The sequence below is a fragment of the Massilia sp. Root133 genome, assembly GCF_001426525.1.
In the GTDB taxonomy this organism is placed as follows: Bacteria; Pseudomonadota; Gammaproteobacteria; order Burkholderiales; family Burkholderiaceae_D; genus Telluria; species Telluria orientalis.
Genome location: NZ_LMEW01000032.1, coordinates 115,344 through 172,265 on the forward strand (window position 1 = coordinate 115,344; position 56,922 = coordinate 172,265).

General features: G+C 66.9%; 50 protein-coding genes (2 of these 50 running past the window's edge). 25 read left to right on the forward strand and 25 right to left on the reverse strand.

The features are described from left to right. The 5 genes from ASD28_RS21170 to ASD28_RS21180 all read left to right on the forward strand — a co-directional run. Window positions 1-238, forward strand: the 3' portion of a protein-coding gene (locus ASD28_RS21170; RefSeq protein ID WP_156403675.1) for a hypothetical protein. Its footprint begins 2 nt before the window's first position; only the last 238 of its 240 coding nucleotides appear in the window; the start codon is cut by the window's left edge — 1 of its three bases falls inside, at window position 1; its stop codon occupies window positions 236-238. Next, window positions 235-486 (forward strand): hypothetical protein, encoded by a 252-nt coding sequence (locus ASD28_RS21175; RefSeq protein WP_056132859.1) that lies wholly within the window; start codon window positions 235-237, stop codon window positions 484-486. Before ASD28_RS21170 ends, ASD28_RS21175 begins: the two co-directional genes overlap by 4 nt. A gap of 100 nt (window positions 487-586) precedes the next feature. Continuing rightward, complete coding sequence (locus ASD28_RS31985) at window positions 587-757, forward strand: hypothetical protein (protein WP_156403674.1); 171 nt, start codon at window positions 587-589, stop codon at window positions 755-757. Beyond that, on the forward strand, window positions 754-903 hold the full coding sequence (locus tag ASD28_RS31990) for a hypothetical protein (protein WP_156650925.1): 150 nt from the start codon (window positions 754-756) through the stop codon (window positions 901-903). The genes ASD28_RS31985 and ASD28_RS31990 overlap by 4 nt, the downstream gene beginning before the upstream one ends. 75 nt (window positions 904-978) lie before the next feature. Beyond that, on the forward strand, window positions 979-2,619 hold the full coding sequence (locus ASD28_RS21180) for an alpha-L-fucosidase (protein WP_056132862.1): 1,641 nt from the start codon (window positions 979-981) through the stop codon (window positions 2,617-2,619). Here the strand turns inward: ASD28_RS21180 and ASD28_RS21185 are convergent. From ASD28_RS21185 to cyoA, 7 genes are read right to left on the reverse strand one after another with little or no spacing between them, the layout of a single operon-like run. Next, window positions 2,612-3,166, reverse strand: coding sequence for a response regulator transcription factor (locus ASD28_RS21185; RefSeq protein WP_056132867.1), 555 nt, complete (start codon window positions 3,164-3,166; stop codon window positions 2,612-2,614). The two genes, ASD28_RS21180 and ASD28_RS21185, sit on opposite strands and share 8 nt — an antisense overlap. Further along, window positions 3,156-4,469 carry an ATP-binding protein gene (locus ASD28_RS21190; RefSeq protein WP_056133568.1) on the reverse strand — a complete coding sequence of 438 codons (1,314 nt, stop codon included), beginning with the start codon at window positions 4,467-4,469 and terminating at the stop codon, window positions 3,156-3,158. The genes ASD28_RS21185 and ASD28_RS21190 overlap by 11 nt, the downstream gene beginning before the upstream one ends. Before the next feature lie 13 nt (window positions 4,470-4,482). Then, complete coding sequence (locus tag ASD28_RS21195; protein ID WP_056132870.1) at window positions 4,483-5,286, reverse strand: SURF1 family protein; 804 nt, start codon at window positions 5,284-5,286, stop codon at window positions 4,483-4,485. Continuing rightward, window positions 5,286-5,696, reverse strand: coding sequence for a cytochrome o ubiquinol oxidase subunit IV (gene cyoD, locus ASD28_RS21200; protein ID WP_056132873.1), 411 nt, complete (start codon window positions 5,694-5,696; stop codon window positions 5,286-5,288). Before cyoD ends, ASD28_RS21195 begins: the two co-directional genes overlap by 1 nt. Then, complete coding sequence (gene cyoC / locus ASD28_RS21205; protein WP_056132877.1) at window positions 5,693-6,328, reverse strand: cytochrome o ubiquinol oxidase subunit III; 636 nt, start codon at window positions 6,326-6,328, stop codon at window positions 5,693-5,695. Before cyoC ends, cyoD begins: the two co-directional genes overlap by 4 nt. Next, window positions 6,321-8,324 (reverse strand): cytochrome o ubiquinol oxidase subunit I, encoded by a 2,004-nt coding sequence (gene cyoB / locus ASD28_RS21210; RefSeq protein ID WP_056132881.1) that lies wholly within the window; start codon window positions 8,322-8,324, stop codon window positions 6,321-6,323. The genes cyoC and cyoB overlap by 8 nt, the downstream gene beginning before the upstream one ends. A 2-nt stretch (window positions 8,325-8,326) precedes the next feature. Next, a complete protein-coding gene (gene cyoA, locus ASD28_RS21215) occupies window positions 8,327-9,349 on the reverse strand; it encodes a ubiquinol oxidase subunit II (protein ID WP_056132886.1) in 1,023 nt (340 codons plus the stop codon). A gap of 149 nt (window positions 9,350-9,498) precedes the next feature. Here cyoA and ASD28_RS21220 point away from each other — a divergent pair, with 149 nt between their 5' ends. Beyond that, window positions 9,499-10,845, forward strand: coding sequence for an MFS transporter (locus tag ASD28_RS21220; protein ID WP_082577074.1), 1,347 nt, complete (start codon window positions 9,499-9,501; stop codon window positions 10,843-10,845). Window positions 10,846-11,297: 452 nt separating this feature from the next. Here the strand turns inward: ASD28_RS21220 and ASD28_RS21225 are convergent, their stop codons facing one another. The 3 genes from ASD28_RS21225 to ASD28_RS21235 form a co-directional block, all read right to left on the reverse strand. Further along, window positions 11,298-12,665 carry a family 43 glycosylhydrolase gene (locus ASD28_RS21225; RefSeq protein ID WP_056132889.1) on the reverse strand — a complete coding sequence of 456 codons (1,368 nt, stop codon included), beginning with the start codon at window positions 12,663-12,665 and terminating at the stop codon, window positions 11,298-11,300. 109 nt (window positions 12,666-12,774) lie between these two features. Then, on the reverse strand, window positions 12,775-13,689 hold the full coding sequence (locus tag ASD28_RS21230; RefSeq protein ID WP_056132892.1) for a ZIP family metal transporter: 915 nt from the start codon (window positions 13,687-13,689) through the stop codon (window positions 12,775-12,777). Between the two features lie 108 nt (window positions 13,690-13,797). Then, window positions 13,798-14,739, reverse strand: a complete 942-nt coding sequence (locus ASD28_RS21235; RefSeq protein ID WP_056132895.1) for a manganese catalase family protein — start codon at window positions 14,737-14,739, stop codon at window positions 13,798-13,800. Between the two features lie 341 nt (window positions 14,740-15,080). Between ASD28_RS21235 and ASD28_RS21240 the strand changes: the two genes are divergently transcribed. Beyond that, window positions 15,081-15,665, forward strand: a complete 585-nt coding sequence (locus ASD28_RS21240; protein ID WP_056132898.1) for a hemerythrin domain-containing protein — start codon at window positions 15,081-15,083, stop codon at window positions 15,663-15,665. A gap of 103 nt (window positions 15,666-15,768) precedes the next feature. On the opposite strand, the gene ASD28_RS21245 is transcribed toward ASD28_RS21240, so the two are convergent. The 7 genes from ASD28_RS21245 to ASD28_RS21275 all read right to left on the reverse strand — a co-directional run bounded on the left by ASD28_RS21245 (window position 15,769) and on the right by ASD28_RS21275 (window position 23,545). Further along, complete coding sequence (locus ASD28_RS21245; RefSeq protein ID WP_056132903.1) at window positions 15,769-16,509, reverse strand: LrgB family protein; 741 nt, start codon at window positions 16,507-16,509, stop codon at window positions 15,769-15,771. After that, window positions 16,502-16,864 carry a CidA/LrgA family protein gene (locus ASD28_RS21250; RefSeq protein WP_056132905.1) on the reverse strand — a complete coding sequence of 121 codons (363 nt, stop codon included), beginning with the start codon at window positions 16,862-16,864 and terminating at the stop codon, window positions 16,502-16,504. The genes ASD28_RS21245 and ASD28_RS21250 overlap by 8 nt, the downstream gene beginning before the upstream one ends. 43 nt (window positions 16,865-16,907) lie before the next feature. Further along, window positions 16,908-18,326, reverse strand: a complete 1,419-nt coding sequence (locus tag ASD28_RS21255; protein WP_056132909.1) for an SH3 domain-containing protein — start codon at window positions 18,324-18,326, stop codon at window positions 16,908-16,910. Window positions 18,327-18,374: 48 nt separating this feature from the next. Then, a complete protein-coding gene (locus ASD28_RS21260) occupies window positions 18,375-20,381 on the reverse strand; it encodes a methyl-accepting chemotaxis protein (RefSeq protein ID WP_082577073.1) in 2,007 nt (668 codons plus the stop codon). Between the two features lie 15 nt (window positions 20,382-20,396). After that, window positions 20,397-21,224: a TorF family putative porin gene (locus ASD28_RS21265; RefSeq protein ID WP_082577072.1), complete on the reverse strand. Its 828-nt coding sequence runs from the start codon at window positions 21,222-21,224 to the stop codon at window positions 20,397-20,399. A 277-nt stretch (window positions 21,225-21,501) separates the two neighbouring features. After that, window positions 21,502-22,581 (reverse strand): 4-hydroxyphenylpyruvate dioxygenase, encoded by a 1,080-nt coding sequence (gene hppD / locus ASD28_RS21270; protein WP_056132916.1) that lies wholly within the window; start codon window positions 22,579-22,581, stop codon window positions 21,502-21,504. A gap of 58 nt (window positions 22,582-22,639) precedes the next feature. Beyond that, the gene (locus ASD28_RS21275) at window positions 22,640-23,545 is read right to left on the reverse strand and encodes a LysR family transcriptional regulator (protein ID WP_056132919.1); all 906 of its coding nucleotides are present in this window, start codon (window positions 23,543-23,545) and stop codon (window positions 22,640-22,642) included. Between the two features lie 135 nt (window positions 23,546-23,680). On the opposite strand from ASD28_RS21275, the gene hmgA reads away from it, so the two are divergent. The 7 genes from hmgA (at window position 23,681) to ASD28_RS21310 (ending at window position 29,276) form a co-directional block, all read left to right on the forward strand. Next, window positions 23,681-24,961, forward strand: a complete 1,281-nt coding sequence (gene hmgA / locus ASD28_RS21280) for a homogentisate 1,2-dioxygenase (RefSeq protein ID WP_056132922.1) — start codon at window positions 23,681-23,683, stop codon at window positions 24,959-24,961. A 190-nt stretch (window positions 24,962-25,151) separates the two neighbouring features. Beyond that, entirely contained in the window at window positions 25,152-26,468 is a 1,317-nt protein-coding gene (locus ASD28_RS21285) for a hemolysin family protein (RefSeq protein WP_082577071.1), read from the forward strand. Window positions 26,469-26,520: 52 nt separating this feature from the next. Beyond that, entirely contained in the window at window positions 26,521-27,285 is a 765-nt protein-coding gene (locus ASD28_RS21290) for an OBAP family protein (RefSeq protein ID WP_056132923.1), read from the forward strand. Between the two features lie 39 nt (window positions 27,286-27,324). Continuing rightward, window positions 27,325-27,645: a metalloregulator ArsR/SmtB family transcription factor gene (locus tag ASD28_RS21295; RefSeq protein ID WP_056132926.1), complete on the forward strand. Its 321-nt coding sequence runs from the start codon at window positions 27,325-27,327 to the stop codon at window positions 27,643-27,645. A gap of 2 nt (window positions 27,646-27,647) precedes the next feature. Further along, the gene (locus tag ASD28_RS21300; RefSeq protein ID WP_056132931.1) at window positions 27,648-28,082 is read left to right on the forward strand and encodes a YeeE/YedE family protein; all 435 of its coding nucleotides are present in this window, start codon (window positions 27,648-27,650) and stop codon (window positions 28,080-28,082) included. Window positions 28,083-28,103: 21 nt separating this feature from the next. After that, window positions 28,104-28,574 carry a DUF6691 family protein gene (locus ASD28_RS21305; RefSeq protein ID WP_056132934.1) on the forward strand — a complete coding sequence of 157 codons (471 nt, stop codon included), beginning with the start codon at window positions 28,104-28,106 and terminating at the stop codon, window positions 28,572-28,574. After that, window positions 28,575-29,276, forward strand: a complete 702-nt coding sequence (locus tag ASD28_RS21310; RefSeq protein ID WP_056132936.1) for an MBL fold metallo-hydrolase — start codon at window positions 28,575-28,577, stop codon at window positions 29,274-29,276. Window positions 29,277-29,587: 311 nt separating this feature from the next. Here the strand turns inward: ASD28_RS21310 and ASD28_RS21315 are convergent, their stop codons facing one another. Continuing rightward, window positions 29,588-32,392: an EAL domain-containing protein gene (locus ASD28_RS21315; RefSeq protein ID WP_156403672.1), complete on the reverse strand. Its 2,805-nt coding sequence runs from the start codon at window positions 32,390-32,392 to the stop codon at window positions 29,588-29,590. 9 nt (window positions 32,393-32,401) lie between these two features. Between ASD28_RS21315 and ASD28_RS21320 the strand changes: the two genes are divergently transcribed. Next, on the forward strand, window positions 32,402-33,772 hold the full coding sequence (locus ASD28_RS21320; protein ID WP_056132941.1) for an amino acid permease: 1,371 nt from the start codon (window positions 32,402-32,404) through the stop codon (window positions 33,770-33,772). A 104-nt stretch (window positions 33,773-33,876) separates the two neighbouring features. Beyond that, window positions 33,877-34,143 (forward strand): cupin domain-containing protein, encoded by a 267-nt coding sequence (locus tag ASD28_RS21325; RefSeq protein WP_056132944.1) that lies wholly within the window; start codon window positions 33,877-33,879, stop codon window positions 34,141-34,143. Here ASD28_RS21325 and ASD28_RS21330 read toward each other — a convergent pair. Both ASD28_RS21330 and ASD28_RS21335 read right to left on the reverse strand, forming a co-directional pair. Next, window positions 34,122-34,661 carry a hypothetical protein gene (locus ASD28_RS21330; RefSeq protein WP_056132947.1) on the reverse strand — a complete coding sequence of 180 codons (540 nt, stop codon included), beginning with the start codon at window positions 34,659-34,661 and terminating at the stop codon, window positions 34,122-34,124. The two genes, ASD28_RS21325 and ASD28_RS21330, sit on opposite strands and share 22 nt — an antisense overlap. Window positions 34,662-34,684: 23 nt before the next feature. Further along, window positions 34,685-35,602: a cysteine synthase family protein gene (locus ASD28_RS21335; protein ID WP_229411958.1), complete on the reverse strand. Its 918-nt coding sequence runs from the start codon at window positions 35,600-35,602 to the stop codon at window positions 34,685-34,687. A 245-nt stretch (window positions 35,603-35,847) separates the two neighbouring features. Between ASD28_RS21335 and ASD28_RS21340 the strand changes: the two genes are divergently transcribed. Both ASD28_RS21340 and ASD28_RS21345 read left to right on the forward strand, forming a co-directional pair. Beyond that, the gene (locus ASD28_RS21340; RefSeq protein ID WP_056132952.1) at window positions 35,848-38,682 is read left to right on the forward strand and encodes a pitrilysin family protein; all 2,835 of its coding nucleotides are present in this window, start codon (window positions 35,848-35,850) and stop codon (window positions 38,680-38,682) included. A 91-nt stretch (window positions 38,683-38,773) separates the two neighbouring features. After that, window positions 38,774-39,148, forward strand: a complete 375-nt coding sequence (locus ASD28_RS21345) for a group III truncated hemoglobin (RefSeq protein WP_056132957.1) — start codon at window positions 38,774-38,776, stop codon at window positions 39,146-39,148. Between the two features lie 9 nt (window positions 39,149-39,157). Here ASD28_RS21345 and ASD28_RS21350 read toward each other — a convergent pair whose 3' ends face one another. Beyond that, the gene (locus ASD28_RS21350; protein WP_056132959.1) at window positions 39,158-41,509 is read right to left on the reverse strand and encodes a PAS domain S-box protein; all 2,352 of its coding nucleotides are present in this window, start codon (window positions 41,507-41,509) and stop codon (window positions 39,158-39,160) included. 147 nt (window positions 41,510-41,656) lie between these two features. On the opposite strand from ASD28_RS21350, the gene ASD28_RS21355 reads away from it, so the two are divergent. Next, the gene (locus tag ASD28_RS21355) at window positions 41,657-42,043 is read left to right on the forward strand and encodes a cupin domain-containing protein (RefSeq protein ID WP_056132963.1); all 387 of its coding nucleotides are present in this window, start codon (window positions 41,657-41,659) and stop codon (window positions 42,041-42,043) included. Window positions 42,044-42,055: 12 nt separating this feature from the next. Here ASD28_RS21355 and ASD28_RS21360 read toward each other — a convergent pair whose 3' ends face one another. After that, entirely contained in the window at window positions 42,056-43,168 is a 1,113-nt protein-coding gene (locus ASD28_RS21360; RefSeq protein WP_056132966.1) for a hypothetical protein, read from the reverse strand. A 73-nt stretch (window positions 43,169-43,241) separates the two neighbouring features. Continuing rightward, window positions 43,242-45,641, reverse strand: a complete 2,400-nt coding sequence (locus tag ASD28_RS21365; RefSeq protein WP_056132970.1) for a TIM-barrel domain-containing protein — start codon at window positions 45,639-45,641, stop codon at window positions 43,242-43,244. A gap of 188 nt (window positions 45,642-45,829) precedes the next feature. On the opposite strand from ASD28_RS21365, the gene xth reads away from it, so the two are divergent. Beyond that, on the forward strand, window positions 45,830-46,615 hold the full coding sequence (xth, locus tag ASD28_RS21370; RefSeq protein WP_056132972.1) for an exodeoxyribonuclease III: 786 nt from the start codon (window positions 45,830-45,832) through the stop codon (window positions 46,613-46,615). Window positions 46,616-46,752: 137 nt separating this feature from the next. Here xth and ASD28_RS21375 read toward each other — a convergent pair whose 3' ends face one another. Further along, window positions 46,753-47,391, reverse strand: coding sequence for a TetR/AcrR family transcriptional regulator (locus ASD28_RS21375; protein WP_056132975.1), 639 nt, complete (start codon window positions 47,389-47,391; stop codon window positions 46,753-46,755). An 84-nt stretch (window positions 47,392-47,475) separates the two neighbouring features. On the opposite strand from ASD28_RS21375, the gene ASD28_RS21380 reads away from it, so the two are divergent. Together ASD28_RS21380 and ASD28_RS21385 are read left to right on the forward strand one after the other, a co-directional pair. Next, window positions 47,476-48,948, forward strand: a complete 1,473-nt coding sequence (locus tag ASD28_RS21380; protein ID WP_056132978.1) for an NAD(P)/FAD-dependent oxidoreductase — start codon at window positions 47,476-47,478, stop codon at window positions 48,946-48,948. A 73-nt stretch (window positions 48,949-49,021) separates the two neighbouring features. After that, entirely contained in the window at window positions 49,022-50,011 is a 990-nt protein-coding gene (locus ASD28_RS21385; RefSeq protein ID WP_056132979.1) for an alpha/beta fold hydrolase, read from the forward strand. Here the strand turns inward: ASD28_RS21385 and ASD28_RS21390 are convergent. After that, a complete protein-coding gene (locus tag ASD28_RS21390) occupies window positions 49,963-53,190 on the reverse strand; it encodes a PAS domain S-box protein (protein WP_056132982.1) in 3,228 nt (1,075 codons plus the stop codon). The two genes, ASD28_RS21385 and ASD28_RS21390, sit on opposite strands and share 49 nt — an antisense overlap. Before the next feature lie 276 nt (window positions 53,191-53,466). Between ASD28_RS21390 and ASD28_RS21395 the strand changes: the two genes are divergently transcribed. The 3 genes in view from ASD28_RS21395 to ASD28_RS21405 are tightly spaced (at most 1 nt apart) and all read left to right on the forward strand, a layout consistent with a single transcriptional unit that may run on beyond the window. Then, the gene (locus ASD28_RS21395; protein WP_056132985.1) at window positions 53,467-54,699 is read left to right on the forward strand and encodes a 3-methyl-2-oxobutanoate dehydrogenase (2-methylpropanoyl-transferring) subunit alpha; all 1,233 of its coding nucleotides are present in this window, start codon (window positions 53,467-53,469) and stop codon (window positions 54,697-54,699) included. Window position 54,700: 1 nt separating this feature from the next. Continuing rightward, window positions 54,701-55,744, forward strand: coding sequence for an alpha-ketoacid dehydrogenase subunit beta (locus ASD28_RS21400; protein WP_229411955.1), 1,044 nt, complete (start codon window positions 54,701-54,703; stop codon window positions 55,742-55,744). Further along, window positions 55,744-56,922, forward strand: partial view of a dihydrolipoamide acetyltransferase family protein gene (locus tag ASD28_RS21405; protein ID WP_056132989.1) — the 5' portion only. 135 nt of this gene lie beyond the right edge of the window; only the first 1,179 of its 1,314 coding nucleotides appear in the window; its start codon is at window positions 55,744-55,746; its stop codon lies beyond the right edge, outside the window. The genes ASD28_RS21400 and ASD28_RS21405 overlap by 1 nt, the downstream gene beginning before the upstream one ends.

The window sequence follows — 56,922 nt, forward strand, 5'->3', positions numbered from 1 at the left end:
GACGTATCGCGACACGGTCCACCCGGCGCGCGGCGGCATCGAACGCCGCGTCGATGCCGTCACTGCGGACGTCATCCAGGTCGGCATTATCTTCATGAACGTCTACGGCCGGGGCAACGCGGACGCTTTCTTCCTCACGGCCGACATCGTACCCACCGTCTACCGCAGAATCATCGCAGGACGGTTTCGGCGGACAGTGCATGGCGCCGATCCAGAGCCCGAAAGCACTCCAGCATGAGCCGCGCCGAAGACGAGCTAAGGCATTTTCTTGGCGTCAATCGCAGGAAGGATCATGCCACGGCAGACATTGTCGAGATTGGTCTACTTTTCATGCGGGTCTTCGGCAATGACAAAGGATGGAGCTTTTTTCGCAGCACGCTGATCCAGCCGGAAGTGTGCTGGCGTGTGATGCGGCACAGGACACGCGGCTCGCCGCCCGAGGTCGATCCCGAGCGTAAGGGGGACATGGGCAGTCAGCCGCCATAACGCCGGCCCCATGCATGGGCGAAAGTTGACGTTTCGCAGGGCAATATGTTTACTCGGAAATCAAGCGTGGTTATCGTGCCGTCCATTCGGTTCCGGCGAGATGGAAAAACGCTCGGCGCCACTGGACAGCGACAAGGGAAAGCTGATCGGCCAGGCCCTGCTGAACTTCGCCATCGGGAGCCTGCAGGCGATCGAACTGGGCAAACATGGCCAGGCACTCGTGCAGCAGGCCGGCATCACCCCGTCGAACTCGTGCGCATCCTGCCCGTGAAGGATACGATCCCCCTGCTGGGCAAGGTGGCCGTCGACGCATCCGGCTTCGTCGGCGGCGTCGTGAAACTAGCGCGCGGCGCGAACGTCAGCGTGCTGGACGCCCGCGCCCGCGCCGGCGACGCGCCTGTCAGCATGAACGTCTGAGCCGTTGATTGTTTGGAACCTATAACGTACACTTGTGCGTTCTGTTATCGATAACCATACCATCACGGAGACATCATGAAACGACGCCAGGTCCTGGCCGGGTTGGCCGCCACTGTGCCGGGCTTTGCCGCGAGCGCCCTCCTGCCGCGGTCCGCGCTGGCGGCGAACGCCCCCGGCCCTTTCAAGCCGGACTGGAATTCGCTGGCCGCGTACCGCACGCCGGACTGGTTCCGGAATGCGAAGTTCGGCATCTGGGCCCACTGGGGTCCGCAGTGCGAGCCGGAATTCGGCGACTGGTACGCGCGCAATATGTACAAGGAAGGCAGCGGCGCGTACCGCCACCACCTGCAGGAATACGGCCACCCGTCGAAGTTCGGCTTCAAGGACGTGATCCGGCAATGGCAGGCGTCGCAATGGGACCCGGACGCCCTGCTCGCCCTGTACCGCAAGGCGGGCGCCCGCTACTTCGTCGCGCTCGCGAACCACCACGACAATTTCGACCTGTACGACAGCCGCTTCCAGCCCGACTGGAATTCGACACGCATCGGGCCGAAGAAGGACCTGATCGCCGGCTGGGCGAAGGCGGCGCGCGCGCAGGGCCTGCGCTTCGGCGTCAGCGTCCACGCGGCCCACGCGTGGACCTGGTACGAAGTGGCCCAGGGAGCGGACAAGGCGGGGCCGTACGCCAGCGTCCCGTACGACGGCGTGCTCACGGCGGCCGCCGGCAAGGGCCAGTGGTGGGAAGGCCTGGATCCGCAGGCGTTGTACGCTCAGGCGCATCCGCTCAGCCGCAAGACCACGAAGCCGGCCGAATGGGGCGCGCAGTGGGACTGGGGCGGCGGGGCCACGCTGCCGTCGCGGCGCTACGTCGACAACTTCCATGACCGCACCATCGACCTGATCGACAAGTACGACCCGGACCTGGTCTACTTCGACGACACCGCCCTGCCCTTCTGGCCGTTCAGCGACGCGGGCCTGCGCATCGCCGCGCACATGTACAACCGCAGCATCGCCACGCGCGGCCGGCTGGAAGCGGTCATCAACGGCAAGATGCTCGACGAGCGCCAGCGCCGTTCCCTCGTGTGGGACATCGAGCGCGGCCAGAGCAACGCGATCGAACCGCTGCCCTGGCAGACGTGCACCTGCATCGGCGGCTGGCATTATTCGCGCCCGGGCTATGAGCGCAACGAGTACAAGAGCGCGCAGACCGTCGTGCACATGCTGGTCGACATCGTCAGCAAGAACGGCAATCTCCTGCTCAGCGTGCCCGTGCGGGGCAACGGCACCATCGACGAAAAGGAACAGGCGATCGTCGAGGAGATCGGCCGCTGGATGGCCGTGCACGGCGAAGCGATTTACGACACGCGGCCGTGGGCCGTGTTCGGCGAAGGTCCCGCGCAGCACCGGACGGCGCCGCTGACGGACCAGGGCATGAACGAGGGGAAGAACGCGCCGCTCACGGCCGCCGACATCCGCTTCACGGCGAAGGGCGATGCCGTCTATGCGTTCGTGATGGGCTGGCCCGCCGGGCGCGAGCTCGGGATCGCCGCGATGGGCACGGCGGCCGGGCACCTGAAGAAGCCGGTCGCGCGGGTCGAACTCGTCGGCACCGGCGCGCCGCTCGCGTTCCGCCAGGCGGCGGACGGGCTGACGGTGACGCTGCCCGCCGCGGCACCCGCCCTGCCGTATGCGTTCGCCTTGAAAGTGCTTACTTGACGCGCTGCTTTTCCAGCTTGCGCGCCAATGTGCGGCGGTGCATGCCGAGCCGACGCGCCGCTTCCGAAATATTGAAGTCCGTCTCGGCCAGCACGGCGTGGATGCGCTCCCATTCCAGCGTCTTGATCGACGTGGTGCGGTTCGTCAGTTCCAGCTCCGTGTTGCCGGCGACGTGGCCGAAGGCGGCCTCGATATCGTCCGTGTTCGACGGTTTCGCGAGATACTGCCGCGCTCCGAGCTTGATCGCCTCGACGGCCGTGCCGATGCTGGCAAAACCCGTCAGCACGACGATCTGCATGTCCGGGTCGTGCGCATGCAGCATCTGCACGCACGCGAGGCCGGAACTGTTGCCCTTCAGCTTGAGGTCGACGACGGCATAGTCCGGCGAATGTTCCTTCAGCAGTTCCTGCGCTTCGTCGAGGCCCGGCGCCTGCAGCACCCGGTAGCCGCGCCGTTCAAACGAACGGCCGAGGGTGCGCGCGAACGCGTCGTCGTCCTCGATGATCAAGAGCAGGCGGTCTTCTTCGTTGTCGTCTTCAATGGACATGTACGGGTTCCTTGTCGAGCGCGATCGCGGACAGCGGCAATGTCAGCGTGACGGCGGCGCCGCCTTCCGGCCGGTTCACGGCCTGCACGGTGCCGCCCAGGGTGCGGGCCACGTTCACGACGAGGAACAGGCCCAGGCCGCCGCCGGGACGGCCCTTGCTGGACTGGTAAGGCTTGCCGAACTGCGCCAGCATCGCCGGCGCGAAGCCGGGGCCGCGATCGAGCACGGTCAGTACGAGCGTGCCGTCGGCGACGCCCGCTTCCACGCCGACCCAGTCGGGCGAGGCTTCGAGCGCGTTGTCCAGCACGTTGTCGATCGTTTGTTTCAGGGCGGAGTCGAAGGCGACCGGCAGGTCGTGTTCGATCCGGTTGCGGTAGTCGAAGTCGCGCACGGGGCGGCTGTGCTGCCAGTCCGCGACGAGCTTGTCGAGGAAGCCGCGGATGGTGGTGCGCGCGGCCGATTCCCCGCGCGTCTCGCCGGCCGACAGCAGGATGCCGCTGACGATGGATTTGCAGCGCTTCAGCTGCGTCTCCATCTCCGTGATCTCTTCCAGCAGGTCGGGGTTCGCCTTGAATTCGCGCATGCGCTTCCAGTCGCCGAGGATCACGGACAACGTGGCGAGCGGCGTGCCCAGTTCGTGCGCGGCGCCGGACGCGAGCAGGCCCATGCGCACGATGTGGTCTTCCTCGGCCGCGCGCTGTCTCAGGTCCGCCAGCTGGGCCGCTTTCGCTTTCAGCGTGTTCGTGATGCGCGAGATGAACACGACCAGCAGCGCCGCGTTCAGCGTAAAGCAGATCAGCATGCCCTGCACATACAGGCTGGAGATGCCGCGCGCGTGATCGAACGGCAGCGCGAGCGGTTTCGCGAACACGGACAGGCCAGCCAGGCATGCGAGCGTGATGGCGACGATGGTCCACGTCGACCACGCTTCCAGCAGCACGGCCGACAGGATCACCTGCAGCAGGTACAGGAACGCGAACGGATTCGTCGTCCCGCCGGCCAGGTACAGCTGCATCGTGAGGCTGGCCACGTCGACGAGCAGCGCGAGGAACAGCTCGTTGTTCGTGACGGGGCGGTGTTCGTGCCAGCGCAGGTGGCTGGCGATGTTGAAGGCGATGAGGCACGCGAGCACTTCGAGCATCTGCACGAGCGGCAGGCGCACGTCGAAGACGAGGATCGCGCCGGCGATCGTCGTGATCTGGCCGATGACGGCGATCCAGCGCAGCTCGATCAGCTGCAGCATGTTCTTGTGGCCGGCGACGTATTCGACGACGGCGGCGTTATCCGCGCCCCGTTCGAACATGCGTTTCAGCAGGTCAGTCGTGTCGTTCATCATTCTCGCTGTCGTTGCCGCGGCGGGCGACCCACCACCAGGCGGCGGCCACCATCAAGGCGAGAGCATACCAAGTGAACGCGTACACGAGGTGACTGTTTGGAAATTTGACGACGGTGAGGCCGCCGACGGGCTGGTCGGGGCTGTCCGGCGGGTTCTGCCTGGCGGCGGCGTCGACGAAGAACGGCGCGGGGTGAAATCCAGCGAGCCCGCGCGCCGCCGCGATCGCGGCCACGTCGCGGGTGTACCAGCGGTTCTGCGCCGGATCGTTCGTGCGCGTGAACGCGCCATTCCGTTCGCTCGTCCTCAGGAGACCCGTGACGTCGGCCGCCGGTCCCGCGTTCGCGCACGGATTTCCCGCGGCGCGTTGCGGCGTGTAGCGCGTGCGTGCGCCCAGTTCGGCGGGAATGAAGCCGCGGTTGACGAGGACGATGGTCCCGTCCGCCGTGCACATGGGCGTGAGCAGCCAGTAGCCGCTGCCGGCTTCGGTCAGCGCCTGGACGGGGGTGGTGAGATCGTAGAGATAAGTACCGTGCAGTGTCACGCGGCGGTACTCGTCGGATTCGGGGGTGATGCCGGCCCAGCGTGTGCGCGATGGCACCGGCGCCGGGGCGGCGTGCACGCGTGCTTCCACGCGTGCGATGAGGTCCAGTTTCCATTGCAGGCGATAGACCTGCCAGGTGCCCAGACCCGCGAAGAGGACGATCAGCAGCAGCGCCAACACTGCCAGCAACAGGGAGAACCCCCGGCGCCGGCCCGCCGGCGCTGCGCGATCGTCCCTCGCCATTACTGCATGTCGTGCATGCCGTGTACCGAACTGCCGTCATTGCCCATGTTGGGCATCATGTTGGCGTTCATGTGGTACATGACCCAGACAGAACCGGTCAGGACGATGAACAGCAGGATGGCCGTGAGGATCAGCGCCATCATGTTCCAGCCGCCTTCCGACTTCGAGTTCATGTGCAGGAAGTAGACCATGTGCACGACGACCTGGACCGCGGCGAAGCCGAGGATCACGAACTTCGTGGTGCCCGGTGCCAGCTGGTGGGTCATCACCAGCCAGAACGGAATCGCCGTCAGGATCACGGACAGGATGAAACCGATCGTGTAATCCTTGAAGCTGCCGTGGGCGTGCAGGTGGTCGTCGTCGTGGTGACCATGACCGTGGCCATGATCGTGATGATGCAGATCGCTCATGGCAGTACTCCCATCAGATAAACATAGGTGAACACGCCGATCCAGATGACGTCCAGGAAGTGCCAGAACATCGACAGGCAGGCGAGGCGGCGGTAGTTGGCACCGTTGATGCCGTGCTTACCGACCTGGAACATCAGCGTGACGAGCCAGACGATACCGAAGGTCACGTGCAGGCCGTGCGTGCCGACCAGCGAGAAGAACGCGGTCAGGAAGCCCGAGCGCCACGGGCCGAAGCCTTCGTGGATCAGGTGCGCGAACTCGTCCAGTTCGAGGTACAGGAAGCAGGCGCCCAGCACGCCGGTGACGGCGAGCCAGAGGAGCGTGCCTTTGACGTTCTTCTTCTGCGCGGTCAGCATGGCGAAGCCATACGTGATCGACGAGAACAGCAGGAACGCCGTGTTCAGTGCGACGGTCGGCAGCTCGAAGATCTCGGCGCCCGACGGGCCGCCCGCGTAATTGCGGCCCAGGACGGCATAGGTCGCGAACAGGCAGGCGAAGATGAGGCAGTCGCTCATCAGGTAGATCCAGAAGCCCAGCAGCGTGCCGTTCTCCGGATGGTGCTCGCGCACGTAATAGCGCGAGCTCGGGTCGGCGCTCGCGGCGCCGGCGTGGGTTACGTTAATCTCAGACATGGGCTTCCAGCAAACGGGTGCGTTCTTCTTCCGTACGGGTCACTTCGTCCGCCGGGATGTAGAAGTCGCGTTTGTAATCGAAGGTGTGGTAGATGGCGGCGGCGAGCATGGCGAAGAACGTCACGCCGACCAGCAGCCACATGTGCCAGATGATGCCGAACGCCATCACGAACGTGATGCCCGGGATGACCGGACCGGCCCAGGTGTTCTTCGGCATGTGGATCGCCACGAAGTCCTTCAGCGGACGCAGGTAGCCGTTCTTCTTCATGTCGGCCCACGAATCGTTGTCGTGCACGACCGGGGTGAATGCGAAGTTGTAGTCCGGCGGCGGCGACGACGTCGACCATTCCAGCGTACGGCCGCCCCACGGGTCGCCCGTCACGTCGGCCAGTTCCTTGCGGTTCAGGATCGACACGACGATCTGCATCAGCAGGCAGCCGATACCGGCGGCGATCATCAGGGTGCCCACCAGCGAGATATTGAACAGCCAGTGGATCGACGGATCGTCGAAGTGGCTCATGCGGCGGGTCACGCCCATGAAGCCCAGGATGTACGGCGGCGTGAACGCGACCCAGAAGCCGATCGACCACAGCCAGAACGAGTACACGCCCCATTTACGGTCCAGCTTGAAGCCGAACATCTTCGGCCACCAGTAGTTCACGCCCGCGAACAGGCCGAACAGCACGCCGCCGATGATGACGTTGTGGAAGTGGGCGATCAGGAACAGCGAGTTGTGCAGCACGAAGTCGGCCGACGGCACCGCCAGCATCACGCCGGTCATGCCGCCGATGATGAAGGTGATCATGAACGACACGGTCCACATCATCGGCAGTTCATAGCGGATGCGGCCCTTGTACATGGTGAACAGCCAGTTGAAGATCTTCGCGCCCGTCGGGATCGAGATGATCATCGTGGTAATGCCGAAGAACGAGTTCACGCTCGCGCCCGAACCCATCGTGAAGAAGTGGTGCAGCCACACGAGGTACGAGAGGACCATGATCACGACCGTCGCGTACACCATCGAGGTGTAGCCGAACAGGCGCTTGTTGCAGAACGTCGCGACGACTTCCGAGTAGATGCCGAAGGCCGGCAGCACCAGGATGTAGACCTCGGGGTGGCCCCAGATCCAGATCAGGTTCACGTACATCATGGCGTTGCCGCCCAGTTCGTTCGTGAAGAAGTGCGTGTCGAACAGGCGGTCCAGGCCGAGCATGGCCAGGGTCGCGGTCAGGATCGGGAAGGCCATCACGATCAGGATGTTGGTGCACAGGGCGGTCCAGGTGAACACCGGCATCTTCATCAGGTCCATGCCCGGGGCGCGCATCTTGATGATGGTGACGACCAGGTTCACGCCTGACAGCAATGTGCCGACACCCGCCACCTGCAATGACCAGATGTAGTAGTCGACGCCCACGTCCGGACTCGCCAGGATGCCGGACAGCGGCGGGTACGCCAGCCAGCCGGTACGGGCGAATTCACCGACGAACAGCGACGCCATCACGAGGATCGCGCCCGCGGTCGTCATCCAGAACGAGAAGTTGTTCAGGAACGGGAAGGCCACGTCACGGGCGCCGATCTGCAGTGGCACGACGTAGTTCATCAGGCCCGTCACGAACGGCATCGCCACGAAGAAGATCATGATCACGCCGTGGGCGGTGAAGACCTGGTCGTAGTGGTGCGGAGGCAGGAAGCCGTGCGAATCGCCGAACGAGAACGCCTGCTGGGCGCGCATCATCAGCGCGTCCGCGAAGCCGCGCAGGAACATCACGAGACCGAGGATCATGTACATGATGCCGATCTTCTTGTGGTCGATGCTGGTGAACCACTCGTTCCAGAGATAGCCCCACAGCTTGAACTTGGTGAGCGCGGCCAGGAGGACGATACCGCCCAGCGCCACCATGATAAAGGTACCGATCAGGATCGGCTCGTGGTAGGGAATCGCTTCCCAGCTGAGCCGACCGAAGATCAACTTCGCTAAGTCAAATTGCTCGTGCATGATTACTTCTTCTTCACAGGATCATTGGGCGTGGTGCAGACCTCGCCATTGGCCTGGGCCAGGCGGGTCGCTGCCGCTTGTTGGGGCGCGTGGCGCAGCATGGCCATTTCACGGGCCTTCTTCGCGTCGTCGTTCATCATCTTGTCCATGCATACGGCGCCGTCGGCGACGCAGCGGTTCAGGACGCGATAGAACAGGTCGTTGTCGACCGCCGCGTAGTGGCGCACCGGCTCCTTGATGCTCGGCTTTTCGAGCGTCAGGTACCCTGCGCGGTCGAGGTTGGCGCCGGCGGACTTGACCGACTGGACCCAGCCGTCGAAGTCGCCCTGGGGCACGCCACGGTACGAGAAGCGCATGTCGGAATAGCCGGCGCCGCTGTAGTTCGACGAGAAGCCGATCGACTGGATCGCCTTGTTCTGGACCGCGTTCAAGGTCGTTTCCATGCCCGGCATCGCGTAGATCATGCCCGCCAGTTCCGGCACGTAGAACGCATTCATGACGGAGGTCGCGCTGATCTTGAAGCGCACGGGCACGTCGACCGGCACGACCAGTTCATTGACCGTCGCGATGCCCTGCTCCGGATAGATGAACAGCCATTTCCAGTCCATCGCCACGGCCTGGATGACCAGCGGCTTCGCAGACGCCGGGATCGGACGCCCATCGGCGATGCGGTCCAGCGGACGATACGGATCCAGCTTGTGCGTCGAGATCCAGGTCACGAGACCCAGCACGATGATGATCAGCAGGGGCGCGCCCCAGATGACGAGTTCCAGCTTGGTCGAGTGGTCCCAGTCCGGTTCATAGGCTGCTTCCTTGTTGCTGGCGCGGTACTTGTACGCGAACCAGATGATCAGGAACATGACGGGAACGATGATCAGCAGCATCAGGATCACCGAAACGATGATCAGTTGCGCCTCTTGCTTGGCGATGTCGCCGGAAGGGTTCATCACCACCGTGTTACAGCCGGAAAGCAGCGCTAACAGGGGAGAGAGGAACATTCCGCGACGGAGGGTCTTTGGAATCATGCTTGTGTTTTACGTTACATGGGAAAAATAACATGCTAATGTAACGCCAACGGCGTGCGTTTGGCGATTGGACGTTTTGTCCTACCCTTTACCGTATTGCAGCATTTCAGAGGGTCCAGAAGCCGTCGGCTGAAAAAGGAGACGAAGACATGCAGAGCACCCCGAACACGTACGGCGGCGCAGGAGCCGCTCCCATCACAGCACCCCACTCCGGGGCCCGGAACATCAACAGCCGCGACACGAAAATCGCGCCTGGAGAGATCGCGGTCGGCGTCGTCATCGGCCGCGCTTCCGAATACTTCGACTTCTTCGTTTATGCGATCGCTTCGGTGCTCGTGTTCCCCGCCGTGTTCTTCCCGTTCGCGGACCGGCTCGAAGGCACGCTTTACTCGTTTGCCATCTTCGCGCTGGCCTATGTGGCTAGACCGCTCGCGTCGCTGTTCTTCATGGTCATCCAGCGTCATTACAGCCGCGAGATCAAGCTGACCATCGCCCTCTTCCTGATGGGTTCCGCCACGGTCGCCATCTCGATGCTGCCCACCTATTCCCGCTGGGGCGAGTGGTCCATCGTCGCCCTGGCCATCCTGCGCATCGGCCAGGGCGTTGCCCAGGGCGGGTCGTGGGACGGCTTGCCGTCGCTGCTCGCGCTCAATGCGCCGCAGAACAAGCGTGGATGGTACGCCATGTTGGGACAACTTGGCGCACCAACGGGTTTCATCATCGCGGCCGGCCTGTTCTCCTACCTGATGGCCGAGTTGTCGCAGGACGATTTCCTCGTCTGGGGCTGGCGTTATCCGTTCTACGTCGCCTTCGCGATCAACGTCGTCGCGCTGTTCGCCCGCCTGCGCCTCGTGTCGACGCCGGACTATACCCACCTGCTCGACGAGCATGAGCTGGATCCGGCCCCGGCCCGCGAAGTGATCGGCAACCAGGGCACGAACATCGTCATCGGCGCCCTCGCCGCCCTGGCCAGCTATGCGCTGTTCCACCTCGTCACCGTGTTCCCGCTGTCGTGGATCCAGCTGTACGACACCCGTTCGATGGCCGAATTCCTGCAGGTCCAGATGATGGGCGCCGGTCTCGGCATCGTTGGCGTGCTGGCGTCGGGCATCATCGCCGACAAGTTCGGCCGCCGCAACACGCTGGGCACGCTGGCCGCGCTGATCGCCCTGTTCTCCGGCTTCATCCCGACCCTGATGGATGGCGGCGTGACCGGCCAGAACACATTCATCCTGGTGGGCTTCCTGCTGCTGGGCCTGTCGTACGGCCAGGCCTCCGGCGCCGTGACGTCGAACTTCCTGCCGCAATACCGCTACACGGGCGCCGCCCTGACGTCGGATCTCGCGTGGCTCGTCGGCGCCGCGTTCGCGCCGCTCGTGGCACTGGGCCTGGCCGCCAACTTCGGCCTCGGCTACGTCAGCCTGTACCTGCTGTCCGGCGCCGTCGGCTCGCTGGCCGCGTTGAGCCTGAACCGGGCGCTCGAGATCCGCAACTGAGCGACATATATATAGAGCAGACCCGAGCCCCGGTACCCCCGGGGCTTTTTTTGTTGCCAAACTTCGGGGTCAGACCCCATTTCAGGGAAAATTCGGGGTCAGGGCACTTTTCGGAACAATGGTCCCGCGTTAGCAGTCCGCCCGATGCACGCGTCGCTCCCCTCGCAAGGAGCGGCGATACCAGGTTGGCCGCGCTGAAAATGTGCTCGCGAGATTTTGCAAAAAAATGTGCTCTGACCCGAATTTCCGTGGTGGGTCTCGTCCGGTTCCGCGCGGGTGCGGCGCAGTGCCACCAGGGTCATCAGAATGCCGTAACGATCGAGCGCGGCCAGGCGGGGCGCCTCGGACAGGAGCAAAGGGGTTGTGCCGTGGCCATGAAGTGATGCCGTGCGGATTGGCGACAATGTACCAAGGCGATGTGGGCGCACCTCGCACGCGTGCGCCCTGCCGCCTCACTTCCGGATCAGCGACCACTGCTGGTTGGTGCCCCCGTTGGACGGATACTGGATGATCTGCGCGCCGTCGGCCGTGCTCTTGTTCTGCACGTCCAGCACCATGCCGGAGAGCTGGTTCGCGACCGTGTAGTAACCCGCTGCCGGGCTGGCGAAGCGCCACTGCTGGCCCTGCCCCGCCCAGTAGCCCCACTGCGCGATGTTCGTGCCGGCGGTCGTGGAGTTGTTGTAGTCGTCCAGGCTCTTCAGGCTGTTGGCGTTGATGACACTGTAGTATCCGTCGCCGTGGCCGATCACGTACCACTGCTGGTAGCGCGCGTTCGCATCGGTCGACTGCTGCACCAGTGCGCCGTCCGCGGTCGAACCGCCCGCCACGCCGAACACCTTGCCCGACAGGCGCGACTTGAACGCGTAGACGCCGTCGCTGATGCCGCCGCAGCCGGCGAAGTCCGTGAAGTTGCGGGTCAGGACAGGCCAGCCGGCGCTGTATGTCATGCGCTGGATGTCCAGTTTCGCGTTGCCGTTGTCGGTCAGGTCGTAGTAATGCGTGGAGACGAAGTGGCAGCCGTCCTGGCGCAGGTCGGCGATGTGGCCGGGGCCGCGGTACTTGCCGTCGGTGACCGGCAGGATCGTGCGCGTGCCGGAATACGGGCCGCGGATGTTCGTCGCGCGCTGCACTTCGACGTAATACGTGGAGTCGACGCCCTTGCAGCAGCTGCCGCGGTTCACGAACAGGTAGTAATATCCGCCGTCGCGCGTGATGTACGGCGCCTCGATGTCGCGGCCACCCCCGCCCCAGATCGTCGTCACGCTGCCGGCCAGCTTGCCCGTGGCCTGGTCGATCTCGGCCAGGCCGATCCCGCCGAAGAACGAGCCGTAGCTCAGGTAGACCTTGCCGTCATGGTCGCGGAACAGCGCGGGGTCGATGGCATTGACCTCGGCGCTGCCGCCGTACGACTGCACGACGATGCCGAGGTCCTGCCAGCTCGGGTTTTTCAGCGAGAGACTGCGCGCCACGCCGATCGCGGACGAGGACGTGCCGAACGACGACACCGAGTAGTACAGGTAGTAATAGCCGTTCATCTGGATCACGTCCGGCGCCCAGTACGAGCCGGAGAAATTCGGGATCTTTTGCGTGACCCAGGCGGGCGGCGTCGCGAACACGGGCGCCGGCCCCGCCGCCCATGTCTTGAGGTCCTTCGACGTGGAATACCAGATGCCGGTGCCGGTCGTGAAATTGAAATACGTGTCGCCGTCCCTGGTGATGGTGCCCGGATCGTGGGCATTGTTCACGCCGAGCAGGTCGATGGCCCCGGCCGAGGCGCAGCCGAGCGCGAGGCAGCATGCTGCCAGCAGTTTCTTGAACATGGAGTCTCCTGTTTTATTTATACATATGGGTCAAACCCGCCACCAGCTTAGGCAATGCGGTTCGGCGCCACCAATGAAATAAAACAGGGGTGCGATTGCGATTTCGGTATCAGCCGAGTGCCGTGTCCAGCACCGTCATGAGGATGAAGCCGAACACGAGGGCCACGCTGGCCCAGGTGCCGTTGCCGTTCTGCTGCGCTTCCGGCACGACGTCGTTGACGATCACGAACAGCATCGCGCCCGCCGCGGCGGCCAGCGCGAACGGCAGCAGGCCGGCGGAAACGCCGATCAGGATGGCGCCGGCGACCGCGGCCACCGGCTCGATCAGGCCGGACGCGACGCCGAGCGCCGCCGACAAACCCCGTCCATAGCCGACGGTGCGCAGGGCCAGCGCGACGACGAGGCCTTCCGGCACGTCCTGGATCGAGATGCCGGTCGCCAGCGAGTTCGCCTTGTCGACGTCGACGCCCGCATACGCGACGCCGATCGCCAGGCCTTCCGGCAGGTTGTGCAGCGCGACGGCCCACACGAACATCCAGGCGCGTTTGAGGGAGTGGGCGGTGCGCGGATCGTCGTGGGCGAGGATCCCGTCGGTCGACATGCAGCGGTCGAGCACGAGCAGCAGCGCCGCCCCCGCCATGATACCGGCGCCGACGGACAGGCTCGCGCCCCAGTTGCCCGCACCGCCCGTCCTGGCGGCGGCCAGCGCGGGGATCACGAGCGAGAACGCGGTCGCGCCGAGCATGACGCCGCCGCCGAAGCCGAGGAAGCAGTCGTAGGTGCGGTTCGAAAAATTCTGTGACAGCAGGATGGGCAAGGTGCCGAGCGCCGTCGCGGCGGCGGCCGTTGCGCCGCCGACCAGCGCGCCGCGCACATGGGGCACATCCTGCAGGACGTTGGCGAGGTAGCCGAAGCCCGTGAAGATCAGGACGGCGCAGCCGAGGAGGCAGACGGCGCAGCCGGCGAGGCGGCGGGGGCGCAGCATCCAGGAGAGTGCGGGTTGTTTGATCAGAGGGGAATCCATGCAGGGCCCAGGAACGTGTATAGCCACGTCGTTCCCGCGCAGGCGGGAACCCATGCTGAGCGTCTTAGCCGGCTCAGCATGGGTCCCCGCTTTCGCGGGGACGACGGCCTAGTGAAGCTTCGGCGCCCCCGGGCTCGGCTGCGCACCCGGCTGCACGGTCATGCCGTCGGCCAGCGTCTGGTTGCCCATCCCGAGTTCGGCCCCGGTGGTCGGATCGACATTCGGATCGGACATCGTGCGCTCGGCCATCTGCTTGAGCACGTCGACCTCCTTGGCCGGCAGCCGGACTTCGGCCTCGCCCGTGCCGCCGTCGACGGCCATCTGCTTCTCGCGGTCCGTGACGAAGTCCCAGTTCTCGCCCTGGTTCCAGGAGCCACGCATCTCGCCCGGCCCCTGCGACATGTTGTAGTACGTGTTGGCGAAGCGCGGGTCGCCCGGCATCTTCCCGGACGGGAAGTTCGGCTGGATCGAGTACAGCGCCTTCTCGAACGACTTCTGGTGCGCGATCTCGCGCGTCATCAGGAAGCCCAGCGCTTCCTTCACGCCCGGGTCGTCCGTCAGCGCGATCAGGCGCTCGTAGACGATCTTGGCGCGTGCCTCGGCGGCGATGTTGGAGCGGAGGTCGGCGGTCGGTTCGCCGATCGTGTCGATGTACGCGGCCGTCCACGGCACGCCGGCCGAATTGACCAGCGGCGTGCCGGCGCCGTACAGAACCTGAGTCACGTGGCTGTCGTTGCCCGCACCCTGGATCTTCTTGTACAGATCCGCTTCGCTGTCGACGGCCTCGGCCAGGTCGCCCTTGGCGCCCTTGTTGAGCATGGCGACGATGTGGCCGATCACCTCGAGGTGGCTCAGCTCTTCCGTCGCGATGTCGAACAGCATGTCCTTGCGGCCCGGATCGTCTTCGCTGACGGCCTGCGTGAAATAACGCATGGCCGCAGCCAGTTCGCCCTGCGGGCCGCCGAACTGTTCGAGCATCAGGTTGGCCAGCCCCGGATTTGGTTCACTGACACGCACGGTGTACTGCAGGCGCTTGTTATGTGCAAACATTCCGATTCCTCCGTTGTGTGATTGGATGGCCGCGCGGAACGCGTCCTGCGTTACCGCGCGGACAAACGGAAGCGCCGTAGCGCGACCGGTCGATGCCATCTTGGCAGCGTTGCGGCGCCGAGTAATCAGAAACGAAGCCGTGTCTGTGTAGGATTGGAGGCGACATCCTGCCGAGCTCCGCAAGATTCTGAACACGTGGAAACAGTCGCGTGGTCGCCAGTTTGGGCCGGACGGCCCATGCGTCATCGGCCGACAAGACCGTGCGGCGCCCTCCTACGCGACAGCTCTAGCGTCGGCACTAACATGAATCTATCGCTACCCCACGCTAACAGGAGACGATCATGTTTTCCCTGAATAAACTGAGTCCTTCCATCACCGACATGATCCGCTTCGATCACTCGCACGTGATGGTCACGTTCCACCAGTACACCCGCGACAAGCGCCCCAGCGTCAAGAAGGCGCTGGCGGAAACGATCTGCGACGCGCTGGAAATCCACGCGACCCTGGAAGAGGAAATCTTCTATCCCGTCATGCGCCCGCGCGCCCACGACCAGAAGGTCATGGACAAGAGCGAGCCGGAACATGACGAGATGCGCGCCGTCATTGCGGAGCTGCGCCGCACGGATCCGAAGTCGCCGCGCCACGACGAACTCGTGTTTGAACTGATGCGCGACGTGCAGCACCACGTGGCCGACGAGGAAACCGTGCTGTTGCCGGAAGCCGAGCAGACGCTGAGCAAGGACCGCCTGTCCGAGCTGGGCGCGCAGATGACGAAGCGCCGCCTGGAACTGGTGACGCCGAAGGCCGGCAAGATCGCGGCCAACACGGCCGTCGGCTTCTCGGGCAGCACGGCCGCGATCGTCGTCGGCGTGGCCAGCGCCCTGTTCGCGGCCCGCGCCTTTACCCGCAAGCCGACGCACGCCTGACCCTTTTCCGCAGCGGCGCAAGCCGCCTGCGCTCCCCCGGCATGGCGTCCGCGCGCCTGCCTCGCCCGCAATCGCGTCCGCGCGTGGTTGCGGGCTTCTTCGTTTACTGACCCATCCAGCGCAGCAGCAAGGGCACGAGCCACGGCGCCAGCAACGCCGTCAACACGCCGTTGATCCCCATGCCGAGGCCCGCGTACGCGCCCATCTCCGGACTGACCTGGAACGCGCGCGCCGTCCCGATGCCGTGCGACGCGACACCGAGCGCGAGGCCGCGCGCCGCATGCGAATCGATGCGCAGGGCGTTCATCAGGAAGCGCGCCGTCACCGCGCCGAAGATGCCCGTGCCGATCACGAGGACGGCCGTCAGCGCCGGCACGCCCCCGAGGTGCTCGGACACGGCCATCGCGATGGGCGTCGTGGCCGACTTCGGACCCAGCGAGCGCGCCAGCTCGGGCGAGGCGCCCATCAGCACGGCGATGCCGACCGCGCTGACGATGGCCGTCACGCACCCGGACACCAGCGCGCACGCGAGCGGGAACAGGCTGCGGCGCAGCCGCGGCATCTGGCGCGCGAGCGGCACGGCCAGGGCGACCGTGGCGGGACCGAGCAGGAAGTGGACGAACTGCGCACCGGCGAAATAACGCTGGTACGACATGCCGCTGGCCGCCAGCACGAGGCTCACGAGGGCGATCGCGATGGCGACGGGATTGGCGAGCGGCGAAAAGCCGCAGCGCGCATAGACCCATTGCGCGAACACGTAGGCGCACAGGGTAACGGTGAGGCCCAGCAGCGGCGACGCGGATAAATAGACCCAGAAGTGGGTGAATTCCTCGAAATTAAACATCGCTTCCCTCCCCGTTCTTGTGGGCGGGCGTGAGCGCGCGCAGCACGAGCGCCGTCACGGCCAGCGTCAGCAGGGTGCTGCCGACGACGGCCGCGCAGATCGCGAGCCAGTGTCCGCTGCCGCTCGCCGCGGCGACGATGATGCCCACCCCCGCCGGCACGAACAGCAGCGACAGATGGCGCAGCAGCTCGTTCGCGCCCGCCTCCACGATCTCGTGCAGGCGCGGGAACGCGACGAGCGCCACCAGCAACAGCAGCATGCCGGCCACGGGCCCAGGGACCGGGAGCCGAAGCAGGAAAACGAGCCCCTCTCCCAGGCACTGGAAAACGAGCAGTACGGCAAACGCGATCAGCAAGCGACCTCCTTCGATGTGGGTTCCCCGAAGGATAGCATCCGGCTCAGCGCCGCGTAGGCTGCACGAGGCTCGTCATCGCATCCACATACGTCTTCTCGTCGTCGGCGTACAGCGGCAGCAACGGCGTGACCGACACCTGGTTCAGCTTCGTCCTGCGCAGCGCACCGGTCGCCGGATCCTTGAAGACGGCATACGGCACGTCCTGGATCACGTACGGCTCGCCGTTCACGTGGCCGATGATCATCAGCACGTGGCCCGGCACGACGACGAGGTCGCCCACCTCCGCCTCCCGCACCGCTTTTACACGCGCCGCGTGGGTGTCCGCCGCCGTGAACACGCGATGCTTCAGCGCCGTCGACGTCCCTTGCAGGCCGGAGCTGTGCTGCAGCAGCAGGCCCATGCTGCGGTAGGTTTCCGCGACCAGGCCGCTGCAATCGCGCGCGTCGAACTGGTGGCCCCACCCGTAACGCTCGCCGAGCAGCTTGAACGACTGCCGGATGATGTTCGCGCGCGTGAGCGGCAGGTAGCCCGGCGCGGTGTCGGCGCTGCGGCGGATCAGCGCCGGCCGGATCGCGAGCGAACCGTCGGCCTGGCGCACGGGCAGCCGCACGGGCCACGATGCGTACGGACTGGCGCCGTTGACCGGCTGGTCGGGCGGCACGTCGGCGCGCGGCAGGGCCACGCCCATGTCGAGGTCCAGCTGCGACAAGGCAGGCTGCTCGCGCGTGTGGACCGTGACCACATGGTCGCCCGTGACCACGCGGCCAGGCGGCAGCGCCGCGTAACCGAACACCGCGTCCGCCGTGCCGATCGCGATGTCGTCCGCGCGCACCCACGCCGGGCCCTGCGTCGTCACCGCGAGCAGCCAGCGGCCGTCCGCGCTCATGTGCGCGACGAGCACGGGCTCGCCCGGGAACAGGGTGCCGGCCGTGAGGCTTTCGACATCGGGTTGGTCGAGGCTCGCGTAGAACACGCGGTCGCTCGGGTAGGTGCGCAGCGGCGCGCGGCGCACCGCGAGGCCGTAGCGGGCCGGCGCCGTCGCCGCAACCTGGCCGGCGGCCGTGGCGTCACGGAGGACTTGCAAGGTGTCCGGCCCGACGGGATGGCCGGCGTCGTCGACCGCGAGCTTGACGGGTGTCTGCTGTTGCGCGCCGCGGATCCAGTCGAGCACCTGGTCGCGCGTGAGGGTCGCGGGCAGCTTGCGGACGTCGACGAAGCCGCCGCCGGGCGCGTACGCGGCGGCCCGCTGCGCGGCGGTCGCTGGCGCGTCCAGCAACACGGCGTCGGGCGCAGGCAGCCGCCCGATCCAGTAGTCCGGGGCCAGCATCGCCTCGTCGAAGGCGGGGATACCGGCTTTTGACATGGCCGGCTGGGCCGCGGCGGCGCCGCCCGGGATGGCGAGGCCGCAAGCGATGGCGGCCAGAAGATGACGTGCGGCGTTGTGCGCTGCTTTCGTATGCATGGGTCTCCTCCGGATCGTGGATCCGGCAGTGTAGCCCAGCCCGAACGTTTACGCGGCGGCCAGCGCCTTCAGCGGGGCCCGCGTGGAGACGGCCGGACGCACCGGCGCCGGCGCCGCGCCCTCGAGCTTGAACTGGCCCACCAGCGCGACCAGCAGGTCGGCCTGCCGCTGCAGGCTGTCCGCCGCGGCGGCCGCCTCTTCGACGAGCGCGGCGTTCTGCTGCGTCGTGCCGTCCATCTGCACGATGGCCTGGTTGACCTGGCCGATGCCCGTGCTCTGCTCCGCGCTGGCGGCCGAGATCTCGGCCACGATGTCGCTCACGCGGCGCACGCTGGACACGACGTCGTCCATCGTGCGGCCCGCGTCCCGCACGAGCGCGCTGCCCGCTTCCACCTTGCCGGACGCATCGCCGATCAGGGCCTTGATCTCCTTCGCGGCGGCCGCGCTGCGCTGGGCCAGCCCCCGCACTTCCGCGGCGACGACGGCGAAGCCGCGTCCCTGCTCGCCCGCACGTGCCGCCTCGACGGCCGCATTGAGCGCGAGGATATTGGTCTGGAACGCGATGCTGTCGATCACGCCGATGATGTCGACGACCTTGCGCGACGCGGTGTCGATCGCGGCCATCGTCTCCACCACTTCCGCCACGACGGCGCCGCCGCGGCGGGCCGTCTCCGACGCGGACAACGCGAGCTGGTTGGCCTGGCGCGCATTGTCGGCGTTCTGCTTGACGGTCGACGTCAGCTGCTCCATCGATGCCGCCGTCTCTTCCAGCGCGCCGGCCTGCTGCTCGGTGCGGCCGGACAGGTCCATATTGCCCTGGCTGATCTCGACGCTCGCGGCCGCGACGCTGCCGGCGCTCGCGCGCACCTGCACCAGCACTTCCTGGATCTTGGTGACGAAGCCGTTGAAACCGGCGGCGATCCGTGCCAGTTCGTCGGTGCCCTTCGCGTCCAGGCGGGCGTTCAGGTCGGCGTTGCCGCTGGCGAGGTCCGTCATGGTGGCGCCGAGGACGCGCAGCGGACGGGTCAGGCGGCGCTGCACGGTGACCATCACGATGGCCGCCACGACGGCGCAGACCAGCGACGCGAACAGCGAATATCCCATCAACTGGCGCGCGCTGGCCGTGGCGACGGCGTGCGGGAACGACAGCTTGACGGCCCACGGCGCGAGGTCCGGGTGAAGGCGCAGCGGCTGCAGCAGGTGCACGGTGCCGGCCGCGTCGATATATTCATAGGTCTCGCCGGCGCGCACGGCCGCGAGGGCGGCGGGCGGCAGGTCGTCGGCTTTCTTGCCGTTCCTGGTCGCATCCGGATGGCTCGCATACAGGCCGCCGTTCGATACGAGCGCCAGGCGGCCGCCGTCGATGACCTTGATCTTGCCGAGGATCTCGCCCAGGTGCGTCAGCTGGAAGTCGGCGCTGGCCACGCCGCGGAACTCGCCCTTGACGAGGATCGGCGCCACCAGCGACGCCATCATGATGTCCTTGCCGTTGACGGCATACGCATACGGCTCGGTGAAGAACACCTTGCGCGTGGCCTTGGGGATGTCGTACCAGTCGTTCGCGCCCGGGGTGGTCGGGAACACGATCGGTTCCACGTGCAGCGTGCCGTCCGGGTTGCGCGTGTAGTACGGCATGTAGCGGCCGGTCGCGTCATATTCCGGCGCCTTGCCCGCGAAGTCGGCGTCCTTGCCGTCCAGCGCGTCCGGTTCGAACGTGACGGCACCGCCGATCAGGTCGCCAAAGCTGCGCAGCATGCCTTGCGTCATGGCGCCGACCTGCGGCCGCGACGGCGCGATGTCCGCTTCGCGCAGCGCGCTCATGCCGGCGGCAAGGTTGGTGACGGCGCCCAGCTTGGTACCGATCTGCGCCTGCACGGCGGCGGCGGCTTCGCGCGCGGACGTGCGGGCCTGGTGCATGCTCGCGTCCTCGGCGGTGCCGCTGCTGCGCACGGCGATGACGGCCGACGTGACCGCGAGGCTCAGCACGACGAGCGTGGTGGCCGTCGCGCAGATCTTCGCGGTCAGCGAGAGAGACGACAGGGGGTTGCGACGCATTGTTTTTCCTCGATTTCAGAATTTGCGGGTCAGCGACAGCACGACCGCGCGGCGCGCGACGTTCGCCACGGCCAGGCGGCCGTCGGGGCGCGGCACGCCCGTCGTGTAGCTGTTGTAGATGCCGGTGCCACCGATGGCGCGGGTGTAGTTCAGGGCGACGGTCCAGCCGTCTTCGAGCTTGTGCGTCAGGCCGGCCTTCAGGTCGCGCCAGTCCCAGATGCCGTTGCCGCTGCCGGCCACGCGGCCGTCGCCGGCGTGCAGGTTCAGGGTCAGCGACCTGGTCAGCGCCTGGTCGGCGCCGACGTCCAGGTAGCCGGTGCCGCGGGCATTCGCGATGCCGAAGAAGTCGCGGCTGAACGTGTAGTTGTAGCGGGCATACAGCGATTTCCAGGTCACGCCGGCCGACAGTTCGCCATAGTCGAACGACGTGTTCGTCGCGCTGATGCGCGCGCCCGGGTATTTGTACCAGTACACCATCGCGGACCAGCCGACGGCGCCCGCGCTGCCGCTGTAGCCGCCGTACAGGTCCCATTCGACGGTGCCGCTTTCGATGAACTTGTCGCTGACGTTGATGACGGACGTGCCGGCCGACCAGCCGCTCGGATGTGCATAGTCGACGCTGGCCATCGCGGCCGGCCCGCCCCACGTCTGGCGGATGCCGCGCGAGACGTATTGCGAGCTGACGGAGACGGTGGCGCTCAGCGGGTCGTCGGCGGGCACTTCCGCCGTCAGCGGCGCGGCGGATTCGCCGGCGTGCGCGCACGACGCGGCGGCCAGCAGCAGGAAGGACAACGGGGCAAGGCGACGGGTCGGCAGCGCGGCCGGGCGGTGTCGGGTGCTCATGATCTCGGGAGTCGGTTGTGGTCGGCGGTAGTCGCCGTTGTTGAATATCGGTAGGCATTGATGCCGTACGGAAATTCTAGTGCCGACTCTGTGGCTTTTGGTTACAAATCAGCCGGAATATTTGTGGGAAACCCGAGAATGAGACATGCGCGCAACAGTCCGATATTTGTCTGGAAATGAAGCGCACAGGTGTTCGCAAAAACGCTTAACACCTTGAAAACATGAGGAAAGTTTGCAAACAGGCAGGCGCGGGACGCCTGCCTGGCAATGGCGGACGTTATGCCGCGGTCTTCAGCGCCCCACGGCGCAACTGATCGCGCTCGATCGACTCGAACAACGCCTTGAAGTTACCTTCGCCGAAGCCCTCGTCGCCCTTGCGCTGGATGAATTCGAAGAACACGGGACCCAGCTGCGTCTCCGAGAAGATCTGCAGCAACAAGCGTTGCGTGCCCCCTTCGGTCGTGCCGTCGACCAGCAGGCCGCGGGCCTTCAGCGCCTCGACGTCCTGGCCATGGCCGGGCAGGCGGGTCTCCAGCATCTCGTAATACGTCGCCGGCGGCGCGGTCATCAGCGGCACGCCGGCGGCGCGCAGGCCATCGACGGTGGAGAAGATATCGTCCGTGAGCAGCGCGATGTGCTGGATGCCTTCGCCGTTGTACTTGAGCAGGAATTCCTCGATCTGGCCGCCGCCCGCCTTGCCTTCCTCGTTCAGCGGGATGCGGATCATGCCGTCCGGCGCCGTCATCGCCTTCGACGTCAGGCCCGTGTACTCGCCCTTGATGTCGAAGTAGCGGATCTCGCGGAAGTTGAACAGCTTCTCGTAGAAGCCGGCCCAGTAGCTCATCCGGCCGCGGTAGACGTTGTGCGTGAGGTGGTCGATGAGCTTGAGGCCGTGGCCGGCCGGGTGGCGTTCCGTGCCCTCGATCCATTCGAAGTCGATGTCGTAGATGGACTTGCCGTCTTCGAAGCGGTCGATCAGGTACAGCGGCGCGCCGCCGATGCCCTTGATGGCGGGCAGGCGCAGCTCCATCGGGCCGGTCGGGATGTCCAGCGGCTGCGCGCCCAGCTCGAGCGCGCGCGCGTAGGCTTTATGGGCGTTCTGGACGCGGAAGGCCATGCCGCAGGCCGACGGGCCGTGCTCGGCCGCGAAGTAATAGGCGGCGCTCTTCGGCTCGTTGTTGACGATGAAGTTGATGTCGCCCTGGCGGTACAGCACGACGTCCTTCGAACGGTGCACGGCCACTTTGCTGAAACCCAGCGCTTCGAACACGGGCTCCAGCACGCCCGGGGTGGGCGACGCGAATTCCACGAACTCGAAGCCCATCAGCCCCATCGGATTGTCAAACAGGTCGGCCATTGTCTATTCCTCTATCGATTAGCATTAAAATATTCGCGCCTACCGGCGCGTTCGCCCCTCATTCCGCGAACACGTCGGCAATCAGTCCCCGCAGCCACTGGATGCCGGGATCATGGTTGAAGCGCCGGTGCCAGAAGACGTTGGTCTGCAACGCCGGCAGGGCGAGCGGCGGCTCGATCCACTTCAGGCCGAACGGGCTTGCCGCGCTTTCGGCCAGTTTTTGCGGCACCGTCACCACCAGCTCGCTCGTGCTGACGATGTACGGTACCGCGGTGAAATGCGGCACCCGGAACCGGGCCCCGGCCGTCACCCCGGCCTTTTCCAGTAATCCATTGATGCGGTCGTAAGGACTCTGGGCCGCATCGACGATCAGGTGCGGCGCCGCCACGAACCGTTCCAGGTCCACCTTGCCCTTCGCCAGCGGATGGTCCTTGCGGAACATGCTCACGAACGGCTGGCGGAACAGCGCGCGGTGGTACAGCGCTTCCGACACGTCCTCGAACGCGCCGATCGCCAGGTCCACCCTGCCCGTCTCCATATCGTCCTTCAGGGTCAGCCCGTTCGCCCGCAGCGACGCGATCTCCACGTTCGGCGCGACCGTGCGGCAACGCTCGATCAGGACCGGCATGAAATACACCTCGCCCACGTCCGTCATCGCCAGCGTGAAGCGGCGGGCGCCCGTGGCCGGGTCGAAGCGGCTGCGCTGCGACAGGGCCAGTGCCACCTGGGCCATCGCGGCGCCGATCGGCTCGGCCATCTGCTGCGCGAGCGGCGTGGGCTGCATGCCGTACGCGGTGCGTACGAACAGCTCGTCGCCGAACGTGCGCCGCAGGCGGGCCAGCGCATTGCTCACGGCCGATTGCGTCAGGCCCAGACGCCTTGCGGCGGCCGAGATCTGGCGTTCGCGGTAGACCTCCTGAAATACCGATAACAGATTCAGGTCGATGCTAGAGGGTTCGATCATGCGCTCGATAGTCTTATTGATGATCTGAATAGTCTACATTTTTGTATTCATCTCGTAAAACTGGCCGCACTCCCTTACAGTGTCATAAACGCCACGCATCCGGAGACACCCTTGACTGCTTCAACCGACCGCTACATGTCCGGCTTCGCCAATGAATTCGCGACGGAGGCCCTGCCCGGCGCCCTGCCGGCGCACCGCAATTCGCCGCAGCGCGTCGCTTATGGTCTGTACGCGGAACAATTGTCTGGCACGGCTTTCACGGCGCCGCGCAGCCACAACCGCCGCTCGTGGCTGTACCGCATCCGCCCGGCCGCGATGCACGGGCCGTTCGAGGCGATGGGCAATGGCCGCATCGCCGCAGGCTTCGACGGCGTGGCGGCGTCGCCGAACCAGATGCGCTGGAGCCCGCTGCCGATGCCGGACGCGCCCACCGACTTCGTCGACGGCCTCGTGACGATGGCGGGCAACGGCGCGCCGGCCACGATGTCCGGCTGCGCGATCCACCTGTACGCCGCGAACCGCTCGATGCGCGGGCGTTATTTCTACTCGGCCGACGGCGAGCTGCTGGTCGTGCCGCAGCAGGGGCGCCTCGCCATCGCCACGGAATTCGGCCTGGTCGACGTCGAGCCGCAGGAAATCGCCGTCATCCCGCGCGGCGTGCGTTTTGCGATCGACCTGCCGGACGGCGAGGCACGGGGCTATATCTGCGAAAACTTCGGCGCCCTGCTGCGCCTGCCGGACCTGGGCCCGATCGGCTCGAACGGCCTCGCGAATCCGCGCGATTTCCTGACGCCGGTCGCCCGCTACGAAGACGTCGAGGGCGATTTCGAGCTCGTCGCGAAGTTCGGCGGCCACCTGTGGCGCGCCGGCATCGGCCATTCGCCGCTGGACGTCGTCGCCTGGCACGGCAATTATGCGCCGTATAAATACGACCTGCGCCACTTCAACACGATCGGCTCGATCAGCTACGACCATCCGGACCCGTCGATCTTCCTCGTGCTGCAGGCGCCCTCCGACACGGCGGGCGTCGACACGCTGGACTTCGTGATCTTTCCGCCCCGCTGGCTGGCCGGCGAGGACACATTCCGCCCGCCCTGGTTCCACCGCAATGTCGCCAGCGAATTCATGGGCCTCGTGCACGGCGCCTACGATGCGAAGGCGGAAGGTTTCGTCCCCGGCGGCGCGAGCCTGCACAACTGCATGAGCGGGCACGGTCCGGATGCGGCCACGTTCGACAAGGCGAGCAGCGCGGACACGAGCCGGCCGCACAAGGTCACGGACACGATGGCGTTCATGTTCGAGACGCGTCATCCGCTCGTGGCGACGCCGTATGCGCTGCAGTCGCCCCAGTTGCAGGGCAATTACCAGGAGTGCTGGGCGGGGATTGCGAAACATTTCAATCCGGCAAAGCGATAACCCGTCGTTCCCGCGAAAGCGGGAATCCATGCTAGGTCGCAGAATTCTGCAGTGTGTTCACCAAGTCTGCATGTCCAACTTCGGTTGCTCAGCATGGGTTCCCGTTTCCACGGGAACGACGCTCGCTTCTGTGCGACCTTCTTCAATTCCCTCGTGCGATGATTAATCCGTCATCTCACCCGGGACCCGCATGGTCGACATCGTCATCATCCTCGCCCTCATCCTGCTCAACGGCGTGTTCTCCATGTCGGAGCTCGCCGTGGTGTCCGCCAAGCGCCTGCGCCTGGAAAAGATGGCCGACGAAGGCCGGCGCGGCGCCGGTACCGCGCTCGACCTGCATGACGATCCGAGCCGCTTCCTCTCCACCGTGCAGGTGGGCATCACCCTCATCGGCATCTTCAACGGCGCGTTCGGCGAAGCGTCGCTGACGGCGCGCCTGACGCCGGCGCTCGCCGGCATGGGCGTGCCGGACGGCCATGCGCGGCTCGTCGCGCTCGCGATCGTCGTGGCCGGCATCACGTTCTTTTCCATCGTGCTGGGCGAGCTGGTGCCCAAGCGCATCGCGATCCTGTATCCGGAAACGATGGCGGCCATGATCGCGCGCCCGCTGCAATTCATGGCCCGTCTCGCGCATCCGTTCGTGCGGCTGCTCGCGCTGACGACGGACGGGATCATGCGGCTGCTCGGCATGCACCACCACAAGGACGAGACGCCGACCGAGGAAGACGTCACCGGCATGATCAAGGAAAGCACGGACGCGGGCGTGTTCGAGAAGGCGGAGTACGACATCGCCGCGCGCGCCCTGCGGCTCGACGACTGGTACCTGCGCGCGCTGATGACGCCGCGGGTCGACCTGGAATTCCTCGACCTCGACCAGCCGCTGGAACGCAACCTCGCGCGCATCGCGGAATCGCCGTACAGCCGCTTCCCCGTGTACCGCGGCGACCGCTCCCAGGTGCTCGGCATCGTGCGTGTGCGCAACCTGTTCGGCCAGGCGATCCGCACGCAGTCGCTGGCCGGCATCGACATCGAGGCCGCCCTGGAGACGATCCTGTACCTGCCCGAATCGAGCAGCGCCATCGACCTGCTGGAACAACTGAAGCAGCACCGCGCCGAGCTGGCGATGATCGTGGACGAATACGGCGACATCCAGGGCATGATCACGCTGACCGACGTGATGAGCGCGCTCGTGGGCGACGTCACGCCGTCGAGCGATCACGGCCAGCCGGACGCCGTCCGGCGCGACGACGGCAGCTGGTACGTCGACGGCGGCATGGTGCTCGATCGTTTCCGCTACCTCACGGGCGCCGACATCGACTTTCCCGACGAGGACAGCGGCGCCTACCACACGCTGGCCGGCTTCATGCTGTACCAGCTCGCCGTGATCCCCCGCGCGGGCGACCGGCTGGACTGGGAAGGCTGGCGGTTCGAAGTCGTCGACATGGACGGCAACCGCATCGACCGGCTGCTGGCTTTGCGGCTGCCTGGGCCGCTGGCGCGCACCTGATTCGGACGGAACCGGCGGCCTGTTTCGCGATCTATCCACCAGGGAGGTTCAAATGAAGCTGCGTATCGTGGCCGGCCTGACCGGCTGCCTGATCTCCGCCGCTGCCGCCGGGCAGCATCCGCAACCGGCCGGCGCCCCGAAGGCCGGCGGCACGCGCGCGCTCGAAGCGGGCGCGAAACTCTTGCAGGGCAATGCGCCGCTGGCCGGGTTCGACATCTACCTGAACGGCTTTCATCCGATGAAGGACCATCCGGAGATGCAGGTCGAGGCCCACCACTTCTGCCGCCAGGTCAACGAGGACTTTGCGCAATGCGCCCTGTTCGACGGCAATACGCGCACGGCCAACCTGAACGGCATCGAATACATCATCTCGGAAAAGCTGTACGGCAGGCTGCCGCCGGACGAGCGTCAGTACTGGCATCCGCACAACGGCGAGATCCTCGGCGGCCAGCTGATCGCGCCCGGCCTGCCCGAGGCGGCCGAGCACGCGCTGATGAAGAAGAAGATGAACAGCTACGGCAAGACGTGGCATGTGTGGAACACGGGCGCCAACGGCAAGCCCGGCGACGCCCTGCCGCTGGGCGCGCCGATGCTCGCGTGGTCGTTCAACCGGGACGGCGAGCTGCTGCCCAACATGCTCGAGGAGCGCGATACCCGCATGAAGATCCCCACCGGAGACCGGCGCAAGTCGCGCGCCGACCTGAAGGCCCTCGCGCATCCGCAGGGCGGCGTCGACGCGCTGAAGGGCAAGTTCCCGCGCCAGACGCAGGACATGCCGGGCGTCGTCGACAGCCAGCCTCAGCCGCCGAGCAAATAATCTATTTATTTATAGATTGTAGTTTTATAGAATGACCGCATGGACACCGTCACGACTCTCCCGCCGGACGCCATGCGCGTCGCCGCGGCCCAGGCCGGCGGCCTGCTGAAAGCGCTCGCGAATCCGGACCGCCTGCTCCTGCTGTGCCAGCTCGCGCAGGGCGAACAGCCCGTCGGCGCGCTGGAAGCGGCGCTCGACATCCGCCAACCCACGCTGTCGCAGCAACTGGCCGTGCTGCGCCAGGAGGGCCTCGTCGCCACGCGGCGCGACGGCAAGCAGATTTTCTACAGCGTGGCGAGCCCGGAAGCACTGGCCGTGCTGCAGTTGTTGTACCAACTGTATTGTCCGAAGGAGGACTGATCATGCAAATCGACTTGCTCCATTTCACCCCGTGGGCATCGCTCGCGGGCGGCATTCTCATCGGCCTGGCCACGGCCCTGCTCCTGCTGGCCAATGGCCGGGTCGCCGGCATCAGCGGCATCCTCGGCGGCCTGCTGCGCCCGACCCGCGGCGATATTGCGTGGCGCGTCACGTTTATTCTCGGCCTGTTCGTCGCGCCGCTCGTGTGGCTGAGCATGCGCGCGATGCCGCCGGCGCAGATCGACCATTCCCCGGCGCTGCTCGCCGTGGGCGGCCTGCTCGTGGGGATCGGCACCCGCTTCGGCAACGGCTGCACGAGCGGCCACGGCGTGTGCGGCATCGCGCGCCTGTCGCCCCGCTCGCTGCTGGCCACGGCCTGCTTCCTTGCGGCCGGTTTCGTCACCGTCTTCATCGTGCGCCACGTGCTCGGGCGCTGAGGCATTACAAGGAACCAAGTCATGAACCTCGTTACCGCCTTCCTCGCCGGCCTGCTGTTCGGCGGGGGCCTGATCCTGTCCGGCATGAGCAATCCCGCCAAGGTGCTCGCCTTGCTCGACGTGACCGGCGCCTGGGACCCGTCGTTGCTGTTCGTGATGCTCGGGGCCATCCTCGTCGCCGCCCTCGCCTTCCGGTTCGCGCGCACGCGCGTGCGGCCGCTGTTCGGGAGCCAGATCCGCGTACCGGGCGCGGGCCGCATCGACGCGCCCCTCGTCCTGGGCAGCATCACGTTCGGCGTCGGTTGGGGCCTTGTCGGTTATTGCCCCGGTCCGGCACTGACGGCGCTGGCCGTCGGCGGACGCTCCACCCTCCTGTTCGTTGCGGCGATGGTGGCCGGCATGGCAATATTCGAAGTGGCCGAGCGTATCCGCGCCGGCATCGAGGCCCAACGCGGCGGTACCCGCGCCGCGGCCGGCCCTTCGGGAGAATGAATGCACAACAATCCGATCCAGTTGTTCGACGCCGTGTCGTCGACCTTCACGTACATCCTCGCCGCGCCCGGCAGTGACGCCGCGGTCATCATCGACCCCGTCGACCAGCACGTCGAGCGCGACCTCGCCCACCTGAAGCGCCTGGGCCTGCGCCTCGAGTACATCCTCGAGACGCACGCCCACGCCGACCATGTGACGTCCGCCGGCCGCCTGCGCCAGCTGACGGGCGCCCGCGCCGCCGTGCCGAGCGGCTGCGGCATCCCGCCCGCCGAAGTGCAGCTGCAGGACGGCGACATCGTCCGCTTCGGCGCCGGCGAGACGATCGCCGTGATCCACACGCCCGGCCACACGGCGGGCAGCATGTGCTACGTCTGGCGCGGCAACGTGTTCACGGGCGACACGCTGCTGATCGACGGCTGCGGCCGCACCGATTTCCAGGGCGGCAGCGCGGCGGCGCTGTACGACAGCATCACGCATAAGCTGTTCGCGCTGCCGGATGCGACGCGCGTGTGGCCGGGGCACGACTACAAGGGCCAGTCGGCGTCGACCATCGGCTGGGAGAAGGCGCACAACGCGCGTGTGTCGGGGCGGTCGCGCGAGGATTTCGTGACGCTGATGAACGGATTGAACCTGCCGCAGCCGAAGCTGATCGACATCGCCGTGCCGGCGAATCGCAACCTGGGACTGCCGCACGGCGTATGACGTCGCCCCCGCGCAATAACGTCGCCCCGCGCAGGCGCACTAGTGTCCGGAATATTGTTTTCAAAAACCGTCAGAAATAGCATCGTCATTCCCGCGCAAGCGGGAATCCATACTGAGTATGCTAACTACGTTCCCGCTTTCGCGGGAAGTCGTTTCCGGCAATGCCGGGAACGACGGTTTTTCCTATGGCGGGCCTATTTTCGACGGTAAAAATTATTCCGGACAGCAGTGCGCGCAGGCGGGGGCCCAAGTTCGCGTGCGGAAACCGATCAGCAAGCGGCGCTGCGGCGGGGTTGCGTAAAACCGGCGCCCTAGCCGTTGCGTTGCCGGTGGAGCCGGAACGCATCGCGAATATTCCTGACCAGTTCGCCATCGTCCCACGGCTTGGTCATGAACTTGAAGAGTTCCCCCTGGTTGACGCTGTCCGTGACCGCCGCGAGATCGGTAAATCCAGACAGGACGATGCGTATCGTATCCGGATAGAGCTCCCTGACGACGCGCATGAACTGGGTCCCCGACATGTTGGGCATGCGCTGGTCGGAAATGATGACCTGTACCTTGTTCAAGGCAAGCAGGTTGAGACCCTCCTGCCCTCCGCTCGCCGTCAACACGCGGTATCCCTCGCGCCGCAGCAATCGCCTCAGCGTCGACAGGTTGTTGGGTTCGTCGTCGACGATCAGGAGGGTATCTTCATCGACCTGTGGTCCGAGCGTCAGCAGCGGTTTTTCGACGAGCATGGCTTCGAATTGCGCGGCCGGCACCGCCTCGCTGAAGTAAAACCCCTGCAGTTCGTCGCAACGGTGCCGGCGGAGGAATTGCAGTTGCCCTTCCGTTTCGACTCCTTCCGCGACCACGCGTAAATGCAGGCTGTGGGCCATCGCAATGACCGCCGTCGCGATCGCCGCATTCCCGGCATTGGCATTGACGTCGCGGATGAACGCGCGATCGATCTTGACGGCGTCGAACGGGAAACGCTGCAGGTGGGCGAGCGAAGAATGCCCGGTGCCGAAATCGTCCAGGGACAACTGGATACCCAGCGCCTTCAAGGCCTGGAGATTCGCCGCGGCCAGCTCCACGTCATTCATCACCATCGATTCCGTCAGCTCGAATTCGATATGGTGGGCCGGCAGCCGGTACCGGGACAGCGCATCCGTCACGTCCTGTACGAATTTACCGTTCCTGAGCTGCGCCGCCGACAGGTTGACCGCGACCGGCACGACGTCGATCTTCCCCTGCAGCCAGCGCGCCTGCTGGGCGCAGACGGCATCGAGAACCCAGTCGCTGATCGGCTCGATCAGTCCAACCTCTTCCGCGAGTGGAATGAAAGTGCCGGGAAACACCAGCCCGCGCTGTGGATGCCGCCAGCGAATCAGGGCTTCCGCGCTGACGATGCGTCCACTCACCAGGTCGACCCGTGGCTGGTAGTACACGACAAATTGCTGCGCATCGAGCGCGTGCAGCAGCTCCGATTCCAGTGCAAGCCTGGCGGCGTGGGAGGCGTTCATCGCCGGCGAGTAATACAGATAAGGTTCGCCCAGGCGCTTCGCACTCTGCAGTGCAGCTTCCGCATGCTTGAGCAGGGTTTCGGCATCGCTGCCATCGCGGGGAAACAGCGCCAGTCCGGCCCGCGCCTGGACACGTGCTTCGTGCGGCCCCAGCCGGAAATGCTGGTTGATGGTCGCCAGGATGAACTCATCGACGATATGTTCGAGGTCCGCGTCCTGCGCCAGTTCGGCGACGGCGATCGCAAACGTGGCGCCGCCGATCCGCGCCACGCTGACACCCCCCGGCAGCGCCTCGTCCAGCCGCTGTGCGACCTGTTTGAGCAGCGCGTCGCCCATGTGGCGACCGAATGCATCGTTCAATTGCGTGAATCGATCGATATTCACCAGGATCGTGCCGACATCCTGTCCCGCCTGCGCCGAGTGGATGAATTGCCCAAGCCTGTCCTCGAACAGCCTGGCATTCGGCAGTCCGGTCAACACGTCGTAATACGCCAGATAACTGAGCCGCTCCTTGTTGTCGATGAACTGCAAGGCAAAGTTGATGTCGCCGACCAGGTCATCGAGGAGCTTGAGTTCCTCCGCATCGAAGAACCCGGCGGTATCGGCTATGAACACCATCACGGCGTCGACGCGACCGGCCGGCGCCAGCGGCAGCGCGGCAACGGCACGCTGCCCTTCCTCGAGCATTTCCCTTGCCAGCGGCGCCAACCCGGGATCCGTCGCGACGTCATTGCAAATCACCGCCCGTGCTTCGCGCGCCGCTACGCAAGCCGGCCTCGCGCTATCGATACTGTCGGCACGCAAGGTCAAGCGCACCCGGTCGACGTACTGCCGTTCGCCGCCGCACCATGCCACGACACGCCCATCGAGCACGTCGGGCTCGAACGCGCCGATCCACGCCGTCTTGAACGCGCCGACGTGCACCGCAATCCGGCAGACCTCGTCGAACAGCGCGTCACGCGTATGGATCCGGGCGATCGCCGCATTGACACCGCTCGACACGGCGTAGATCCGGCTGAGGCGCATGATCTTGTCTTGCGCGAGCAGGCGCTCGGTGACGTCGTGGGCCAGAACGAACCTGCACGCGCGCTCTTCGAACCACAAGGGATGCGACGTGATTTCCACATGAATGACGGCGCCGTCCTTCCTGACATGCCGCCAGATCCCGGACTTCTCGATACTCGGTACCGGCGGCTGCCGCAGGTTGTCGTCCAGCCGCTCGAGATCTTCCCGCAAACGGATATCGCGGAGCGTCATGGCCAGGAATTCCGCTTCCGAATAACCGTAATGGACGATGGCCGCGGCATTGACCGCCACGAAGCGGAACGTCTCGAGGTCATACACCCACATCGGTACCGGATGCGCGTGAAACAGCGCGGAAAATCCGGCGTCTGATGGTTGAATCATGATATTCCTGATCAGCTGCTTGCAAATACAGGCGGGAAGACGTCCGCCGTCCCGTGACGAGTCCGGTTCAAGATTGATCGAACCGCCGTGTTTTTGCAAGTCCCTCTTTTTACGACAAAATGCCGCCTCGATATTCGCGTACGAGTTCGCGATCGTGTGGTCACAGCCGCCACCGTTTGCTTTAAAATCCTTGTCTTTTAGCAAGCGGACACCATGGCTTCCGACGACACGACACTCCACCGCGGCCTCAAGAGCCGGCACATCCAGTTGATGGCCCTCGGCGGCGCCATCGGCACCGGCCTGTTCCTCGGCGTCGCGGAAACCGTCAAGCTGGCCGGTCCGTCCGTCCTGCTCGGCTACGCGGTCGCGGGCCTGGTCGCCTTTTTGATCATGCGCCAGCTGTCCGAGATGATGGTCGACGAACCGGTCGCCGGCTCGTTCGGCCACTTCGCCGACAAATACTGCGGCCGCTTCGCCGGCTTCGTCTCCGGCTGGAATTACTGGGTGCTGTACGTGCTCGTCAGCATGGCCGAGCTGTCCGCCGTCGGCATCTACGTGCAGTACTGGTTTCCCAATGTGCCGCCGTGGGTGTCGGCGCTGGGCTGCTTCGTGCTCGCGAACGGCATCAGCCTGATCAACGTGCGCGCGTTCGGCGAGAGCGAGTTCTGGTTTTCCGTCATCAAGGTGGCGGCCATCATCGCGATGATCGTCTATGGCGTGTTCCTGCTCGCGAGCGGCGGGGCCGGACCGCAGGCCAGCGTCAGCAACCTGTGGACGCACGGCGGCTTCTTCGCCCACGGCATCCAGGGTCTCGTGATGTCGATGGCGATCATCATGTTCTCGTTCGGCGGCCTGGAGGTCATCGGCATCACGGCGGCCGAGGCGGCCGATCCGTCCCGCTCGATCCCGCGCGCGACGAACCAGACCCTGTGGCGCATCCTCGTGTTCTACGTCGGCGCGCTGGCCGTGTTGCTGTCGCTGTACCCGTGGGACCAGATCGTGCCGGGCGCCAGCCCGTTCGTGCTGATCTTCAAGGCGCTGGACGCCGGCGTCGTCGCGCACGTGCTGAACGTCGTCGTGCTGACGGCCGCGCTGTCCGTCTACAACAGCTGCGTGTACTCGAACAGCCGCATGCTGTACGGCCTCGCCGTGCAGGGCCACGCGCCGCGCGCGCTGCTGCGCGTGAACGAACGGGGCGTGCCGCTGGCGTCGCTGGCCGTGTCGGCCGTCGCCACCGCGCTGTGCGTGGGCGTCAACTATGCCGTGCCGGGCAAGGCGCTGGGCCTCCTGATGGGTCTCGCCGTCGCCGGCATGCTGATCAACTGGGCGATGATCAGCTGGTCGCACCTGCGCTTCCGCGCCGCGAAGCAGGCCGCGGGCGAGCGCACGGCGTTCCCGAGCCCCCTCTATCCGCTCACGAACTGGGCGTGCCTGCTGTATCTCGCGGGGATCGTCGCGATCATGTACGCCACGCCGGAACTGCGCGTCTCGGTGTGGATGATCCCGGCGTGGCTCGTCGTGCTGGCGATCGGGTACCGCGCGGCCGAGGGTCGGCGCGCGCGCATCGCCCGCGCGACGTCGTGATCCCGGGCGCCGGCCCGGTCTGGCAACGTCGTACAGGGATGAGTGTGGACATGGACCAGTGATACACTCCGCCTTCACGAACTCCGAACACTTGCGAGCCCAGCATGGAACAACAGGAATTCCTCGATGCGCTGAAAGCGGAAGGTTATGCGGACCCGGTCCTCGTCGAGCGCGCGCCGAACGGCACGCTGGCCGATCACGCGCACCCGTTCGAAGCGAAGGCGCTGGTCCTGAAAGGCGAGATCCGCCTTCACGCGGGCGGCGAGATCAAGATCTATCGGCCCGGCGACGTGTTCCACCTGCGCCGCGACGAGCCGCATCGCGAGAGTTACGGGCCCGACGGCGTGGCCTATCTGTCCAGCCGGCGGTAGGGCTCTTCGGACAGGACCAGCAAGGGCTGCGCGCCGGCCGCGCGGAACACGATGGCGAAGCAGTCGAACCAGTCCTGCGGGTCGGGGCATCCGTCGGCCAGCATCGCGCGGTACGCGTCTTCCGCGCGGTAGGCATACGCGACGACGACTTCGCCGGCCGCATTGGCGAACCACGCCTCGTCGTCCGCGCGCGGCCGCACGCCGTCGCCATGCCGGCCATGCCAGCCGTGCTGCGCCGGATCGAACAACAGTACCTCGCGCCCGCACACGGGGCAGGCGGCATGCACGGGCGCGACGGGCGCCGCGACCGTCTTGCGGCCGAACAGCCCGCGCCGCTCGCGCCGCCGCGCCGTGCGCAATTTCAGTTCCCAACTGCCGCAGGGGCAGCCGAGCCGGCGCGCGAGGACATCCGGGCCGTGGGGCACGCCGCGCACGGCGGGTGCCGTGACGCTGGCCAGCATGAACGGCGCCAGGTTGGCCGGGATGCGGGCACCGAGCAGGGCGAGGAGGTCGGACACGGTCCGGATCCGTAATCAGCTAGTCAAAAGTATTTCGAGAGATAGTACACGCCGGAGTCCGGGAACACGGTCGCCACACGCTTGCCGGCGAGGCGCGGCAGCAGCCGGGCGATGCCGGCCGTGACGCAGCCGCTGGACCCGCCCGCCAGGATGCCCTCCTCCGCCGCCAGCCGGCGGCACCAGTCGAGCGCGTCGTCGTCGGCCACCTGCACGACGTCGTCGACGATCGCCGGGTCGAAGCTGCTGGACGGCTGGCGTTTGCCCACGCCTTCGACGACGCTGGCGAACGCCCCGTCGGCGGGCGTGTCCGTGACGAGCTTGCGGTACGCCGAGTTGCGGGGCTCCACGCCGAGCACGACGAGGTCGCGCTTCTGTTCCTTCAGGTAGCGGCCGATGCCGGAGATGGTCCCGCCCGAGCCGATGCCGCACACGAACACGTCGATCTCGCCCGCGAGCTGGCGCCACAGTTCCGGCCCCGTGTCGCGGTAATGGGCTTCCCGGTTCAGCGCGGAGCGGTACTGGTCGAGGTGGTGGACGTTGTCGCCCTGCGCGAGGCGCTCCGCCACGGCCTGGTAGCCGGCCGCGGTGTCGACGCCGTCGTCCGGCGCGCACAGGTGCACCTCGGCCCCGTAGGCGCGGATGCGCTTGATCTTTTCGATGCTCGTGGTCTGCGGCACGGTCACGTCGCATCGCAGTCCGAGCACGGCACTGGCCATCGCGAGCGCGGCGCCCGTGTTGCCGGACGAGCTCTCGACGACGCGGTCCGTGCCGGCCGGCAGGCTCTTGAGCATGTGCCGGACCATGCGGTCCTTGATGCTGCCGCCCGGATTCATGTATTCCAGCTTCGCAACCACGTCGTAGCCGGGGAACAGGCGCCCCAGCCTGACGACGGGCGTGTTGCCGATCGCGTCCATCACGGACGATTTGACTTGGGATTCCACGCCGCTCCTTTCAGTGAGATTGCCGCCGAGAAAGGCTAACACAACAATCCGGCGCGTGGCGTCGGATTGAACCGGCCCCTACCTTAACCGGGTAGGGTGCGTTCCCGCAAGACATTCGGCGTGCCGGCGTGGCCTATGGGGTTCGTCAGGGCAAATACCATGTCTACGTGACAATCCGTGTATTTATAGGACATGTTCCTTTGCTAAGCTCGCTGCTCTTGATAACGATCCCAAAGGATGTACGGATGCCCTTCCTGTTTCGCGCCACGGTGCTCGCCGCTGCCCTGGCCACGCTGCTGCCCGCCACAGCCGCCGTCGACCTCAATGCCCGCGTTCCCGTCGGGCCGCAGGTCAAGGTCGGCAAGCTGGCGAACGGCCTGACCTATTACATCCAGAAGAACGGCAAGCCCGAGCACCGGGTCGAGCTGCGGCTCGTGGTGAAGGCCGGCTCCGCGCTCGAGGACGATGACCAGCAGGGTCTCGCCCACATGCTCGAACACCTGGCCTTCAACGGTTCCACGCACTTCAAGAAACAGGAACTGGTCTCGTACCTGCAATCGATCGGCGTGAAGTTCGGCGCCGACCTGAACGCCTACACGGGCCTGGACGAGACGGTCTACATGCTGCCCGTACCGACCGACCGCAAGGAGAACGTGGAGACCGCCTTCACGGTGCTGGAAGACTGGGCGCACGGCGTCACGCTGGCTGCGGACGACATCGACAAGGAGCGCGCGATCGTGCTCGAGGAAGCGCGCCTGCACAAGGGCGCGCAGGAACGCCTGCGCAAGGCGCTCGCGCCGAAGCTGTACAACGGCTCGCGCTATGCGCTGCGCGAGCCGATCGGCAAGGAAGACGTGATCCGCACCGCGCAGCCGGAGGCGCTGCGCCGCTTCTACCGCGACTGGTACCGGCCGGACCTGATGGCCGTGATCGTCGTCGGCGACATCGAACCGGCCGAGGCCGAGCGCCTGGTCAAGGCGCACTTCGCCGGCCTGGCCAATCCGCCGCAGCCGCGCCCCCGGACCTACGCCGACATTCCCGCACGAACGCGGACGGAAGCGTTCGTGTTCGCCGACGAGGAAATGTCCGGCAGTGCCGTCGAGCTGAACTACCCCGTCCGGCTCGAGCCGGACCTCGGGACATACGGGAGCTACCGCGCCAAGGTCGTGGACAACCTCGCGGCCATCCTGCTGAGCCTGCGGCTGGGCGAGCTGACGCAGCAGGCGAATCCGCCGTTCCTCGGCGCGGGCGGCCGCACCATCCCCGTGACCGCGCGCCACAAGGCGTTCTCCATCAGCGCCGCCGTGGGTGCGGGCGGCGTGGTCCCGGCCGTCGCGGCCGTCGAGCAGGAAATGCACCGGGTCCGCCAGTTCGGATTCAGCGAAGCCGAGCTGGCGCGTGTCCGCAAAGTCGTCCTGAATGGGATGGAAAGCGCGGTCAAGCAACGGGACACGACGGATTCCGGGCGGTACGTTGCCGAATACCAGCGCAATTTCCTCGCCGGCGAAAGCATCCCGGGCATCGAGGCCGAGTTCCATGTCATGCAGGAATTGCTGCCTGAAATCACGGTCGCCGACCTCAATGCGGCTGCCCGCAACGCGTTCCCGGCGGATGCCGGCAAGCTCGTCGTGTTCGCCGGCAATACGAAGGCCGGCCCCGCGCCCACGACGGATCAATTGGTGGCCGCCGACGCGGCGGCCGCGCACGCCACGGTCACCGACCGCGCCGAAAAGAAGGTCGCGCAGCGCCTGATGGACCGTCCCGCCGCGCCCGGCCGCATCGTGACCGAAACGCGCGACGAGACGCTCGGCCTGACCCGCCTGACCTTGTCGAACGGCGTGCAGGTCGTCCTCAAGCCGACCGCCTTCCGCAAGGACGAGGTGCTGCTGGGCGCGGTGCGCTACGGCGGCCAGACGCTGGTCGACGAGAAAGACCTGCCGAACGCGCGCGCCGCCACGGGGCTGGCCATGTCGATGGGCATCAAAGACTTCGCGCCCACGGACCTGATGAAGATGCTCGCGGGCCGGCGCGCGGCGGTGACGCTCGGGATGTCCGACTACACGGATGAGATCGGCGGCCAGTCGGCCAGCGGTGCCGAAGACCTGGAGACGATGTTCCAGATGCTGTGGCTGCGTTTCGACGGCGTGCGGCGCGACGAATCCCTGTACAAGGCGTACATGGGCGCGCTCGGCGACATGGTGCGCAACCGCGCGGCCGCCCCCGAGCAGCGCTTCGCCGAAGCGGTCGCCGACACGCTCTATGGCCGTCATCCCTACGAAGGGCGCATGCCCACGCAGGAAGACCTCGGCAAGATCGACCTCGACCGCAGTCTCGCCGTGTACCGCCAGCGCTTCGCCAGCGCGAAGGGCCTGACGTTCGTCGTCGTCGGCGACTTCGATCCGGCGACCATCAAGCCCCTCGTGACGGCCTACCTCGGCACGTTGCCGACGCCCGACCTGCCGCTCGCCTACCGCGACGTCGGCCTGCGCATCGCGCAAGGTGTCGTCAAGAAGGAAGTCCACGCGGGCACGGAGCCCAAGAGCGTCGTGTCGCTGACGTTTTCCGGTCCGGCGGCCTGGTCGCCGGCCGAGGCGCTGCGCATGAGCGCGCTCATCGAGGTGATGAATTTGCGTGTGAACGCGGTGTTGCGCGAGAAGCTCGGCCTGATCTATTCGGGCCAGATGGCCGGCGCGGTGCAGCGCATCCCGTACCAGCACTACGAAATCAGCACGCAGCTGCCGACCGGCCCCGAAAAGGTCGACCAGCTCGTCGCCGCCCTGTTCGCGGAGATCGACAGCGTCAAGGCCAACGGCCCGACGCAGGCGGAACTCGACAAGGTCAAGGCCAACTGGCGCGTGGTCCACGAGCGTTCGCAGCACGAGAACGGGTACTGGCTGCAGAGCGTGAAAGTGTCCCTGCTCGACGGCACGCCGCTGTCGCACCTGCTGACGGTCATGGACGAGGTCGACGCACTGACGGTGGCGGACGTGCGCACGGCCGCGCAGCGCTACTTCGACAAGGACAACTATGTCCAGGTCGTCCTGCTGCCCGAGGCCGACGTGAAGACCGCCAGCAAGTAAGTTCGAAGGGGGCATGGCCGGGGACGTTGAAGGTGCATATTGGATGCATATTTGCTAGAATCATCCACATCACGTCGTTCCCGAGCAAGCCATGCCCTCTCCCGCCATCACCGAATCGTCGATCATCCGCCTGGTCGACACGTTTTACGCGCGCGTGCGCGACGATGCCGTGCTATACCCCGTGTTCGAAGCGAAACTCGCCGGACGGTGGCACGAGCACATGCCGCGCATGGTCGCGTTCTGGACCAAGGTCCTGCTCGGCACCGGCGAATTCCAGGGAAACGTCTTCGGCAAGCACATGGCCCTTGCGGGCATCGAGACGGAGCACTTCGTCCGCTGGCTCACGCTGTTCCGGCTGACGGCAATCGACGTGTTTGGCATCGACGGCGCGATCGAGGCCCTGGAAGTCGCCCAGCGCATCGCGTCGAGCCTGCAACTGGGCTTTTTCGGCGATATCCGCGTTTGAGGCGACCGCTCAGGCGCGGCGTGACGCGTCACGCCGCTCGGCCACCGCGGCCAGCAACGCCTGCTTCAGCTGCAGATCCGTGAACGGTTTCGTCAGCACGCGCGCCGTGACGTCCGCTGCGCCCGCGACCAGGCTGCCGTAGCCGGACGCGAACACGATCGCGACACCAGGATGGCGTTCCACGATGCGCCGGGCGAGCGTGAGGCCGTCCAGGTCGGGCAGGCTGTAGTCGACGACCGCCGCGTGATAGCGGTCGCGCGCCAGCAGCGCCAGGGCGTCCTGGGCCGTGGCCGCCTCGTCGGCCTGGAAGCCCGCCGCCAGCAGGATGTCGCGGTACAGCTCGCGGGCCTGGGCATCGTCTTCGATCAACAGCACGCGCAGGCCCGCGGACGCCACCTGGGGCGGCGCCGGCGCGACCGGTGCCGGCTCGGACATCGACTCCTTCGCGCCCAGCAGCTGGCGCACCTTGGACGCCAGCTTCTCGCGGCGGTAGGGCTTCGACAGCAGCTCCACGCCCGGGTCGAGGCGGCCGCCGTGGATGATCGCGTTCTGCGTGTAGCCGGACGTGTACAGGACCTTCATGTCCGGCAGCAGCGCGCGCGCCTGGCGCACCATCTCGGTACTCTTCAGCTTGCCCGGCATGACGACGTCGGTGAACAGCAGGTCGCAGCGCACGCCGGCCTTCAGCACGGCCAGCGCCGATTCGGCATTATCGGCGCGCAGCACCTGGTAGCCCAGTTCGGACAGCATGCCGACGACGGTCGCCTGGACGTTCGGATCGTCCTCGACGACCAGGATCGTCTCGGTGCCGCCGCGCGCCTCGTTCGCGACCGGCTCCGGCAGCGTCTGCTCCGCCTCGAGCGCGCGCGGGAAATAGGCCTTGATCGTCGTGCCGTGGCCCACTTCGCTGTAGATGCGGAAGTGGCCGCCGCTCTGCTTGACGAAGCCGAACGCCATCGACAGGCCCAGGCCCGTCCCCTGCCCTTCGCCCTTGGTCGTGAAGAACGGCTCGATGGCGCGCTCGCGCACCTCGGGCGTCATGCCCGTGCCCGTGTCGGAGATCGCCAGCAGCACGTACTGCCCCGGCGGCACCTCGTGCGCGGCGCTGACGTAGGTGTCGTCGAGCATCGTGTTGGACAGTTCGACCGTCAGCTTGCCGCCGCCGGGCATCGCGTCGCGCGCATTGATGGCGAGGTTCAGCACGACGTTTTCCAGCTGGTGCGGGTCGAGCGTCGTGTTCCACAGCGACGCCGAGACGACGGTCTCGACTTCCACGTGCTCGCCGACGGCGCGGCGTACGAGGTCTTCCATGTTGCGCACGACGCGGCCCGGGTTCAGCACATAAGGCTGCAGCGGCTGGCGGCGCGCGAACGCGAGCAGTTGCGACGACAGCTTGGCGCCGCGGTCGACGGCGGCCAGCGCCATCTGCAGATGCCGCTGCGCGGCCGGCAGCCCAGCCACCGTCCCGCCCAGCAGTTGCAGGCTGCCGCCGATCACCTGCAGGATGTTGTTGAAGTCGTGCGCGACGCCGCCCGTCAGCTTGCCGACCGCTTCCAGGCGCTGGGCATGCTGCAGGGCCTGGCGCGCCTCTTCCAGCTGCACGCGCTGCGTGACGTCGCGCGTGATCTTGGCGAAGCCGACGAGGCGGCCGTCGGCGTCGCGGATGGCGTCCACGACGACGTCGGCGCGGAAGCGCGAGCCATCCTTGCGCACCCGCACGCCCTCGCCGTGGTAGCGGCCCTGTTCGCGCGCCGTCGCCAGCACGCGGTCCGGCAGGCCGTTGTCCCGGTCTTCGTCCGTGTAGAAGCGGCCGAAGTGCGTGCCGATGACTTCGTCCGCCGCATACCCCTTGATGTTGCGGGCGCCCGCGTTCCACGTCGTCACGAGGCCTTCCGGCGACAGCATGTAGATGGCGTAGTCGATCACGCTGTCGACGAGCAGGCGGAATTGCTCCTCGCTGCGGCGCAGCGCTTCGCGCGCCAGCTTCTTGTCGCTGATGTCGCGCGTGATCTTGGCAAAGCCGAGCAACTGGCCGTCGTCGTCGAGGATCGGGTCGATGACGACGGATGCCCAGAAATGGCTGCCGTCCTTGCGCACGCGCCAGCCCTCCGCCTCGAATCGTCCTTTGTCCAGCGCCGTGGCGAGCGCGCGTTCCGGCAGGCCGGCGGCGCGGTCCGCCGGCGTGTAGAAGCGCGAGAAATGCTGGCCCAGGATCTCCGCCTCCGTGTACCCCTTGAAGCGCCGCGCGCCGGCATTCCAGCTTGCGACCGTGCCGTCGGGATTCAGCATGTAGATCGCGTAATCGGCGACCCGCTCGATCAACAATTGCATGCGGCGCTGCGTGGTGAAGTCGGAAGTCATGTCGGAAAGGTCAAACGTTCATGATCTCATTATAACATTGTGGAAACACTCATGCACGCAATGAAACGTTTATGGCCGCGTTGGCAACATTGGGTATCGGATCACGCTATCCGCTACAATGCGGACGACAACTTCATGGAGAACGTCATGTCGGGTTACAGCATCAACATCGAAGCAAAAACGCTTGCCGGGAATAATTTCCGGGAAGTCCTCTACACGACCCAGCGCAGCCAGCTGGTCATCATGACCCTGCAGCCCGGCGAGGAAATCGGCCTCGAAAAGCACGAGGGCCACGACCAGTTCATCCGTGTCGAGGCCGGCCAGGGCGTCGCGATCCTGGATGGCGAACAGCACAAGCTCGAGGACGGCGTCGCCGTCGTCATCCCGGCCGGGACCGAGCACAACGTCATCAACACGTCGAGCAGCGAGCCGATGCGCCTGTACACGCTGTACACCCCGCCCGAGCACCCGGACGGCATCGTGCACGCCACCAAGGCCGAGGCGGACGACTACGAAAAACAGCACGGCCACTGATTCCGCGCCCGTCTACCCTTTGCACGCGAGGCCGTAGCGCGTCATCGTACAGGCGCGCTCGATACACCGGCGCGCGTCATAGCCGTGGGCCCGGCACTGCATCAGGGTTTCTTCGCGGCGCTGGCGCGGCGACGGGTCGGCGGCGACCGGAGGCGCCTCTTTGGTCGCCGTGCGGCGCGCCTTCGCGGTGCCCTGTTTCTTCACGGTCGTCTTGTGGCGTGCCGCGCGCCGCGGCGGCGTGACGTCGACCGGGGCCGCGGCGGGCGCCTTGTCCTCGATGACGGGGGCGACGGGCTCATCGGGCACCGGCTTCACGGGTTCCGGCGTGACGGCGGGCCGCACCGGCACCGGCACCGGTGCAGGCGCCGGCGCGCGGGCAACGAAGGCCGCCGCCGACGGCTGCCCAGCCGGTGACGTGTTCGCCACGACGACGAGCGCATCCTCGACCCGGTTTTCCTCGTACAGCCACAAGCCGCCTGCCGCCAGGCCGGCCAGCAGGCCGCCCGCGATGCTCCACGTGACGAGGCGGCGTTTCCACATGCTCGTCCAGGCCGGCGCCTCGCGCGCCGCCGCTTCCTCGCGCAGGCGCGCGGCGAGCCATTCCGCTTCGATGTCCGGCTGGACGGGGCGCGGGACCGTGCCCGTGTCGGCGCGCGGCGGAGGAATGTGATCGGCGGCCGGGGGAGGAATATGATCGGCGGCCGGCGGAGGAATGTGATCGGCGACCGGCGGAGGAATGTGATCGGCGGCCGGCGGCGGTTCGGGAGGGCGCGGCGGCTCCGGGTGCGGGCGGGCCTCGGCGCCCGGCACGGTGGGCTCGTCGGCGGGCGGCGGCGGCGGTGCAGGCGGTGCAGGCGGTGCAGGCCGCGCCGTCCGTGCTTGCGCGATGCGGTCGGCCAGGGCTTCGATCGCGACGCCCTTGCCGCGCGCCGAGACTTCCGGCGCGCGTTGCGCCGGTCCGGGGTCGGCCTTTTGGACGGCCGCGCCGGCTCCGGCCCGCTGCGAACCGGGGCCGTGCCAGACGGCCGGCCGCCGGCGCGGCGCGGCCGGAGATGGCGGCGGAGATGGCGGCGTCGACGGTGCCGATCCGCTTTCCTGGAAGTCTTGCAACAATTGGGTCTTCATGGTGCGGTGCGCAATTCCGGATTCCCGGAGGAGCAGGGTACCGAATTCAACCCAGGCGTGGAGCGCGCCTGCGCTACAGGGTCACGACCACCTGCAACGCGGCGGCACGCACGGCCGGCAGCCTGACGTCGAGCACGCGCCGTTTCGCGTCCCAGTGGTAGGCGATCGCCTTGCCGCCGACCTGCACGGCGCGGGGTTTCGCCGCCACGTTGTGCACCTTCAGGTCGAACGTGCGTGCGGTCGGCGTCGCGGCGGCGCCTGGTTCCGGCGCGACCGTCAGGGCCAGGCGGCCGTCGGCGAACCTGCTGGAGAACCGCACCAGCTCGTACTTGCCCGTTTCGAACGCGTGCGCGGTGTGCCCGTCGTCGTCGTACAGGTGGCCTTGCGCCTGCGTCACGCCCGCATCGTGCCAGTAATGCAGGTCGAGCTTCGCCGTCGAATAGTCGCGCGTGCTCTGCACGGGCTGCGCGAGCGGGATGAACGCGCCGGCTCGGACGTAAGTCGGGATGCGGTCCGGACGCGGCGTCACCGTCTCCAGGATGCCGCCGTGGTGCGGCTCGTCCGTGTAGAAGTCGAACCACACGCTGCCCTTGCGCGGGAAAAAGACTTCCTTGCGCGTGGCGCCCGGTTCCGTGACGGGGGCGACGAGGAAGTCCGGGCCCCACAGGTACGTGGACGAGATGCCCGTCGTCGACATGAATTCGTTGTCCGGATCCTCGAAGAGCACGGGGCGCATCATCGGCATGCCGCTGCGGCTGTCGTCGAAGGCGGCCGTGTAGTTATACGGCAGCATCGCGTAACGCAGGCGGATGGCGGCGCGCGCGAGCGCCTTCACGGCCGGCGTGCGGAAGATCGCCTCGGCCGGCACTTCTTCCTGCGCATGCGGGCGGAAGATCGGCTGGAACACGCCGTACTGGAGCCAGCGCACGTACAACTCGTCGTCCAGCACGGGCCCGGCGAAGCCGCCCAGGTCGGAATGCATGTAGGCCTGGCCCTGCATGCCCATCTGCAGCGCGATCTCCATCTGCGACTGCAGGCCGCCCCAGCCCCGCTGCACGTCGCCGGACCACGGGATCATGCCGAAACGCTGCGAGCCCGAATACCCCGAGCGCATCAGGATGAACGGCCGCTCCTGCGGGAAGTCGCGCGCGTAGCCGTCGGCGATCAGCTTCGCCCATTCGTGGCCGTAGATGTTGTGGACCTGGTCCGCGGTGCCCGTCGCGTGGCGCGCGGCCGACGGATGCGTCTCCGGCTCGCCCAGATCGCCCCACCAGCCGGCGGCACCGCCCGCCTTGAGGTCTTTATAGATGTTCCAGAACCAGTCGCGCGCCTGCGGCTTGAACACGTCGACGAGGCCCGTGTTCCCGAAGAAGAAATCGAAGACGAACGGCTTGCCCTGCGCATCCGTCGCGAGGACGCCCTGCTGCACCGCTTCCTGCCAGCGCCTGGACGTCGTCAGCACGAACGGCTCCGTGATGAGCACCGTCTTGACGCCTTTCCTGTCGAAGTCGGCCATCATCGCCTCGGCATGGGGGAAACTGTCGCGGTCCCACCCGAGGTTGCCCATCGTGCCCTTGACCGTCTTGCCGAACCAGTACAGGTCGAACACGATCGCGTCCAGCGGGATGCCGTCCGCGATGAATCGATCGACGACGGCACGCGCTTCGGCCTCGTCGTGGTACCCGAAGCGACTCGCGAAATTGCCGAACGCCCAGCGCGGCGGCAGCGGCTGGCGGCCGGTCAGGCGCGTCGTCTCGTCCATCAGCTGCGCCCAGTCGTCGCCCGCGATCACCTGGTAGGTCTTGCGGCCGCCCATCACTTCGTAGCGCAGGGTGCCGTCCTTGCGGCTGTCGAAATCGAGCCACCCGGCCTGCGGATTGTCGAAGTGGATCGCGTACTTGTGCGACGACACGGCCATCGGGATGCCATAGCCCATCTGGTCCGCGCGGTTGCCGAAGCCGTACGACGCCCGGTTGTACAGCCGGAAGCGGTTGCCGCGCCGGTTCATGCCGACGGCGCGCGAGCCGGCGCCGTACAGCGCCTCATCGCCCGCGAGCGCGAACTCGATGCTTTCCAGTTCTCCCGCGTGGCCATAGCCCTCCTTTTCGGCGACGAGCGGTTTTCCCTTGTACGCATAGCTGATGCGCAGCGGCGATTTTTCCACCGTGACCGTGATGCCGTCCGTGACGAGCTGGATGCGCCCGTCCGCTTCCCGGATCGTCGCCTGCGCCTGGCCGGGCTTCAGCACGACGGCGTGCGACGCCGGGTCGAACGTCTCGCCGCGCGGCACGAAGCTCGTCTCGACGATGTTGGCGTCGTAGGGCCGGATCAGGTAGCGGCCGTCGCTGGTGGCGATGTCCAGCGTCCCGTTGTCGTTGCGGTAGCCGAGGTAGGTGCGGTCCGCGTTCTGCGCATGGACCGGCAGGCCGGCGAGCAGGCACAGGGCGAGGACGGCATGGGGAATGGGTTTCATGGTCTCCGGGCGTTGTCGTTGTTGGAATACGGGAATTTTAACCCGTTCACGTAGAAATGCTACAGCCTATGGGTGCTTTGGTAAAATTCTATGAAAATATCGCGTAGTTTGACTACTTAGACTCTTCGTGCGGCGGCCGCGGCATTCTCGGGTCAGAATAGCGGCAACGACAACCAATGAGAGACCCCATGCGCATCGCCACCTTCAACGTCAACGGTATCAACAGCCGCCTTCCCGCCCTGCTCCAATGGCTCGAGGAGACGCAGCCCGACGTGGCGTGCCTGCAGGAGCTGAAGGCGCCGCAGGAGAAATTTCCCGAGATGGAGATCCGCGCGGCCGGCTATTGCCCGATCTGGCACGGCCAGAAAAGCTGGAACGGCGTCGCGATCCTCGCGCGCGGCACCGAGCCGCAGGAACTCCAGCGCGGCCTGCCGGGCGACCCCGACGACGAGCAGAGCCGCTACATCGAGGCGGCCGTGAACGGCATCCTCGTCGCCTGCTTGTACCTGCCGAACGGGAACCCGGCGCCGGGCCCGAAGTTCGAGTACAAACTGCGCTGGTTCGAACGCCTGCGGCTGCGCGCGCAGGAACTGATCGCCACGGGTGCGCCCGTCGTCGTCGCGGGCGACTATAACGTGATGCCGACGGAACTGGACGTCTACAAGCCGGAACGCTGGCTCGACGACGCGCTGTTCCGCCCGGAGACGCGCGCGGCCTACCAGCGCCTGCTCGACCAGGGCTGGACGGATGCCCTCCGGGCGACGCACCCCGGCGAAGTCATCTACACATTCTGGGATTATTTCCGTGACGCGTACGGCCGCAACACGGGCCTGCGCATCGACCACCTGCTGCTGAGCCCTGCCCTCGCCCCGAAGCTGAAGGCGGCCGGCGTCGACCGCGACGTGCGCGGGCGCGAGAAGCCCAGCGACCATGCGCCGACGTGGGTGGAGTTGGACTGGCCGAAGTTGGCGTAAGGCCTCACGTCGTTCCCGCGAATGCGGGAACCCATACTGAACTACAGAAATCCGTATATCAAAGATACTGCAGGCGCTTGACGGTACAACTTCGGCGCATCGGCATGGGTTCCCGCGTGCGCGGGAACGACGGTGTGTCAGCCGCCAACGGTCCGCCGCAACGGCGGCCGTCCCAGCACCATGCCGAGCCGCAGCGCGCTGTCGGTAACGACCTCGATATCCGGCGTGTACCCATCCTCGATCCAGCGCAGCGCGATGTGGATCACGCCGCCGACGATGCCTGCTTCCAGTAGCGGGTCGGCCGGCACGCCGGGCGGCACGACGTAGCGCCCGACCTGTTCGCCGATGGCGCGCAGCGCGGCATCGAACGCCTTGTCGACGGCCCGGCTGACGCCGCGGATCTCGACGAGGAACACGCGCGCCGAACGGGGCTCGCGCTGCAGCGCCGCGAAATACGTGTGCAGCATCGCACGCGCCCGCGCGACGCGGCTGCGGCCGGCCTGCTGGGCCGCGTCCGTGAGCTCGCCCAGCACGCTGTAGGTGACGGCGTTGAACGAGGCGATCAACAACTCTTCGCTGTTCGCGAAGGATTCATAGAAATAACGTTCGGTCAGCCCGGCGGCCTCGCAGACGGCCTTGACGGTCGACTGGCGGTAGCCGCGTTCGCCATACACGGCGACGGCCGCCGCGATCAGTTGCGCGCGCCGTTGCGCACGCCGTTCGTCTTGCGGGACGCCACGATAAGGCCGGGCAGGTTGTGAAGTTTCTGGAGGCATCCTTCTATTTTCGCACAGAACGTTGCTTATCAATATGTGACAATATACGGTGTCAGTAGCATCCCAAATACAACGAGACACGCCATGACCGAAGCCGCCGCGGCGCCCTTTTTCGACGTCCTCATCGTCGGCGCCGGCCTGTCCGGCATCGGCGCCGCCTGGCATCTGCAGCGGGGCTGCCCCGGCAAGACCTGGGCCATCCTGGAAGCACGCGCCGCGCTCGGCGGCACGTGGGATCTGTTCCGCTATCCCGGCGTGCGCTCGGACTCCGACATGTATACCCTCGGTTACGCGTTTCGACCCTGGACTGAAGGCAAGGCGATTGCGGACGGGCCATCCATCCGGCGCTATATCGCGCAGACGGCGCGCGACAATGGGATCGACCGCCACATCCGCTACGGCCACAAGGTCGTCGGCGCGCACTGGTCGAGCATCGACGCGTGCTGGCGGGTGGAGGCGGAGCACGACGGTCGGCGCGTGTGGCTGCGCACCCGTTTCCTGGCCATGTGCAGCGGCTACTACAGCTACGACGAGGCATACCGCCCCCGCTTCGACGGCGAGGACGCGTTCGCCGGCCGGATCGTGCAGCCGCAGTTCTGGCCCGCCGGCCTGGATTACCGGGGCCGGCGCGTGGTCGTCGTCGGCAGCGGCGCCACGGCTGTGACGCTCGTGCCCGCGATGGCGCAGGACGCCGCCCACGTGACGATGCTGCAGCGCTCCCCGACCTATGTCGTGAGCCGCCCGTCCGAGTACGGCTTCGCGCAGCGACTGCGCCGCTGGCTGCCGGCACGCGCCGCGTACGCGCTGACGCGCTGGCGCGTGATCGTCGAGAGCATGCTGCTGTACCGCGTCGCGCGGTCGAAGCCGGAGCTCGCGAAACGCAGGATCGTCGAGATGGTCCGCCACCAGCTGGGCCCGGGCTACGACGTGGACACCCATTTTACGCCCGGCTACAAGCCGTGGGACCAGCGCGTGTGCGTCGTGCCGGACGGCGACCTGTTCCGCACGATCCGCACGGGCCGTGCGAGCGTGGCGACGGACCGCATCCAGCGCTTCACGCCGGAAGGCCTGCTGCTGGAATCCGGCCGACTGCTGCCCGCCGACGTCGTCGTGCTCGCGACGGGCCTCAGGATCAAGCTGCTGGGCGGCATCGCCATCACCGTGGACGGCAAGCCGTTCCGTCCGAACGACGCGATGTCGTACAAGGGCATGATGCTGTCCGGCCTGCCGAACTGCGTGATGACGTTCGGGTACACGAACGCGTCGTGGACGCTGAAGGCCGACCTGACGGCCGCCTGGGTCGTGCGCCTGCTGCGCCACATGGACCGCGAGGGCCAGGACGTCGCCGTCGTGCACCGGGAACCGGGCGTCGAACCGGAACCGTTCCTCGGTTTCACCTCGGGCTACGTACTGCGCGCCCGCGCCGAGCTGCCGCAGCAGGGCTCGCGCAAGCCGTGGCAGGTCTACCAGAATTATGTGCAGGACATGCTGACGATCCGCTACGGCCGCATCGCGGACGGCGTCCTGCGTTTCGGCCGCAAAGGCGCCATGCCTTGAACCTGCGCGACCGCGCCGCTGGAACGCCTGTCTCCCCCGGTTACCGGAACCTACTCAAGAAAGCGATCGAACGATGACTCTCGTGCCAATACTCCTCGCCGTCCTCGCGTTGCCGGTGTTCGTGGCCTTTGTGTTCACGCTGTGGACCGCGCGCAAGGTCGAAGCCGTGCTGCCGCCGCAGGGCCGCTTCGTCGGCGTGCCCGGCGCGCGCCTGCACATCCAGGAATTCGACGGTGGCGATCCGGACCTGCCCCCGCTGCTCCTCGTGCACGGCCTCGCGGGCCAGCTCGCGCACTACACGTACGGCGTGACCGGCCGGTTGGCCGGGCGCTACCGCATGATCGCCGTCGACCGCGCCGGCTCCGGCTTTTCCACGCGCGCGCCCGGCACGCCGGCGGACCTGGACACGCAGGCCGCCATGCTCGCCGCGCTGATCGAACAATTGAAACTGGAGCGCCCGCTCGTCGTGGGCCATTCGCTGGGCGGTGCGCTCGCCCTCGCGCTCGCGCTGCGGCACCCGCACCGCGTCGGCGGCCTCGCGCTGGTCGCACCGCTGACGCACATGCAGGAACACGTGCCGCCCGTGTTCGAGGGCCTGACGGTCGTGTCGCCGGCGTGGCGCAAGATCGTCGCATGGACCCTCGCGATTCCCGCGGCGATCAGGAACAGCCGCGTGGCCCTGGACCAGGTGTTCGGCCCGGAAGCCGTGCCGGCGGATTTCGCGACGCGCGGCGGCGGCCTGCTCGGCCTGCGCCCCGGCGCCTTCCTGGCTGCGTCCGACGACCTGCGCGCGCTCCCCGACTGCCTGCCGGCACAGGAGACGCGCTACGGCGAACTGCAGGTCCCCGTCGGCATCCTGTACGGCATGGACGACCGCATCCTCGACTGGCGGGCGCACGGCCAGGCGCTCGCGGACAAGGTCCGTGGCGCGACACTCCAGCTGATCGAGGGCGGCCACATGCTGCCCATCACGAATCCGGAGGCGACGGCCGCGTTCATCGACGCGGCCGCGGCTCAGGCGACGCTGTCCGCCAGCGCCGCCGTCAACGCGGCCAGGTCGTAAGGCTTGCGCAGCACGACGGCATCCGGCCAGTTGTTGACTTCCCCCTTCCCCGTCGCGAACACGATGCGGATGCCGGGCGCCAGGGTGCGGGCCTGGGCGGCCAGCAGGTCGCCGGACATGCCGGGCAACAGTACGTCCGTGATCAGCACGTCCGACGCGGACGACATGATCCCGAGCGCCTGCTCCGCATCGACGGCTTCCAGCACCTCGTGGCCCAGGTGGCGCAGCAGCGCCGCAGTCGAGTCGCGGATCTCGTCCTCGTCTTCCACCAGCACGATGCGCAGGCGGCTTGGGTCGGGCTTGCGCCCGGCCGAAGGCAGAATCGGCAGCACATTCGGCGGCGCGCTGTCCACGTGGACGCGGTTGCGCTGGTTCGCGAGCACCTGGCGGATGCGGCGCGCCAGGCTTTCGCGCGTGTACGGCTTGCCCAGCAGTTCCACGCCGGGATCGAGGCGGCCGCCGTGCACGATCGAGTTTTCCGTGTACCCGGACGTGAACAGCACGGCGAGATTCGGCAGCCGTTCGCGCGCCATGCGGGCGAGGTCCGGGCTGCGCAGGGTGCCGGGCATGACGACGTCCGTGAACAGCACGTCGATCGGCACGCCGGATTCCACCACCGCGAGCGCGCTGGCCGCGTCGGCCGCCTTCAGCACGCGGTAGCCGAGCTGGGTCAGCATCTCGACGACGGTCGTGCGCACGGCTTCGTCGTCTTCCGCGACGAGGATCGTCTCGGTGCCGCCGACGGCCGGCTGGTGCGGATCCATCGGGCCCAGGGGTTCCTCGGCCGCCGTCGTGCGCGGCAGGTACAGCTTCACCGTCGTGCCCTGCCCCGGCTCGCTGTAGATCTTGACGTGGCCGCCGGACTGCTTGACGAAGCCATACACCATCGACAGGCCGAGGCCGGAACCTTTACCCTCTGCCTTCGTCGAGAAGAACGGCTCGAACGCCTGGCGCAGCACGTCCGGTGTCATGCCGCTGCCCGTGTCCGTCACGGCCAGCATCACGTACTGGCCCGGCGCCACGTCGCCGTGCGTGCGGCAGTACAAATCGTCGAGGATGGCGTTGTGCGCCTCGATGGTCAGCTTGCCCGCGCCGGACATGGCGTCGCGCGCATTGATGGCAAGGTTGAGGATCGCGTTCTCGACCTGCGCCACGTCGACCGCCGTGTTCCACAATCCACCCGAGATCGCGAGCTCCACCTCGATCTCTTCGCCGAGCGCACGGCGCAGCATGTCTTCCATGCCCGTCACCACGCGGCCGATCTTGACCACCTTCGGTTCCAGCGGCTGGCGGCGGCCGAACGCGAGCAGGTAGCTCGCCAGCTTCGCGCCCTTCCCGACCGCGGAGCGCGCATTGCCGATCCAGCGTTGGACCTCGGCGCCCCCCGTGTTCATTTCCAGCAGCTGCAGGTTGCCCGAGATGATCTGCAGGAGGTTGTTGAAATCGTGCGCCACGCCGCCCGTCAGCTTGCCGATCGTTTCCATCTTCTGCGACTGCTGCAGCGCCAGTTCCGTGCGGCGGATCTGCTCCGCCTGTTCGCGGTCGGCCGTGATGTCGCGGCCGATCGCGTGGATGAAATCGGCGTCCGGCGCCGCGGTCCACGACAACAGGCAATAGCTGCCGTCCTTGCGCCGGTAGCGGTTCTCGAATTTATAGACGTAGTGGCCCTCGCCCAGCGACGCCATCTGCGCCATCGTCGCGGCCTGGTCGTCCGGGTGCACGAGCTGCAGGAAGTTCTTGCCGACGATGTCGTGCTCGGTCCAGCAGAGCAGCGATCCGAACGACGGACTGACGGCTTCGACGCTGCCGTCGAACGACGCGACGAGCATGACGTCGCGCGACAGGCGCCACATGCGGTCGCGCTCCGCCGTGCGCCGCGCGACCGTCGATTCCAGGTCCGTGTTCAGCGCGGCGAGGCGGTGCGCGATGACCTTCTGGTCTTCGATGTCGATGCTGGTGCCGATCCAGCGGGCCACGTTGCCGTCCCCGTTGCGCAGCGCGACGGCGCGCGACAGATGCCAGCGGTAGGTGCCGTCCGCCCGGCGCAGGCGGAATTCGGCGTCGTACGGCGCGCCCGACGCCACGGCGATGGCCCAGCGCTCCTGCGCGCCCGGCAGGTCGTCGGGATGGACGGTGGCCGTCCACGCGCTGCCGGCCAGGGTGTCGTGATCGCGGCCGCTGTACGCGTACACGTGCGTATTGAACCAATCGAGCTTGCCGTCCCGCGTCGCCGTCCACACCTGGTTCGGCATCGCCTCGGCGAATGTACGGAATTTTTCCTCGCTCTCGCGCAGCGCCCGCTCGGCCTCGACGCGCACCGTGACGTCGCCGCCCTGCACGAAGATGCCGAACACGGCGCCGTCCTCGCGCTTGACGGGCTGGTAGACGAAATCGACAAAGTGCAGGCGCCGTTCGCCATCGCTGCCCGCCAGCCACAGCGGGCTCGCGGTCGCGGTATAGGTCGTGCCGGAGAGGTAGACCTGGTCGAGGATCGCGATCACGCCCTGGGGCACCGTCTCCGGCAAAGCCTCGCGCAGCGGCTTGCCGAGCAGGTCGCGCTGGCCGGCGAGCGCGCGGTAGGCGGCGTTCGCGGACTGGATCACATGGTCGGCGCCCGCCAGCTGGGCCATGAAGCCGGGCGCCTGCTCGAACATGGTCTGCAGGCGGCCGTGTTCCCCGCTCAGCCAGCGCTCGGCGCGCACTTTGGCCGTCGTCTCGACGACGATGGCGATCACGCCGACGACGGCGCCGGCCGCGTCCACGATCGGCGAGTAGTCGAGATTCATCCACACCGGCTCGGGCTTGCCGCTGCGGTGCAGGGTCAGTTCCTGGTCGCGGTACGACAGCGTGCCGCCGGCCAGGCCGACTTTCATCACGTTGTCGTTGAAGTCGGCCACTTCGGGCCAGCCTTCGCGCACCCTGGAGCCGAGCAGGCGCGGATGGCGCCCGCCCGCGACGCCGGCATAGGCGTCGTTGTAGATCATGACGCCGTCCTCGCCCCATAACGTGACGATCGGCACGGGCGAGCGCAGGATCAGTTCGACGGTCGTACGTACGACGTCCGGCCAGCGGCAGATGGGGCCGAGGCTCGTGCCGGCCCAGTCGTAGTCGTCGATGATTCCGCCCAGCAGGCCGCCGCCCGCGCCGAAGGTTCTGACCGGAGCCGCCTGAGTCAACATCGTGTGGATCTGCCCGCTGGATGATTGAGAAGTCCGCGATTTTAAGCGCGTTTGCAATCGTGCGGTCACACGATTGGCGACCTTGTCCGGATCGGCCCCCGTTCGCTGCACCGCATGCTAAGGTGCGGGCCAGATACGGCGGCCGCGCGCGCGGCGATCCCGCACCGGCATGCTGCAGGGCAGCACGAAAATTCCCGGCGAAAGCACCCGTGCGCCGTCTTTCCGGAATTAATATGTTGCTGCCGCACACACACCTTACCAAGGGGGACAGCGTTTATGAGCCAGAGTACACCTCTGTCGCTGCACGTCCCGGAGCCTACCGGCCGCCCGGGTTGCAAGACCGATTTTTCTTACCTCGCCATCCACCAGGCCGGCGACACGCCGCGGCCGCCCGTCGACGTCCGCTACCAGGACACGGCGGCACTCGCCGCCGGCATGATCCGCGTGCTGGACGACGACGGCAATGCCGTCGGCCCGTGGGATCCCGGCCTCGACCGGGACACCTTGCGCTTCGGCCTGAGAACGATGATGAAGACCCGCATCTTCGACGCGCGCATGGTGATCGCCCAGCGCCAGAAGAAGCTGTCGTTCTACATGACCTCGCTCGGCGAGGAAGCCATCGGCAGCGCCCATGCGCTCGCCCTGCAGGATGGCGACATGTGCTTCCCCACCTACCGCCAGCAAAGCCTGCTGATGGCGCGCGAGTATCCGCTCGTGGACATGGTGTGCCAGCTGCTGTCGAACGAAGCAGACCCGCTGAAGGGCCGCCAGCTTCCGGTGATGTATTCCGTGAAGAACAAGGGCTTCTTCACGATCTCGGGCAACCTCGCCACCCAGATCCCGCAGGCGGTCGGCTGGGCCATGGCGTCCGCGATCAAGGGCGACACGAAGATCGCGTCCGGCTGGATCGGCGACGGCGCCACGGCGGAAAGCGATTTCCACACGGGCCTCACGTTCGCGCACGTGTACCAGGCGCCCGTGATCCTGAACGTCGTCAACAACCAGTGGGCGATCTCCACGTTCCAGGCCATCGCGGGCGGCGAGAGCGTCAGCTTCGCCGCCCGCGGCGTCGGCGCAGGGATCGCGTCCCTGCGGGTGGACGGCAACGATTTCCTGGCCGTGTATGCCGCGTCGTGCTGGGCGGCGGAGCGCGCGCGCTCCAATCTGGGACCCACGCTGATCGAATGGGTGACGTACCGCGCCGGGCCGCACTCGACGTCGGACGACCCGTCGCGCTACCGGCCCGCCGACGAATGGACCTACTTCCCGCTGGGCGACCCGATCGGCCGCCTGCGCCGCCACCTGATCGGCAAAGGCTGGTGGTCGGACGCGGAACACGAGGCGCTGCAGGCCGAACTGGAAGCCGAGGTGCTGGCCGCGCAAAAGGAAGCGGAACGCCACGGCACGCTGATCGACGGCCGCGTGCCGAGCGCCGCGTCGATGTTCGAGGACGTCTACAAGGACATGCCCGAACACCTGCGCCGTCAACGCCAGCAACTGGGGGTGTGACATGAAGCGCGACATCGACAACGACATCAAGACCACCCCGATGACGATGATCCAGGCCCTCCGGTCGGCCATGGACGTCATGCTCGGGCGCGACGACAACGTCGTCATCTACGGCCAGGACGTGGGCTATTTCGGCGGCGTGTTCCGCGTCACCGACGGCCTACAGGCGAAATACGGCAAGCAGCGCTGCTTCGACGCGCCGATCTCGGAAGGCGGCATCGTCGGCACGGCGGTGGGCATGGCGGCGTACGGCCTGCGTCCCGTCGTCGAGATCCAGTTCGCCGACTATTTCTATCCCGCGACCGACCAGATCGTGTCGGAGGCGGCGCGCCTGCGCTACCGCTCCGCCGGCGATTTCACCGCGCCGCTGACGATCCGCATGCCCTGCGGCGGCGGCATCTACGGCGGCCAGACGCACAGCCAGAGCCCGGAAGCGTTCTTCACGCACGTGTGCGGGCTGCGCACGGTGATGCCGTCGAATCCGTACGACGCGAAAGGCCTGCTGATCGCCGCGATCGAGAACGACGACCCCGTCATCTTCCTGGAGCCGAAGCGGCTGTACAACGGCCCGTTCGACGGCCACCACGACCGCCCCGTCGTCTCGTGGGCCAAGCACCCGAAGGGCGAAGTCCCGGAAGGCTATTACACGGTCCCGCTGGACAAGGCCGCCGTGTTCCGCGAAGGGAGCGACCTTACCGTGCTCACCTACGGCACGATGGTGTGGGTGTCCGAGGCGGCCGCGAACGAGACGGGCATCGACGCCGAGATCATCGACTTGCGCACCCTGTGGCCGCTGGACCTGGAGACGGTCATCGCGTCCGTCAGCAAGACGGGCCGTTGCGTCGTCGTCCACGAAGCGACCCGCACGAGCGGCTTCGGCGCGGAACTCGCGGCCCTCGTGCAGGAACACTGTTTCTATCACCTGGAAGCGCCCATCGAGCGCGTGACGGGCTGGGACACGCCTTACCCGCATGCGCAGGAATGGGCGTATTTCCCGGGGCCGGACCGCGTGGGCGCGGCATTCAAGCGAGCGATGGAGGCGTGATGGGACAGCATGTGATCAAGATGCCGGACCTGGGCGAAGGCATCGCGGAAGTGGAAGTCGTCGCCTGGCGCGTGCAGCCGGGCGACGCGATCGTCGAAGACCAGGTCTTGGCCGACGTCATGACGGACAAGGCGACGGTGGAGATTCCGTCGCCGGTGCACGGGACCGTGATTGCTCTCGGCGGCAAGGTCGGGGAATCGCTGGCGGTCGGTGCGGAGCTGATCCGGCTGGAAGTGGAAGGTGCGGGGAATGCGAAGGCGGCACCGCCGCCCGCCGACGAACCCGCGGAAGTCCCGCACGGCTTCGTGCCGGAGCCGGCGCGCGTGGCGGAGGCCGCGGCGAGCGTCGCGCAGGCGGCGCCGGCCGCCGCTCCGCCGCCGCCGCCGCCGCGTCCCGCGCCCGCGCGTGCGCCTGCGCCTGCGCCGGCGTTACGCGCGGCGGGCGAAAAACCGCTGGCCGCGCCGTCCGTGCGCAAGCGCGCGTGGGACCTGGGCATCGAGCTGCAATATGTGGCCGGCAGCGGTCCCGCGGGCCGCATCACGCACGCGGACCTCGATGCGCATGTGGCCGGGCGCGGACGCGCGCCGGGCGCGGACGGGCGTTATGCGCAACTGGAAGGCGAGGAAGCCGTCCCCGTGATCGGCCTGCGCCGCAAGATCGCGGAGAAGATGCAGCTGGCGAAGCGCCAGATCCCGCATTTCACGTACGTCGAGGAAGTCGACGTGACGGAACTGGAAGCGCTGCGCGGCCAGCTGAATGCGCGCTACGGCGAAGAACGGGGCAAGCTCACCCTGCTGCCGCTGCTGATGCGCGCCGTCGTCCTCGCCCTTCGCCGCTTCCCCGACGTGAACGCCCGCTACGACGACCAGGCGAACGTGGTGACGCGCTACGCGCCCGTCCACATGGGCATCGCGACGCAGACGGATGCCGGCCTGATGGTGCCTGTCGTGCGTCATGCGGAAGCGCGCGATCCGTGGTCCAGCGCGGCGGAGATCGCCCGGCTGGCGGATGCGGCGCGCCATGGCAAGGCGGCGCGCGACGAGTTGTCCGGCTCGACGATCACGCTCACGAGCCTCGGCGCGCTGGGCGGCATCGTCAGCACGCCCGTCATCAACCACCCGGAAGTCGCGATCGTGGGCGTGAACCGCATCGTCGACCGGCCTGTCATCCGCAACGGC

What these genes read in the sequence shown, in the direction of transcription:
- ASD28_RS21345 (WP_056132957.1), top strand. Translation starts at nt 38,774, where the DNA reads ATGCCCTCTCCCGCCATCACCGAATCGTCGATCATCCGCCTGGTCGAC.
- ASD28_RS21175 (WP_056132859.1), top strand. Translation starts at nt 235, where the DNA reads ATGAGCCGCGCCGAAGACGAGCTAAGGCATTTTCTTGGCGTCAATCGC.
- ASD28_RS21225 (WP_056132889.1), bottom strand. Translation starts at nt 12,665, where the DNA reads ATGTTCAAGAAACTGCTGGCAGCATGCTGCCTCGCGCTCGGCTGCGCC.
- ASD28_RS21355 (WP_056132963.1), top strand. Translation starts at nt 41,657, where the DNA reads ATGTCGGGTTACAGCATCAACATCGAAGCAAAAACGCTTGCCGGGAAT.
- ASD28_RS21230 (WP_056132892.1), bottom strand. Translation starts at nt 13,689, where the DNA reads ATGGATTCCCCTCTGATCAAACAACCCGCACTCTCCTGGATGCTGCGC.
- ASD28_RS21340 (WP_056132952.1), top strand. Translation starts at nt 35,848, where the DNA reads ATGCCCTTCCTGTTTCGCGCCACGGTGCTCGCCGCTGCCCTGGCCACG.
- ASD28_RS21400 (WP_229411955.1), top strand. Translation starts at nt 54,701, where the DNA reads ATGAAGCGCGACATCGACAACGACATCAAGACCACCCCGATGACGATG.
- ASD28_RS21255 (WP_056132909.1), bottom strand. Translation starts at nt 18,326, where the DNA reads ATGCATACGAAAGCAGCGCACAACGCCGCACGTCATCTTCTGGCCGCC.
- ASD28_RS21245 (WP_056132903.1), bottom strand. Translation starts at nt 16,509, where the DNA reads ATGTTTAATTTCGAGGAATTCACCCACTTCTGGGTCTATTTATCCGCG.
- ASD28_RS21300 (WP_056132931.1), top strand. Translation starts at nt 27,648, where the DNA reads ATGCAAATCGACTTGCTCCATTTCACCCCGTGGGCATCGCTCGCGGGC.
- ASD28_RS21185 (WP_056132867.1), bottom strand. Translation starts at nt 3,166, where the DNA reads ATGTCCATTGAAGACGACAACGAAGAAGACCGCCTGCTCTTGATCATC.
- ASD28_RS21310 (WP_056132936.1), top strand. Translation starts at nt 28,575, where the DNA reads ATGCACAACAATCCGATCCAGTTGTTCGACGCCGTGTCGTCGACCTTC.
- ASD28_RS21285 (WP_082577071.1), top strand. Translation starts at nt 25,152, where the DNA reads ATGGTCGACATCGTCATCATCCTCGCCCTCATCCTGCTCAACGGCGTG.
- cyoD (WP_056132873.1), bottom strand. Translation starts at nt 5,696, where the DNA reads ATGAGCGATCTGCATCATCACGATCATGGCCACGGTCATGGTCACCAC.
- ASD28_RS21320 (WP_056132941.1), top strand. Translation starts at nt 32,402, where the DNA reads ATGGCTTCCGACGACACGACACTCCACCGCGGCCTCAAGAGCCGGCAC.
- ASD28_RS21380 (WP_056132978.1), top strand. Translation starts at nt 47,476, where the DNA reads ATGACCGAAGCCGCCGCGGCGCCCTTTTTCGACGTCCTCATCGTCGGC.
- xth (WP_056132972.1), top strand. Translation starts at nt 45,830, where the DNA reads ATGCGCATCGCCACCTTCAACGTCAACGGTATCAACAGCCGCCTTCCC.
- ASD28_RS21325 (WP_056132944.1), top strand. Translation starts at nt 33,877, where the DNA reads ATGGAACAACAGGAATTCCTCGATGCGCTGAAAGCGGAAGGTTATGCG.
- ASD28_RS21290 (WP_056132923.1), top strand. Translation starts at nt 26,521, where the DNA reads ATGAAGCTGCGTATCGTGGCCGGCCTGACCGGCTGCCTGATCTCCGCC.
- ASD28_RS21385 (WP_056132979.1), top strand. Translation starts at nt 49,022, where the DNA reads ATGACTCTCGTGCCAATACTCCTCGCCGTCCTCGCGTTGCCGGTGTTC.
- ASD28_RS21395 (WP_056132985.1), top strand. Translation starts at nt 53,467, where the DNA reads ATGAGCCAGAGTACACCTCTGTCGCTGCACGTCCCGGAGCCTACCGGC.
- ASD28_RS31985 (WP_156403674.1), top strand. Translation starts at nt 587, where the DNA reads ATGGAAAAACGCTCGGCGCCACTGGACAGCGACAAGGGAAAGCTGATC.
- ASD28_RS21180 (WP_056132862.1), top strand. Translation starts at nt 979, where the DNA reads ATGAAACGACGCCAGGTCCTGGCCGGGTTGGCCGCCACTGTGCCGGGC.
- hppD (WP_056132916.1), bottom strand. Translation starts at nt 22,581, where the DNA reads ATGGCCGACCTGTTTGACAATCCGATGGGGCTGATGGGCTTCGAGTTC.
- ASD28_RS21295 (WP_056132926.1), top strand. Translation starts at nt 27,325, where the DNA reads ATGGACACCGTCACGACTCTCCCGCCGGACGCCATGCGCGTCGCCGCG.
- ASD28_RS21220 (WP_082577074.1), top strand. Translation starts at nt 9,499, where the DNA reads ATGCAGAGCACCCCGAACACGTACGGCGGCGCAGGAGCCGCTCCCATC.
- ASD28_RS21350 (WP_056132959.1), bottom strand. Translation starts at nt 41,509, where the DNA reads ATGACTTCCGACTTCACCACGCAGCGCCGCATGCAATTGTTGATCGAG.
- ASD28_RS21390 (WP_056132982.1), bottom strand. Translation starts at nt 53,190, where the DNA reads ATGTTGACTCAGGCGGCTCCGGTCAGAACCTTCGGCGCGGGCGGCGGC.
- ASD28_RS21275 (WP_056132919.1), bottom strand. Translation starts at nt 23,545, where the DNA reads ATGATCGAACCCTCTAGCATCGACCTGAATCTGTTATCGGTATTTCAG.
- ASD28_RS21235 (WP_056132895.1), bottom strand. Translation starts at nt 14,739, where the DNA reads ATGTTTGCACATAACAAGCGCCTGCAGTACACCGTGCGTGTCAGTGAA.
- cyoB (WP_056132881.1), bottom strand. Translation starts at nt 8,324, where the DNA reads ATGCACGAGCAATTTGACTTAGCGAAGTTGATCTTCGGTCGGCTCAGC.
- ASD28_RS21195 (WP_056132870.1), bottom strand. Translation starts at nt 5,286, where the DNA reads ATGGCGAGGGACGATCGCGCAGCGCCGGCGGGCCGGCGCCGGGGGTTC.
- ASD28_RS21190 (WP_056133568.1), bottom strand. Translation starts at nt 4,469, where the DNA reads ATGTTCGAACGGGGCGCGGATAACGCCGCCGTCGTCGAATACGTCGCC.
- ASD28_RS21375 (WP_056132975.1), bottom strand. Translation starts at nt 47,391, where the DNA reads ATGCCTCCAGAAACTTCACAACCTGCCCGGCCTTATCGTGGCGTCCCG.
- cyoC (WP_056132877.1), bottom strand. Translation starts at nt 6,328, where the DNA reads ATGTCTGAGATTAACGTAACCCACGCCGGCGCCGCGAGCGCCGACCCG.
- ASD28_RS21240 (WP_056132898.1), top strand. Translation starts at nt 15,081, where the DNA reads ATGTTTTCCCTGAATAAACTGAGTCCTTCCATCACCGACATGATCCGC.
- ASD28_RS21260 (WP_082577073.1), bottom strand. Translation starts at nt 20,381, where the DNA reads ATGCGTCGCAACCCCCTGTCGTCTCTCTCGCTGACCGCGAAGATCTGC.
- ASD28_RS21365 (WP_056132970.1), bottom strand. Translation starts at nt 45,641, where the DNA reads ATGAAACCCATTCCCCATGCCGTCCTCGCCCTGTGCCTGCTCGCCGGC.
- ASD28_RS21265 (WP_082577072.1), bottom strand. Translation starts at nt 21,224, where the DNA reads ATGAGCACCCGACACCGCCCGGCCGCGCTGCCGACCCGTCGCCTTGCC.
- hmgA (WP_056132922.1), top strand. Translation starts at nt 23,681, where the DNA reads ATGTCCGGCTTCGCCAATGAATTCGCGACGGAGGCCCTGCCCGGCGCC.
- ASD28_RS21360 (WP_056132966.1), bottom strand. Translation starts at nt 43,168, where the DNA reads ATGAAGACCCAATTGTTGCAAGACTTCCAGGAAAGCGGATCGGCACCG.
- cyoA (WP_056132886.1), bottom strand. Translation starts at nt 9,349, where the DNA reads ATGATTCCAAAGACCCTCCGTCGCGGAATGTTCCTCTCTCCCCTGTTA.
- ASD28_RS21305 (WP_056132934.1), top strand. Translation starts at nt 28,104, where the DNA reads ATGAACCTCGTTACCGCCTTCCTCGCCGGCCTGCTGTTCGGCGGGGGC.